Below are 57,671 nucleotides of genomic sequence, written 5' to 3' on the forward strand. Positions count from 1 at the left end.
CATATTCACATTAATTTTTACACATTTTCTTTCTCTCATTTTTAACACACTCCTATATAAATAAATTATCTATAAAGGATATATGATTAAAAATGAAATTTAACAAAAAAATTTTAAAAAAATTATTTTACACTTTTAAGTACAATCCCTTCTTTAAATCCCCCACGTTCCTCTCTCTTCTTTTCTCTAGCCTTTACGAGTTCTTCTTCACTATACCCTAAGCTATCAGCAAGTCCAAACAAGACTTCCATTACATCTGCTAATTCCTCAAGATTTTTATCTTCTAAAAATTCATTAACTTCCTCTTGTAATTTAGCTTCTAAAAGTTTGTACTTTTCCTCTTTAGATACAATTAAAGTATCACATTTCTTTCCATCGGCTTTTATAATTTCTGGTATTTTATCTCTTACTAATTTATTGTATATCTTCATTAAAGTTCACCTCTTCCTAAAGAGACTATATATTCTTCCTTTTCTTATAATCCTTATAAAACAATATAATTCCCATGATTAAAAATACACTCCCTATAAATAATATAAAATTAATCTATTCCATATATGCTCTCTAATCATTCTAATTAAACAGATTTTAATTTAGATATGGTATGATTTATGATAATTTCATCTGCTGCTCTAAGTATATTATTTATATCTTCCCCAGAAGGAGCTTTTTGTCCTGTTAAATCACTCAAATTATATCTAACTCTTGATCTTCTAGTCATTCTAACACCTCTTTATGTATTTCATTACCAAAACCACCTAGTATCTCATCCTATATATTTTAGCATAAAATAAGAACTTACTTAACATAAGCTCTTACAAAATCTATTTTTAAATATATCCCATGTATATCTTATAATTGCGCATTATTTTTTCAGAAATTTCAATAATCCTGCTAAAAAGTCTTTTTTGAGTATCTTTATACTAATAAATTTACTTATGAACTAAAAATAATTCTTAAGTTCATCAATTGAATTCATATCAAATATTTCTGTACCTATTACTTCTGTTACATCTTGAGGCATAGCCATTATTTTCTATTAAAGACCATTATAAGCCTTTTCCAAAACTCCTAAATCGAATTTTTTCATTTTCAGAAACGCCTCGGTTACTCGCTTTATCTTTTCTCTATCATCAGATCTCATCATGTCTTTCATAATTGTTGGTATGATTTGCCACGAAACTCCAAATTTATCTTTTACCCATCCGCATTCCTCTGCCTCAGGTACGTGTGAAAGTTTATCCCAAAAATAATCAATCTCCTGTTGATTTTCACAGTTTACAATCATAGAAAATGCCTCGTTAAAACCGAAATCCACATCAAAGCCATTATCCATTGCAGAAAAATCAACACCATTAAGCTTGAAGGAAGCATAATTTATCTTTGCCTTTGGTGAAGTTGCTTCTCCTTCTCCATATCTGCTAATAGTTCCTATTTCTGAATTTTCAAATATTTCAGTGTAATACTTCACTGCTTCTTCTGCTTTCCCACATGATTGATTTGAGAAAAGCAAGTTAGGAGTGATCTTTTGGGTGATTTGCCCATTATCTACAAGCATCAGCTGCCAGGACAAACCATATCTGTCTTCAACCCAAGCATACCACTTACTAAAAGGATATTCACCAAGAGGCATTAACTCCTTCCCACCTTGTGATAATGCTTTCCATTTAGCATTTACTTCTTCTACAGAGTAGCAAGCTACCATTAAAGAAATTGACGGATTAAATTTAAAGAAAGGCCCTGCACTAATAGCCTCAAATTGTTGTCCAGCCAGTTCAAAACTAACAAGCTCTGCATTTCCAGATGGAGTATTTTCTATTACTGTTACATTTAATAATTTTGATTGATCAAATAAACTAGTATAAAACATAGCTGCTTCTTTTGCTTCTTTGTCATACCATAAATGTGGAACTATTTTTTGCATAGTAATCTCCTCCATAAATCATGTTATTCTATCTATAAGGTTGTTCTCTCTGTATAGCTTTTAAAATTATCCAAAATTGCCTGCCAGCCCATCTGCTGCATCTCAATGGAATTAGTACTCTCAGCTTCAAAGGTCTCAGTTACCTCTGTTTTATTTTCACTGCTGAAAAAATCTATACTAACTTTTCTTCCATCGCCTAATGTGTAAGTTATAATATCATATAATTTTACTTCATCATAAACTCCACCAAAGTCAAAGCCGAAGCTTCCATCTTTTGCTTCCATTCTTGAAAGAAATTTACCTCCAACTCTTAAATCATTTTCTGCAACCGTGGTATGCCAGTCCTCTGAAGCGTTGTTCCATTTTTTTATATGTTCTGGTTCTGTAAAGTATTGCCAAATTGTTTCTATAGGTGCATTAATAGTTGCTTTTATAGTTATTGTTTGCTTATCTTTCATCTACTACTCTCCTCGTCTTATCATTTCTTTTTGTGATTCTATATTAGAACAATTCTCTTATAACTATTGACCTAATTTAATAATACAGTCTTTCCTATAAAAAGAAATTCCATATTTAATTATATCTTCATAGCCTTCTTCTTTAAGCTCTAACTCATATTTTTTCTCTTCTATCTGTTCTAATGCTTCATCACATTTCCTAAAGATTTCTTTAGGATTATCAGAAACTTTAAGTTCTATTATTACTGCTGGCTCGAAGATTGATGGAGATTTTATATAAATATCACATCGTCCATCACCAGTCTCTCTGTTAGATTTTACTATATGATCATGCATATTAGAGAGAACACCTACAACAAAACCATGATAGAAATTTTCATATGCATCGTTAAAGCTTATGGTTTCTCTTAAAAGTTTATTTAGTTCTTTTTGAAAAGTGTCACTATCTTTATTAAAGATTGCAGTATATAAAACACTTAAATCTTTAGCTTTTATTTTTTCCTCAAACCATTTTAGAATTTTAGTTCTAAAAATATATTTAACTTCTCTATTGGGGATACTTAATTCCAAGTATCTATTATCTTCACTGTTCATTCTTTCATTAACTTTTTTAAAATATCCAGTAAAGAACATGAAGTTCCATAAGTTATCCATTGTATCGTAAATTTCATCATAGGTTATATCTTCATGTACTGGCTTTTCTATAGCTTTCCCTTCAATTAACAGCTCGATTTCTTTTTTAGTTGCTGTATCTGCTTTTTCTATTAGACTTTTAACTATGCTGTTTGAACTTGTATTTGCCCAATAGGAAGATGGAAATGTATTGAGGTCTGTTACTAAATCTTTTACAAATCTTACTGCACTCCACGGATTATAAACCTCAGCACCTCCAAAAATATATCCATTGTACCATTCCTTTACTAAGGTATCTTTTTCATTCAAATTATAATCTTCAAGCATTTTATCAACTTCATTTTGAGTAAATCCAAAGTATTCATCATATGATTTATTTAATATAGAGATAATTTCTATATTATTTAGGCCTGTAAAAATGCTTTCTTTAGAAATTCTAAGGCATCCTGTTATTACAGCAAATTCTAAGGAACTATTAGTTTTTAACGCTGATTCAAAAAGCGACCTTATGAAAGCAATCATTTGGTCATAAAAGCCCTCAAAGAATGAATTTTCAAGGGGTACATCATACTCATCTATAAGTATGATAACTTTTTTTTCATGATACTTTTCTAAACATTGTGATAAAAATTTTAGGGCTGTTATATAAAGTTCTTCATTGGATTCTTTTCTTTCTATTCTTTCATATTCTTCTTTTTCTTTGACTAATTTGTCACTTTTCAAAATATAATCATGGCGTCTAAATTCATCTACAAGCTCATCCTTGATACACTTTAGTGCTAATTCAAAGGTTGGCTGTTTAGCAGATTTCAACGACAAATTAATTACAGGATATTTTCCCATATGGGATGTGTATTTTTCTCCTGCCTTCATTATTTTTAAATCCTCAAATAAATAAGAATTGTCTTTCCCTTTATTTTCAAAGAAATATTGAAGCATACTCATATTTAAAGTCTTTCCAAACCTTCGTGGTCTTGTAAACAAATTAACATCTGATTTATTATCTAATAAATCTTTTATAAGTAAAGTTTTATCAACAAAGTAATAACCTCTAGTTATTAATTTTTCAAAATTATCTATTCCTATTGGCAGTGGTTTAAATTCCATTTCATCACTTCCATTTCTTTTTCATTTCTTTCCCATTTCTTGTTATAGTATATTATAACCCATATTATACTTACTTAAAATAATAAAGAGCCAAACAAATAACAACTATAATAATTGCTTTTTGTTTGGCTCCCTAGCTTCCGAAATTAGAATGTTTGCTTTTTTCTTTATTTATATAACAAAATCTTTTTATAATAAATTAAATGTTGGTTAAAAGTGTAAGCTAACCATTTTTTATTGAACCTAAAAATAGATGCAGTCAAATTAATGACTGCATAATCTATATAAACTTTAGGGGATAAAGAGAGTGGAGGGTATTATTGTGCTTCTAAACATTTTATCTTTTGTATACAACTTAATATCTTCTGTATATTTTTTATATCTTTTGTATATATTTATAATAACATTTTATTACTTAATAATCAATATCACTTAGTATTTACTATCAAATTATTTTTCGACATTTCTTAATACTTAAACTACTTCCCTTTAACTTTCTTTTGAATAAAGCCTTTCAGATGTTGCAGTCAATCCAAGTAAGAATTTTAGTATAAATAAGCACACTGTTTGCAATTATTACAAGCAATGTGCTTATTATACCTAACCTTCAAAAACTCTTTTTCACTATCACCCAAGCTATATACACCAATCATATATATAACAGTATCTGTTACTGTATCTTCAAATTGTTCAAAGCTTTGAAATCCATACATATTTTCTTTTCTTTCAATTGTAATTCCTCTTAAGTCTATGTCGCTACTATCTAAATTAGTTCCATATCCTATTGATCCTGAAAGTGTCAAATAAATGATGTTTTCTCCTAAATTTTCATTTTAATGGATGAATTTATATTCTTCTTTATTTAAAATTTCCTTTGTTACCCTGTTCATTTATGCCCCCATATGAATTCAAAATATCTAAAATAAATTTAATTTATTGTTTATTTATAACTATTCATAATTCAGCCTTGCATTTAGTTACTTCTGACTATATCGCATATTAAATTTGATTCTATAAAATATTCCTAAAGTAATCATCAATCATATCTTTCATATCATCATACCCAATGCAGCTATATGCTTCCTTCTCTACTAAGAAATTCACAAATAAATCTTGAACCTCTTCATCATTATATTGGGTCAAGAAATTAATACAAATGCCCCATAAACTTTGAAATTCTTCTTTATTAATTATCTTAATGCTTAGTTCTCTAGCTTTTGGTTTATTATTTACTTCAAGGTTATAAAATATATACTCTAATTCTTCTATGGGATCTTCTCCAATGTAATTTAACAATTCTAAAATTTTATTATCTGATGTATCTTCTGCCACTGTAGATAAAGCAAAAGTTTTATAGTCTATAAATTCCCTTTTAGGACTTATTAAGTTAATAGCAATAGACTGTTTATTTCCTAAAATAACCTCTTGATAATTATGGTCAAAATTATTCTTGCTACTATTCCTATTATTAAAAAATCCTTTTATCTCCTTACCACTATTTAATTTACTAAATGGAATATCTTCATGTAAATAACGAATTCCTTCTTCCCCATTATTATATCTATACGAATATGGATTAATTACAGTAATGCAACTAAGATTTTTTCCTTCTAAATATGCGGCTGTTGCTTTATGGTGACCATCAATTAATAATGCCATAAATCCTCTTAATTCAATTGCAATCCCAAATAATTTTTCACCATTCTTAATTCTTTCTCTGTAATAATCAACTCTTTCTTTGTTATAGCACTCCATTCCTTGAGATGGCACCATAAATTTTGGTACTCCAGCAACGCATTTGCAGTCATAATATAAATCTGCACTTGCATTATAATTTTGACTAACACCATCTAACTTCCAAAAAAAATTTCCTTCTCCATCTGTTGGAACTAACTCAATTTCTTTTAAAACATAATATCCATTGTCAAGTAGTGATAGTATGGGCTTTATTTTTTCAAATCCATCTTCTATATTTTGTATTGAATTAATATTGTTTAATATTTTAATTACTTCACTATCGACCTTTTCTCTGCCTTCTGCTAACTGAATTAAAAGTGAACAAGTTGGACAATATTGTGAATTAGTCATAACTAAAGGAGTATTCCCTAAAAAATACGCTTCTTTTACATTATCATTTTCATCTTTAACATATTTCATTTTTAATTTTCCATGACCATTTTTTACTTTAAATAAAATATCTGCATTATTTATTTTCTGAAGTTCTGAAACTTCTGCCAATTTCATAATTCCACTTCCTCTTTTAATTATTTTAATTACCCTTGAGCCTTAAAATTATAAATTGGTTTAATTATTTCAATAATATCAACAGTTTCAGAAATATTTTGAAGTATTTCTTCCTTAGGCTTATATACCATTGGAGCTTCATCAAGTGTTGCTTCTGTAACCGAAGTTGTAAAAATCCCTTCCATTGAAGCCTTAAAATCCTCTAAACTCACTTTTTCTTTAGCTTTAGTCCTGCTCATAATACGCCCTGCCCCGTGTGGTGCTGAATAATTCCAATCTGGATTTCCTTTTCCTATAGCAATTATGCTTCCATCTCTCATATTAAGTGGAATTAATACTTTTTCTCCTTCATAAGCTGAAATACTTCCTTTTCTAATTATATTGTCCTTGAAATTTATATAATTATGGGTAGTAGAAAATGACTCAAATTCTTCAAAGCCTTTTCCAAGGAGCTTCTTTAAAATTATATCTGCCATAGTGTCTCTATTTAAAACAGCATACTCTTGACAGATATTCATATCATTTAAATAATCCTTTCTGTAATCTCCACTTAAAAAGCATAATTCTTTTGGATAGCTTGGCATTAAGTCATTATATAATGCTTCTAAATCTCTTAAAGTTTTTTGGATTTCCTTTCTACGTCCAGCAGCTTTATATTCGCTAATTATCTTATCTCTTTTAACAAAATAAGCTCCTTTACCACTGCATAAAGCTATAGCCAAATTTTGATAAATATTAGCTACCTGGTTTCCCAAATTTCTGCTTCCTGAATGAATTACAAGATATTTAGTGCCATCAGCACTTTCATTTAATTCAATAAAGTGGTTTCCTCCACCTAAGGTACCAATACTTCTTTCAATCCTTTTAGTATCTTTCAAGCTTCTAAAGCATTTTAAATTTTGCAATTCTGGAAACCTAACAATTCTTCCTTCATGAACCTTCATTCCTGAAGGAACATATTTATGGATGATATCATCTAACTTTTCTAAATCAACATCTACTCTTCCTAAATTTACAGTTAACATGCCACATCCAATATCAACTCCTACAATATTAGGAATAACCTTATCGCCTAAATCTGCTGTAAATCCAATAACACAGCTTGCCCCTTTATGAGTATCTGGCATTATTCTAACCTTGCAGCCCTCTACAAAAGGCTGATTGCATAATTCCTCTAATTGTTCAATTGCTTCTATTTCTATATTATCTGCAAATACTTTTGCAGTATTATATTTTCCTTTAACTTCTATCATAAATATTTCTCCTCTAATTTATCTTTTATAGATTAGTGACTGCCACCAATTTATTAAGAAATCATTTTTCAATATATAACTTTAAAATTAAGGGGAGAAAAACTATTTAAGTATTTAGTGCTCTACCACCTGAGCTACTTATAATTTCTGATAATTATAAGACCGGATTCGAACCGGTGACATCTATCGTTAACAGCGAAGTAACTTAAATATACACTTCCCCTATATTTTCATATAATTGATTTTAATTCTTCCTTAAAATAATAATCTTCAATTTTTTCTTTTATATTGCTAAGCCCAGCTTCCACATTTGGTATGAATTCTAATATCTTTTCATTCCAGCCTGCAATTATATTTACCTTCTCCCCTTTAAATTGTTGAGTACCATAACCTAAAAGGTCAATTGCATGGACCCAAACATTTGGATTTACTCTTTGCCTATATTGATTTATCAAATCTTGGCATACTCTATCATATCCATAATTTATTTCGTTATCTGATAGAATTATTATTCTATCAACATAAATTTTATTATCTAACAAATGATGTATTGGTAATGAAAGATTTGTCCCTCCGCCTGTAACCCTTATAGAATTTGCATTAGCTATAATTCCATTTGTAGCTGCAAGTGGCGTTATTTTAAACCTTGTATCAAAAGTACTTGTTATAGCTTCATCACAAATGCTATTTGCGATCGCCATTAATATAGTGCCTATTTCAGCACAAGTAGTATCACTTTTTCCACTTAACGTACTTCTCATAGAACCTGATACATCAGCTGATATAAAAGTCTTACCACTAAGTCGCTCTATGTTGTCTGTAGAAAATCTAATTGCATTTTCGAGAGTACCATAAATTTTTGATGTTCCAAGACCTTCATTTGATAATACTTTAAATGCTGAATAGTATCTAAAAGGTAATTGTTTGCTTTTCTTAACCCTATTTTCATTTTCTAAAATTTCATATACCTTTTCTATATTATCTGGTTCAGCTTTAATAATGTTTCTCAAATTACGAAGAATAGCCATATAACCAAGCTTATTGCTATCAATTAGTTTTTCCCAGGTATTCTTGTTATTGCCTTCACTTGAAAGCATTGTTTCCCATGTAAAAGGTGTTTCTAATTTGTCTTCAAGTAATCTCTTAAACATATCGCTTTGCTCATCTGTACTTGGCTTTGGATGAACTAAATTTACTATGTCCTTAAGCTTAATCTCCTTTGCTCTATTGTATTTTGCAATAGAATACTCATCAAATCTTATGAAAGAATCACTTAAACCCTTTTTGAGTGAGTTTGGAATTGGTTTGCCATACACATTTAAGTAATAACTTAAAATTTCTGCCATATCATCTACTCTTTCAACTATTTCATTTAGAACTCTTCTAACATACTTCTTTCCCTGCATATCATGAGCAAGCTCTGCAGCCATAACATGAGATACACTTCTTAAATGAATTTCTTTCCTAGCATATATAGCTAAATTTGCTACAAATTTTGGATCTATCTTAATAACATTTCTTAAATCATTAACTATTTCTAAAGAATTATCTCCATAATATTTTCCTTCATTAAAGAAGCTAGTTAAAACTTCAGTTATTAGTTTTTCTTTTAGTTCCATTTTAAAAGCCACATGGCCTTCATGATTTTTTGTTGTATTCTTAAAACTATTAAACTTTGACATTTTAATTTGCTCCTTTCAATTTTGAAGTTCAATAATATTTTATTTTAGATAATTTTATATTTTTCACAATAAAGTCCTATAACTAATTATTTAAAGGGAGAAAGGCGAAAAGTGTTAGCTGCAATCATAGTTGCAGCAAATTCACTTTATTAACCCAAATAACGAAGTAACACTTTTCTGCACTGCCCTTATTTTAATATGGAGAAAAAAGCTATTTAAGTATTCTCGTGGTGTCTTACCACTTTGACTATACATATATTTCATACGCAACTGGATTCGAACCAATATTACCACGCCCTGAACGAAGTAACTTAAATATACACTGCCATATTTTGTTCTCTTGACTACAATATTTATTATATTATTTCTATAATTTTCTTACAGACAAAAACTTTGCATCTTTGAAATATAATCCATTAACCCCAACTAGATATTCCACATGTACCCACTTAAATAACAAATAATCTGCATAAATTTAATTTGAATATATGTTGTAAAATAAAAAATGCAAATACTATCCACATACATTTGGATTAGTATTTGCACTTAGCACATAGACTTATTATTTTTTTACATGTTCCTTATTATAGATAAATAATTTACCAATTGAATTTATACCTTGAAATATATCTTACTTATTTCAGTAAGCTATATCATAAGTTTAAGTCTTGCTTTGAATATCTCCTGTCATAATGTTTTTATATACTTGTCCACTGTGTTATTTACCTTTTATCATTTCACTGTCAAGTATAGTATAATTAGCTCTATGAATATATAATGTTTTTCCATCTATATTTATTCGAGTCATTTTAGGTAAATCATCTGGTATGGTAACATAGACATCCTTTCCTTGATATACTCCTATAGGAATCCCCTGTTGTGAGCTTATAATAATTGTCTTTTCTTTTCCTATTTTATTTTTAACATCATTAACATATCTATCAAGTGGAACATAACCGCCTCCCTTATCTACATTAACATCCTTTGGAACATCATAACCTTCAATCATATCTAATCCGTTTTCAGCAAATATTACCGTATTCCCAACTTGAAACATTTGATTTCCATTAACTGTGACTTCTAATACTTCTGATTTAAATTCTGCAGGCTTTTTATCAAAATTATCACTACTTTGCAACAATCCTACTGTAACTTTCTTACCTTCTACGGTTAATGTTTTATTTCCATAATCATCATATGTGGTTACAGTAAATTGTTGTCCCACTAAATCACCTTTAATTTTTCCAGCTATATCTTTTATCTTAGCACATCCAAATGCAGATATTCCTATTAGAGAAATAGCAATAACTAGAACTATTAGTTTAAACCTTTTTTTCATTATACATACCCCCTTACTGATTATTGTATATAAAATTCTATAAAAATACAAATTCTTACTTTAAATTTCATCTTTTATCACATTATATTTTGAATGTGACTAATATGCATAAGATAATGAGATAAAATAATCTGCTTCTAAGACTGTGTGTTTCTGCTAATTTCAAACGTTATTCAAAGCTTTGACTGCATTATAATTTCCCAAAGAATAGAGAAGCTAGAAGGTTTTCTTTAACTTCCAGCTCTATTGGGAATTATTTAATATATTTAAGAGTTCTCTATGCTTTCTGTAGTTTCAAACATAAGTGCCCTTTTAATCTTATCAATAACAATCTCTCTAACTCTATCAGGTTCCTTAACTTTAACATATGGACCTAAAGACATTATTTTTCTTATGATCTCATCTTCTTCAAAGGTATAATAATAAATATCTATTTCATATTTATTTTCTGAAATAGTCCTGGAATTTCTTTCAAAAGAGGAAAAACTCATAAAACATCTTTCCATAGCTCCCCTAATATCTTCAAGTTCAATTGTAATTGGAATTTCTGAGTATTTCTTTTCCTTTAATTTCTTAAGCACATCTTCTCTTTTTACTTTTGAATTAACATTTTGTGCTATTTTAACTTCCTTTAAGGTATGTAAATTAACCATTATAGACCGCTTCTCTTCTAAAGAATATAGGGATGCTCTAAATTTATCATCTTTTAATGAATACTCAATTCTAGTTGGAAGAGCTAATTGGTTATTATATTCATTGCCGTTTTTATCTACATTTGAATATATAATAGGCTTCTCATTAATTATTCCTTCTAAAATAGTATAAAAATCCTTACTTAATTTTTCTAAATCAAGCTCAAAATCATTTTTTACCTTGTTTGTAAATTCTATTACTTGATTACTTCCCTCTTTTACCTCTATCAAGGCTGCTTCCAATTTTTCTAAAGTTCCTTTTCCAAGTAAAGCTTGTACTACTGGTTCTTTAATCATTCCATTAAGCCAGGATTTTTCTAGCTTTGAAAATCTAACTTTAAGAGGTACACTATCTTCATTATTTAAAATACTATAATACTTTCCATCTCTTTCTTCCAATAAATTAAAATTATCTATTTTGCTATATTGATTTAAAAGCATTCCTTCAAAGGTTTTAAAGTCTTTGCCTATTATTTTTTCATCATATTCCTCTTTTTCAATAAGCCTTATAATTTCATCTTTATAAAGTCCATTTTTTGATAGATTTAAAATTCTAAATACTAAATGAAAATATTTATTTTTGTATTCATGAAATAACTCCATAATTATTAAGCGTATCCTCCCAATCATTTTTTATTTTCTTATGAAGATACCTAGGCGAAATAACCCTTAAATAACCACCATATTTTCTAATCCACGGGATCATTTCCCAAGCATCATTTACTATCTTTTTAAAGGAATAGGTAGTATCACTTATCTCCTCAAAAGCGCACTCCCCCAGCTCCCCTTTTATCTTTTCAACTATATAATATTCATTTATGGAATTAATTTCAACTTCAAATTCCACTTCTTCATAGGAAGCATCAGTGTTATGAGGTACACTTGAAAAACTTTTCTCCATAGCTAATTTATACTTTTCCTCATATTCCTCATAATTAAATCTTGTTTTTAATACCTCAACATCATCTTTCCTATCGAGCCTAGCACTAACACATCGTCCGTTGTTAGTAAATGAAAAGACGTAAAACCTGCCACATTCAATATCATATCTTAGCTTAAAGGGTCTAACTACTTCATTATCATATCTTTTGACACGTGTAGTTTTACAATTATTCTTAAGTCTTATCTCATTTCTATTTTCAACTGCTGTCATAATTTTCAAAATTAATTCTTCTTCTATTACAGGATGAAAATGCAAGTTTTTATATTGGAAACAATTGTTATCCTTTGGTATTATATTTCGTTCAAACTCCATGTAATCACTTAATGTGTCATAAAAATAATGCCCGCTTACATTAGGAAAGATAATATTTTTATATAAGTCTACTATATAATAAAGCCTTAGAATTTCTTCATTATTAAGTTCTTTTAGTATATCCTCTGAAATGTAATACTCTTTAACTCGCCCATTCTTCTTAGCTGCTACAATTTCCATAGAACTTACTAATTCATTAAGCTTTCTTTCTATAGTTTTACTGCTTATATTTTCATAATCTATTAATTCCTTACTTACAAGTTGATTTTCAATATCTGATAAGTTCATAGGTTCGTTATTATAGTTTAAAATTAAGAGCAAGTAATAATATAAGATAATATCAGTTTTAGTAAAACTCTTACTTAAATACGTATTAACCAAAAAATTTTTTGTATTTGAAATATCATCATAACTTAAACTTAATAATTTATTTTTTCCATCCTTATCTATTTTAATAAAATCATTTTCTATATATTGTTTAATTCGACGCATCTCATAACTGACTTTTCTTGAGCTTCCATGATTTTTATTTTCTAAATCACCTTTTGAAAAACATCCATATAAAAAAACATCCCTAAGAATTGAACGTATTAAATCATAATGCTTAATAAAATCTGGAAAAATAAAAATCCCCACCTTTGCTTAACAAAATTTAATATTATAGTTCCTTGTCTCATATATACTTTATCCTAAAGAATCAGCAAGTCCAAACAAGACTTCCATTAACTTTTTCCCATAAAATCCTCCTATTTTACTAACAAGAAATGAAACTATATATTTCTAACAACAAATTCAAAAGCTCTTTTCTCATTTCCATATTTCATAATACTTTTTTCTGCGCAAACTTCAATAATAAAATCTTCAAAATAACACCAAATATCTTCTTCAGAAAAAAACCTCTTATAGCCCTCTTCTGTTAAATAGAAATTCTTTTCTATTTCCGTGCCACTTCTTGCTCCATAATTAAAATCATTTACAGAGTTAACTCTTCCAAGCAAATATCCATGTGGTTTTAATACTCTTTTTATTTCTTTAACTATATTTTTAGTTGTTTCATCATTAAAATAATGAAGGGATAAATCTGCTATTATCAATCCAATACTTTCCTTCTCAAAAGGTAAAGTTTTCGCAAGGTCTAGTTGAATTGTTTTTACTTCTGGTATGAATTCATTTAATATCTTTAGTGCTTCTTCTGAATAATCGCAAGCAATAACCTTATATCCTCTTTCAGTTAAATATAAAGTATCTCCACCAGCTCCGCAGCCTAAATCGGTTATTTCCTTATCCTTGTTTTTTTCTAAAATGTCAATATACTTATCTAACCATAAATCGTAAGTTGGTTTCTTTGCACTTTTACTTTTATAAATATTATCCCAGAACTTATTGTTATCCATTAGCTTTTCTCCTATTTATTCTTTAAAATTTGTATGTTCTATCCATTTAATTTCTACATAACAATACGTAAACTTTTTTATGGATATATTTTACCATAAAAGCATATTCTTCAACAAAAAAATAAGAGCTTATTTTTATAAACTCTAAATTAATAGCACATAATTTATTTACTAATAATTTCATCTCATATTCTAAGTATATTGCTTAAATCTTCTTCTGAATTTATGGAATTAACTCTTAATTAATGCTATTATTTTATTAAAAGATTATGATAGATATAGATATATATCTGTAGTATTTTAAATAAATAACTATTAGGCAATACTATAAATAAAGGAGGTTTTTTCATGGTAATAGATCCAGTCAAAACTTATACTTATAAAGATTATCTCACCTTTGATGAAAATGAACGTATTGAAATAATTGAAGGAGAAATTATTAATATGAGCCCAGCTCCAACTAGAATACACCAGAAAATAATAACTGAAATACTTTATAAAATAAGAAAATATATTGAATCTAATAATGGTTCGTGTGAAGTTTATCCTGCACCCTTTGATGTAATACTTAAAAATAATGATGAAGACGTAGTTAATAGTAAAAATATAGTTCAGCCTGATATATCCGTTATATGCGATAAAAGTAAATTAACAGATAGTGGTTGCAGTGGTTCCCCTGATATGATTGTTGAAGTTGTATCTCCAGGAAATCCCAGAAATGATTATATAAAAAAATTGTATTTATATGAGAAATTTAAGGTTAAGGAATATTGGATTGTTAATCCTATGAAAAATAATATATTAGTTTATATATTAACTGAAAATGGATATGATGCTCCTACATCTTATACCTTTAATGATAAAGTTAAAGTAAACATCTTTGATGATCTAGAAATAGACTTTAATTCTATTGATCTATAATCATTATTTTTAATTCTAAATAAAAGCTTCACTTAACTTTTATTTTAGTGAAGCTTTGTTTTTATTATAGATTTCCCTGTATCCCGGTTCATGAGAATTAAAATAAATCCAATTATCTTTGCCACAGAACTTGTAACCTAACTTCTTTATAAGCTCCAATTGACCTTTTGCTAACTCATCTCTACTTCCAAAATTACACATATATATTTTGTTATAGCACTATTTTGCATTATTAGCATCAAATATAAACTATTCGTTACCTTGATTATTAGAATTAATAATTTCTTTTAATTTCACACTTTTATTTATAAATCTAGCTTTGCTTCTTTCAGATTTTAAATGTATTGCATTTTGAGGACAATGATGAATACAAGCAAAGCACGTTTCACATTGATGAGTAAACTCAGGTTTTTCTTTAACTTTAATATTTTGAGCAGGACAAACTTTTTCACATACCTTGCAGCCTGTACAATTATCTTGAACAATAAATTTTTTATCGTAATTGTCACTAAGTTTATCAGCTAAACGACGAGCATTTTTAGATAAAAGGTCTGACGCAATCCCTTTTCTTATGAGCCTATTTTCCCTGTTTGCAATATCATTTATTATATTATCAATTTTTTCTTCAATCTTTTTTGAGTCCTTTTTTCTTATTTCATTCTCAATCTTAAAATTCGGAAGATAATTATCTACCATAAGTATTTCATTTGTATAATTAAACTTAATTCCTGCTTCACTACCAACCCTTTCTATATGACGCAGAGATGAAAATGATAAACCACCATAAGTCATAATAGCAAAAAAATATCTAGCTTTAAATTGTGATTTTTTTATAAAATTAGCAACTAGTCTAGCCATTCCTGAACCATGACATGGAAATACAAATCCTATTACTTCATCTTTAAATTCGTATTTTCCTTCCTTTATCATCTGTGGAATTGAATATAGTTCTCCCCCAATTCTTTTTGCAACATATAAGCTGTTTCCTGTAGCCGTAAAATAAAATATTTTCATTATCATTTCTCCTCGTATAATGTTAATAGATTGTTTTAATATAAGGTTATATGCAATTTATAATTAAATTTAATATCTGTTGTTTTTTCAACATTTGTTGGATATACTGAGTCTATCAGTACTATTAATTTAATTCAATCGTTAATATAACCATATTTGTTGGTTATTCAACAAACCACTTATTAGTGTTCAATAAACTAAAATTACTAAGGAGAATTTTTATGGATAGACGTGTTGAAAAATCAAAAAAGGCCATTACAGGTGCTTTAATTAAGCTGATGACAGAAAAAGATTTTGAGAAAATTACTATTAACGAAATTGCAGACCTAGCAAATGTAAACCGAGGTACTGTTTATTTTCATTTCTCAGACAAATATGATTTATTGAATTATTGTATAGAAATTCATCTAAATGAATTGGTGGATATCTGCCATTTAGGCACTGATATCGATAATTTTTCTTCAAAAGATTCTTTACTTCGCACATTTGAGTATTTACAGCAGAACATTTTTTTCTATTCTAATATGTTAAACAACAAAAGTATTCCGGCTTTTAGAGATCGACTAATGTCAGTAGCACTAAAAAGCATCGATGATACAATTGACATGACTGGCAATAACAGTACTATGAACAAAGAGATCCTTGTTCAATTTGTTGCTTCGGCAGCTGTTGGTCTAATGGAATGGTGGATCAAAAATTCAACGCCTTATTCAGCTGAAGAAATGGTTAATCAAATGTCGTTGTTATTTGAACGTTTTGAGGTTATTCATCAGCCACAGTATTAATTAAAACAACTCAAACATTTGTTATATAAATAAATGTTTGAGTTTAAATTTTGAATTTATTTCCTCTCTAAATCAGAAATTAGTGCAGGTCCCTCAGGCTTCCAACCTAACCACTTTTGTGTAAGTGCATTGGACGTTGGATTATCACTTATTGTAAACTGTGCAAGCCACCCAAAATGCTTATCTATAGCTTCCTTAGAAATACTTTCAACCGGTAAATTCAGGCGATGTCCGATTGTTTCGGCAATGTCCTTAAAATGTATGCCTTCTTCGCCAACACCGTGCAAACATGAACCAGCAGGAGCAGCTTCTAATGCCATTCTAAATAATTTCGCTGCATCCAGTCTATGTATAGCTGGCCACCTGTTGAGTCCATCACCAACATAAGCCGAAATTCCTTTTTCACGAGCAATATAAGTCAACGCTGTAGCAAAACCTTGGCGATTTTCGTCATGCACACATGGAGCAAGTCGCACCACTGAAACACGTACACCTTTATCTGCAAATGAAAGTGCAGCTTCCTCCGAAGCAATACGAGGTGCTCCAACAGAATTTGGATCAGTTTCATCTTTTTCTGTTCCAATACACCCAGACTTAAGAAGTGTAATCACCGATGTAGTAACCAAAGGTCGATTTGATCCTTTTAGGGCTTCACCTAGCGTCTTGATGGCAATGCAATCTTTTTCGCATGCACTAGCCAAATTTGAAAAATCATTGCTGAATCCTAAGTGAATCACACCATCAGCATTAGCTGCTCCACTGCGCAAACTATCAACCTCCTCAAGTGAGCCGCGATGTACCTGTGCACCTGCTGCTAACAGTGCTTCAGCCGCCTTATCAGAACGCGCAAGCCCCACTACCTGATGACCTGCACCAATTAATTCGCAAGCAACAGCAGAACCAATGAAACCTGTTGCCCCTGTAACAAAAACACGCATTATAAATTCCTCCTAAATCCTATTAATTTAGAGTTAAATCCTCCTTAGCATAAGAAATAAATTGCACTTAACTTAGTCAGATGAAATACTCTAAATTCATTATAGGATAAGCCCTAAAAAAATTGTTGCTGTTTCCTCTCAACTTATTGCCTGATTCTCTTGCTACAAAGATATTTCTCCTACTTAATATCATGTGCTTGATCAGTTTTTTTAAGCTGCTGATATAATATAGCAATATCTTTTCTTGGCGGATTTCCAAAATAATTGCTATAATCGCGGCTGAATTGTGATGCACTTGCATATCCTACCAACTGACATGCAGTCGCTGCATCCATTTTCTTAGATAGCATAAGATGTCTAGCTTCCTGTAGGCGTAGTACTTTTTGATATTGCAATGGACTCATGGATGTTGCTTCTTTAAAATGCTTATGAAAAACAGAAACACTCATATTAGAAATCATTGCCAAATCAGAAACCTTCATTGGACTTGCGAAATTATTTAACAGCCATTGGATAGCTTTTGAAATATGCTGAACCCTGGAATCCGCAAAGCCTATTTCGGCAATTTGAGTACCAATTGAGCTGCGCAAAAGCCGCATTAAAATCTCATCTTTAATAATTGGAGAAATTAATTCAGTATCACTGGAATTGTTCAAACATTCCAAAAGCCTCGTCACTGAACTAATAATACCTTCATCAGCGTTTGTGGTATATCCTGCATTTCGTGCCAGTACGTGTGGTATCCCCTTGGGATAAACTTTTGAGACAAATTCTGCGATTTTTTCCAGCTCGAGAGTTAATCCAATGGCTAAAAACGGCTCTTTAGAACTAGCCTTTATAGTCTTTAGCGCAACAGGTACCCCAACAGGAATCATGAGCATACACCCTCTGCTTATCTGAAAGGTTTCCTTTCCTATCCTAACGGCCTTTACTCCCTGTGCAACGATTATCACAGAAGGAAAGTAAAATGATTTAACCCAATCCTTGCTTATTTTTGAGTAACGCACGGTATGCAAGCCAGAAATACGTTGACTAAAGGTACCATCCTGCGGAGAATGATTGTAGATTAAGTACGCTAGCCTATTCATTTCCGTTGATGATTGTTGACTAGCTATCCATTGTTCTTCACTATATTTATCTAACATTATTAAATCGCCCTTCCCAAATATAAATCATCTATCTGAATTTATTTAAATATAACTAATATTTATTATTATTGCGATATATATCCAGCCCATTCATTACATATGGACGAACAACGTCTACTAGTAAATCTAGTTTATCATTTTTCCCGTCTTTAAACCAAGAGTATACGCCACCATAAATAGCTGAGCATGTCATAGCTGAAATTATTTTTATATTAAGGCTATCTTCAGTACTTAAAGTGCCCCTTTTCAAAAAAATACTTTCTATCATTTGCTTAAGCATATTTTTTATCTTTTCATCAACAATGGTAGCAATAGATTTGGAATCCATTCTACATGTCTTATAAAAAGCTACAATGTAGTTGTATGTCATTAATATCAATTGATTGCATATTTCATCTGTAAACTCCTGAGCATTCATAATTTGCTTTGGAAACATCCTATGAAAAGCCTGTTCTATAATCTCTTCTAACAAAGCATATTTATCTTCATAATGAGCATAAAAGGTAGCACGGTTAATTGCAGCTTTTTGTGCGATATCTTTTATGGTAATTGCATCAAAGCCTTTCTTCTGTAACAAATCACTAAACGCTTCCCTTATTAATTGTCGTGTTCGCAAGACCCTTGGATCTTCCTGATTTACCATATTATAATCTCCCTTCTAAACATCAAATATTAAAATATGCTGCTTAAACAACTTTTCACTTAATCTGCTGGTTGTAATAGTAAGAGGGGCGTATTATGATCATATCATACACGTGTTGTTTAGACAACATGTAACTAATTTATTGAGAGGAAGGATAATATTGAACATAAAACAAAAAAGAATTTTAGTATTTGGCGCAGGTGTAGTTGGAAGTATATATGCACTTAGATTTGCACAGTCAGGACTTGATGTTACATTATTAGCTCGAGGAAAGAGACTGGAATCGCTAAAAAAGGATGGATTACGGTATAACGATAATGGAGTAATAAAGAACTTATCCTTAAAGACCATCGAAAAACTAGAGGATAATGATATCTACGATTTTATCTTTGTACCAGTGCGTTATGATCAGGCCGAATCTGCTCTTTCTGCAATTAAGAATAATCATAGCAAAACCATTATCACGTTAACCAACACCATGGGATATGACCGTTGGCTTGAAATTGTAGGTGATCGGTTGCTTCCTGGATTTCCAGGTGCTGGCGGCGACATCAAAGATGGTATTCTGTATGCCCAATTTGGTTCTGAAAAGCATCAAGGAACCATTTTCGGTGAAATAAATGGTGAGATTACTGAAAGAGTGACAGAACTTGCTCAAATATTTGAAGCATCGAATTTGCATTATGAAATACAAAAAAATATTAAGGCATTCCATGTTTCCCATACTGCAACCGCTATAGTTATAAAACATTTTTACACTAATACTGGTATGATGGATATAGAGACAGCAAAAAACGAAAACACTTTACTTAAGATTGCCACAGAATTAAAACAAAATATACACCTTGTAGCTAAGGCAGGAATTCCAGTAATCCCACCAGAAACAAAGTCAATGGGAGAATTATCAGCGGATGACATTATCACTATGTACCGCCAGATGCTAAGTAATGATTTTACTATTGATGTTTTGCTTGGAAACCATGCTATAAGCGCAAAAGCAGAAATATTGCTCTTAGACGAAATATTTCATAAAAAAATGCTTATTTAATATTTTCATATTCTGAATTATTCCTTGATTTAAACAATCATTATTTTAAAACATAGAAAATAACAAGTTCTCTAAATTACATAGTTGAACTTGTTATTCCTATAGTTTGTTTATATAGGTTTAATGCACAATCTAAAAATAGTAGGTCACATGTTTTCCTATTTCCCGTTATACTGAGTGAGCAAAATCAGCTAATAGGACCAGTATTAGCTTCTTTTGCTTTCTTGTATGACAAGAAATATATGACTCATCTTTAATCTATTATTTTTGTCATATGCTAACTAGAGAGCAAATTAAGTATATCTTATCTAAGCATCCATCCTGAAAGTACCATCATTTGAACTTCTGATGTTCCTTCATAGATTTCTGTTATTTTAGCATCACGCATCATTCTTTCAATTGGATAATCGCTTGTATATCCATAGCCACCGAATAATTGTAAGCATCGATTTGTTACATCCATAGCGTTTCTAGCCGAAAATAATTTTGCCATAGCAGCCAAATGTGTAAATTTTTCATGATCATCTTTTGCACATGCTGCTTGATATACTAAAAGTTTTGCAGCTTCTGTATTCGCACGCATTTGAGCAAGTTCAAATTGTGTATTTTGAAATTGTGATATAGGACGTCCAAATTGAACACGTTCCTTAACATATTTTACAGTCTCTTCTATTGCACCTTCTGCAATACCAAGAGCTTGTGCAGCAATACCAATACGGCCTCCATCAAGAGTCGCCATAGCAATTCCAAAGCCTTTGCCTTCTTCTCCTAAAAGATTTTCCTTTGGTACTATGCAGTTATCAAAGAATAATTCACAGGTAGAAGATGCACGGATTCCCATCTTTAATTCGTGACTTCCAACAGAAAAACCTGGGAAATCTTTTTCAACAATAAATGCCGAAATACCTTTTGTTCCCTTACTCTTATCTGTCATTGCAAAAACTATATATATATCTGCATAACCTGCATTAGTAATAAAGATTTTACTTCCATTTAATACATAATGATCTCCGTCTAAGACTGCTGTTGTCTTTTGCATTGAAGCATCAGTTCCAGCAACGGGTTCTGTTAATCCAAAGGCACCTAATTTTTCACCTGAAGCAAGTGGTTTTAAATATTTCTCTTTTTGCTCCTCTGTACCAAATGTGTAAATTGGTGTTGCACAAAGACTTGTGTGAGCTGAAACAATAACACCTGTTGTTGCACAGCATTTAGATAATTCTTCTACACATTGTATATAACTTAAGGTGTCCATTCCTGCTCCACCATATTCTTCAGGAAACGGAATACCAAGTAAGCCCATTTCAGCCATTTTTGCTACATTTTCTTCTGGAAAGCGCATGCTTTCATCAATTTCTTTTGCAATTGGTTTTACCTCATTTTCTGCAAACTCTCTATACATTTCTTGTAATTGTTCATGATTTTCATCTTGTTTAAAATTCATATTAATTTCCTGCCTTCCTTTTTCTTTTTTATCTGATGTCTAGCCACTGTAACACTCAATCTTTTTCAAATCTTGAGCTAACAGTGGCACGACCCTAGACGAGGTGCCCCTTGAGGGTATAAGTTCAACTAAGATTCACTTTATGGGATACCGATTATATTGCCTTTTTAGCTAATTTTTTCTAATGGACAACATACTTTTCCTGGATTCATAATAGAATTTGGATCAAAGACTTTTTTAATGCCTTTCATTAATTCCATATTTACTTCACCAACACTGTCTGCCAAATAACTCATTTTTCCACTACCAATTCCATGCTCCCCTGAAACAAGTCCACCGCATTTTATTGCTTCTTCATAAATTATCTTGAAGAACTTATCAACTCTTGTTTTAAATTCTGATTCTTCTAAATCATTGCTGCATTGGTATATGTGAAGATTTCCATCTCCTGCATGTCCAAAACTCTTAATTGTTATTCCACACTCTTCACCAGTTTTATTTACAAAAGCAAGATAAGAAGCTATCTTATTTACTGGAACTACTACATCACATTCATCTAATAACTTTGTTTCTGCCATAATTGCTTCTAAGAAACTAGAACGTGCTGCCCATGCATCTTTTATCTTTGCAGGGGTATCAGCCACAAGAACATCAATTGCTCCTGAGTCTAATACTATTTCACTTGCCTCCTCAATAAGATTATTTAATTCATCTTCATTACTTGCATCTAAAGTAACAAGTAGATAAGCATTTGCAGTTAATCCACCAATTACTTGTGGGAATACGCTCTTTCCAATGTATCTTTCACTTGCTAAAACAATTTCTCTTTCCATAAATTCTATTGCTTGCGGATTCATATGCTCCATTTTAAATTTAGGAACTGTAGAAATACAATCATCTAAATTATCAAAAGGAACAATCAAACTAGCAACTACCTTTGGCGCTGGCATAATTTTTAAAGTAAGCTCTGTAATAATTCCAAGGGTACCTTCAGAACCAATCATCAAATTCAACAGGCTGTAACCTGAACTTGTTTTTGATACTGTAGCTCCGAATTCTGTAATTTCTCCTGTTGGAAGAACAACTTTCATTGCACGTACATAGTCTCGTGTTGCACCATATTTAACAGCCCTCATTCCACCAGCATTTGTTGCAACATTTCCACCTAAGCAGGCGAATTTTTCACCAGGGTCTGGAGCATATAATAATCCCTGCTTTGCACAATCCTCTGCAAGATCGTTTAGCAAAACACCGGCCTCTACATGAACAACAAAATTTTCTAAATCGTAAGAAAGTATTTTATTCATCTTTGTAATATCTATTAAAACTCCTCCAAGTAGTGGGACTGCTCCCCCTACAAGTCCTGTTCCTGCTCCTCTTGGAGTTACTGGTATCTTATTTTCATTACATATTTTTACTACAGCAGCAACTTCCTCTGTAGAGTGTGCCATAAATACAACTTGTGGTGCAGCTTTCCCATAAATAGGCATTTCATCGTGACAATAATCTTCATTAATATCATTACCTGTTAGAATATGCCCTGGAGCTGCCTCCTGTAATTTTGCAATTAATTCTTCTGTTAATTGATTATACTCAGCCATAATGATCATCCTTCCTTTATTCAGTTTACAGTTCATAATTTACAGTTATTGGATAAAATCCCTTACGGAATTTTTGAAATTATTTATTTAGAAAAGCTGCAAGCTTTTCTTCCTTCGACTGTAAACTGTTCACTGTAAACTTGATTAAATTATTTATTTTTGAAAAGCTATAAGCTTTTCTATCTCAACTCTCAACCCTTAACTATCCTAAATTTCTTATAGGAATTTTTGAAATTATTTATTTTAGAAAAGCTGCAAGCTTTTCTTCCTCAGCTCATAACTTTCAACACTTAACTCTTAACTACCCTAAATCCCTTATAGTAATTTCTAAAATTCTTCATTTTAGAAAAACTGTAAGCTTTTCTTCCTTAACTGTGAACTGTTACCTGTTAACTGTAAACTGAATTAAAGTGTTCCAACAAAACATACGATTCCAGCAATAACTACATAGCATATATAATATTTAAACGCACTTCTTAAAATTTTACTTTCTGAACCAGATTTACCAATTGCACTTGCTCCAATTGCAATACTTTGAGGACAAATCATCTTTCCTATACCTGCTCCAAGAGTATTTGCTGCTCCCATCCATGCTGCAGAAAGTCCAAGGTTTTGTGCCGTTTGCACTTGTAAGCCTCCAAATAAGACACTGGTTGATGTACCTGAACCAGTAACGAAGCCTCCGATAGATCCAATTAATGGAGAAATTAACGGATATGCTCCTCCTGTAACTACAACTAAAAGGCTTGCAATGTCTGATATCATTCCACTATAACTCATTACTTTTGCCGTTGACATAACTGCACAAATTGTAGCTATTGTTTTCCAATTTGCTTTTAATGTATTAAGTAATACATCAAACATCATTGATGTTTTTGCACCTTGAATAAAACCTCCAATAATTGCTGCAACAAAAATGATAATACCGGGTGTATTAATCCAGCTAAAAGTAAGCGTATTAGCACCTTTGCCAGCATATACACTTGTGCTGGTTTTAAATACTGCAATTGCATCATGAATTGGTGCACACAATGTAGACGTAAACATCAACATTAAGAATATTAAAATAAATGGGCACCAAGCTTGTACTGCATTACTAATTGATATAGTTTTTTCTTCTTGTTTCTTGTTAACTTCAATGCAATACTCTTCTTGATGTTCTTTATTAAAGATTCTTGCTGCTACAGCTGTACATACCATGCAGCAAATGGAGCCTACTATATCAGGAAGTTCTGCACCAATTACTGTTGCTGTAATATATGCAGGTACTAGAAATGATAATGAAGCAACTAAGGTAACAATAAATACTCCTTTCAATGCCTTTATTCCACCACCTACAATGCATACCATAATAAATGGAGTAATAAAAAAGATAATTGCTTCAATTATTCCTGTATTTGCTGCTAGTGTATTAGCTCCAACTTTTGTTACTGCCGAAAGCGTTACGAGTGGTATCCCAACTGATCCAAATGCAGTTGGAGCAGTATTACCAACCAAACATGCTATAACTGCTGCAAATGGATTTAATCCAAGCCCCGCAAGCATAGATGCTGGAATAGCAACTGCTGTACCAAAGCCCGCCATACCTTCCATGAAAATACCGAATCCCCATCCAATAATTAAGGTTAAGACCCTTTTATCCCTAGAAACTCCTGCTAGCATTTTTTTTATGGAATCCATTGCACCTGTACGTAAAATTAAATTATACGTAAACAAAGCTGCAACAATAACTAGGCAAATTGGCCACAGTGCGTTGAGTATTCCTTCCAATACTCCTGTAGCAGTATAAATCACATCCAATTTCCAGAAAAAAATAGCTAAAACCATTGTAAGAACAAGTGCAATTGAGCAAGCTTTATAACCTGGCATTTTTAACCCACTAAGAGCAATTATAAGCCAAATGATAGGTAATATAGCCATTAAGAATTTAAAAAACAACATTCCTTTTCCTCCCTATACAATTTTAAGTTTATAACCTTTTCAAAATTGATACGACCACTACATTATTATTCTCTATCTCTCCACTTGCTTATAAATGTTGTTTTTACATGCATTTTAATCTAGTTCTTTGTTATATGCTGCGTTTTTATTTACTTATGATTTTTAATAATTCTTAAATATACAAGTGTAAAATTTTATGCTTTATTGTTCTTCGCTTTTTATAACTACTCCTACACCATTTGGAATTACTACAATTTCTGCATCTTCTCCTTTAATTTCATATGCCAGTTTTAATGCTTCATCAAAGTTGAACGCATGTTTCATATGCATACTTTTAATCATATTAGGATTACACATATCTGTAACAAAAATCACAGTAAACTCACTAAGAATCCTTGCTAAAATTTGAATTTCCCATTGATCAGGTATAGTTTCATTTCTAGGTACCTTTAATATTTTTTCAAGAAGTTCTTTGGGCCCTTTAGAATTTGCTAAAGTCTCATAAAAGGATTTTCCGCCATGTCCGTCATTGCAAGCAGCTATCATAATGATTACTCCGCCTTTTCGACAGGTGGCTTCTGCTGCTGTCATACCTTTTACAGACTGATATATATTTTGATCTAGTGGATAACCTCCATTGCTTGAAATTACGATATCAGCTTGTATACTTTTTACACTGGAAAGATCCATAACAAATTTGCAGCCTTCTTCATGAGCAAGCTTACTATCACCTGCAAAAGCATTTATAATGTTTTTATCTTCATCTATAACTACATTTAATATAAATGCAAGCTTTGCTTTTTCAGCTGCATAAATCATATCCTCATGTATAGGATTGTCCTTTATAATTCCAGTCCTTGCATGATTGCTATTAATAAATTCTGAGCAATGATTAGCCATTATAGTTTTTGCAGATGCTATTCCAGGTAAAATACTCTTTCTTCCTCCAGAGAAGCCTGCAAAAAAGTGTGGCTCTATAAACCCTTCAGCTATTAGTAATTCTGTTTCTAGGGCTAATTTATTTAGGTAAAGCTTACCACCAGAAGGTAAAGTTCCTACATTAATTAAACTGCTTTCATCTGTAGAAATATGATTTATAATTTCTTCATTATCAACTATATCTTGCCCAAATTTATTTATCATCTCTTCTCTTGTTGTTGGTCTGTGAAAACCTGTAGCTATAAGAATTTTTATAGCTATATCAGGATTTACCTTTCTTATTCTTTTAAGGAGAATAGGCATGGTTATCTTACTTGGAACAGGCCTTGTATGATCACTGGTTATAATAACCATGTTATGTTTATCTTTCACTAATTCTTCTAAGGATTTGCTTCCTATGGGGTGATCAAGAGCCCTATTAACTATATCACTTTGTGAACCATCAGCTTTATAACCATCTGCTTTAGAAACTAATATTCCTTTTAGATTTTTATCATCAATTTCTATTTTTAAAGATTTTGTTGAATATGGTATCTCTATTGAAGCCATAATATGCCTCCTTACTAAAAAATCATACCTATTGTGCCTTCGCTTTTTTCATTTCTTCAATCATTATTGGAAGAATCTCAGTTACATTTCCCACGATGCTTACATTAGCAATTTCAAAAATTGGAGCCTCTTCATCTTTGTTAATTGCCACAATATAATTCGAACCTGACATTCCTGATGTATGTTGAGTTGCTCCAGAAAGGCCACATGCAATATAAAGTTTTGGCGCTACTATTTTTCCTGATTGTCCAACTTGATGCGCACGAGAAACCCATCCACTTTCAATTGCTGGCCTTGTTGCACCTACTACACCACCAAGTAAACGTGCTAATTCTTCAACAAGTTTGAAATTTTCTGCACTTCCCATTCCACGTCCACCAGAAACAATAACCTCGGCTTCTTCTAAATTAACAGCTTCAGAAATTTCTTTTACTGTATCTATAATTTTTGCCTTAATAACATTAGCTGGAATTTCTACTTTCTTTTCTGTAACGCCGGCATTTGAGGCTGCTTCTGGCTTTGGAAAGCTTCCATTTCTAACTGTAACTATAGCAGTTCCCTCTACTTCAATATGTTCTAAAATTGTACCGCCATAAGCTGGTCTAGTATATATAACTTTACCATCAGTTTTACTCATTCCTATTACATCACTTACACAGCCTAAACTCATTCGTCCTGCAATACGTGGTGCAATATCCTTAGATAAAGGTGTATTAGCTAATAGAACAATATCTGGATTTTGTTCCTTAACAGTTTCTGCTAATACTTCTGCCAAAGTATCACAGTCTGTATCAGCATCTACAAATATAACTGGAATTCCAGAAGCAGCTACTGTATCTGCTCCAGTTCTGCTACCTACTATAAGTGCTGTTCCTTCTGCTTCTAATGCACCTGCTGCACTAATAAGTTCTAGGCTTCCACCTAATGCTTTTTCTCCATCTGTCTCAATGAAAACTAATACTTTCATAATTTTATTTTCCCCCTTAATTAGATTGCTTTATCTTTTTTCATTTGCTCCATAACAGCACTTACTGCTAATTGCGCATCTTTCTCTTGAATCTTTACCCCAGCTTCTTTCTTAGGAGGTTCAACATATTGAATGCAGCGGACTTTTGCTTGTTTCACCTCTCCAACTTCTGCTGCGCTGTAGGTTGGAATAACTGCCTTACGGCTTGCCATCTTTGATTTTATAGTAGGATAACGAGGATCATAATTTGGTTTACTTACTGTTAATACGGCTGGTGATTTTAGAGAAACCAAATTATAGCCTTCATCAGTTTCTTTATGAACTTCTATAGCATTATCTTTTAAATTTATTTCAATTACGCTGCTAACAAAGCCCATTTGAAGCTTTTCAGCAAGCATCGCTCCAACCTCACCAGTAATTTCATCTGTGGATTCCTTTCCACAGAGAATTAAATCAAATTTTTCACCCTTGTCTTTTTCAATTTTATTAATAGCATCTGCTAAAACCTGAGCTGTTCCAAGGGAGTCTAAATCTGCATATAAATCATCTTTTACAAAAAATGCTTCTTTAGCTCCTACAGAGAGACAATTTTTTAAGGTGTTTAATGAATCATCAGCTCCAACAGTTAATACACTTACGTTTCCCCCATGGGCTTCAATTAATCGAACTGCAAGCTCTAATGCATAGGTATCAAATGCATTTGCTACTAAACTCACCCCCTTCAAATTAGGTTTTCTAACTTCCTTATCCAAATGAATTTCAACAGAGTCATCTGGAACTTGTTTTACACATAACATAATTTCCATACTTTTCTTCACCTTTATCCTTTAAATTAATTTGATACTACTGGCCATTTTATTCACATACTTTTCCTGGATTTAATATATTTCTAGGATCAAAAGCTAATTTTATTCCCTGCATTATGTTTATACATTGATCTGGTAACGACTGCTTTAAATATCCTTTCTTTGCAAAGCCTATACCATGTTCCCCAGAAACCTGTCCTTTTAATTCTTTAGCTTTATCATACATTATCTGCATAACTTCACTTAATTTTGCATGCCATGCCTCTTGAGATAGTTCATCCCTTAATATATACACATGTAAATTTCCATCTCCAGCATGTCCAAAACTCTTTATTCTTATGTTTGCTTTCTTTTCAAGTTCATGGGTAAAAGTTACGAACTCTCCAATTTTATTTCTTGGCACGACAACATCAACTTCATCCATTTCGCTAGTTAGGGCCTTGATCGCTTCAAGAAAACATCCTCTAGCTGACCATATTGATTCTTGTCTTTCTTCTGTATCAGAAATAAATACATCTAGTGCTCCTGCTTCTAAGCAGATATTAGCAACATTTTCATAAGCCTTTTCAATTTCTTCTGTGGAATTTCCATCGAAAGTTAATAGTAAATATGCATCTGAAGATTTATCTGGAAAGCTCTTTCCTAGAAATTCTTCTGCTGCAAGGATAGCTTCTTTTTGCATAAATTCAATTGCTGTTGGTATTGATTTTGATTTAATTATCTTTGGAACAGTCTCAATCGCTCTTTCAAGACTTTCAAAAGGTATAAGAAGACTTAATGCTTTTTTAGGAAGAGGCAATAACTTCAAAATTGCTCTTGTTACTATTCCTAAAGTTCCTTCGGCTCCAATTATTAAATCTTTTAAGGCATAACCAGAACTATTTTTAACAACTTTTCCTCCAAGCTCTACTATATCTCCATTTGGAAGTACAACTTCAAGACCTCTTACGTAATCTCTAGTTACTCCATATTTTACAGCCCTCATTCCACCTGCATTAGTACTTATGTTTCCGCCTATAGTTGCAGATTTTTCTCCTGGGTCTGGCGGATAAAATAAATCAAATTCCTCAACATATTTTCCAATATCCATTAAAAGTACTCCTGGTTCTAGTGTAAGGGTCAAATTTTCTTCATCTAATTCCAATATTTTATTCATTCTGCTAAGATCAATAACTATTCCACCTTTTAAAGGAACAGCTGCACCTACAAGCCCTGTGCCAGATCCCCTTGGAGTTACAGGAATGTGATTTTCATAGGCATATTTCATTACTTTTGAAATCTCCTCTGTATTTACAGCTTGAATTACTATGTCTGGCATATTTTTAATTCCACCAAGTTCATCATGACTATAATCTTCATTTATTTCATTTCTAAAAAATACTCTTTCTTTATCATTTTCAGCAATAGATAATATATATTCATAATCCTTTGCTTCAACTTCTTTATAACTCATGCCCTATGCCTCCTTAGCAAGTTTTATCTTTTCTATTAATTCAGGAATTACTTCATATATATCTCCAACAACTCCATAATGAGCAACTTTAAAGATTGGAGCTTTTTCATCTGTGTTAATTGCAAAAATGTAATCTGAATTATTCATTCCAGCAGTAAATTGAACTGCCCCTGATATACCGCAAGTTATTATAAGTCTTGGTCTTACAGTTCTTCCGCTTAATCCAATCTGCCTTTTTGCATCAACCCAGCCTGCTTCAATAAGGGGCCTTGTACATGCAAATTCTGCATTTAAAGCTTTAGCTAATTCCATAACCATATCTAAATCTTTTTCTGATTTAATTCCTCTGCCAGCTGCTACAATTACTTCTGCATCACTTATTCCAACTTCTGCTGCTTTTTTCTTTATTTCAAGAGCTGTAATTCCTGATTTCAATTTTTCTTTATCAATACTGCAAGAAACTATCTCACCTGCAATTTCTTCACTTCTTTTTGGAGCTGTCATAACCTTGTATCTAACAGTTGCTAGTTGCGGTCTAGAATTAGGGGTAACTATTTGAGCCATGATATTTCCACCAAAAGCTGGTCTTATTTGAACTAAATCCGTATTTTCTTTCATATCTAAAATAGTACAATCAGCCGTAAGCCCTGTTTTAAATCTAGCTGCAATTCTTGGTGCCAAGGATCTTCCTATAGTAGTTGCTCCAACTAGTAGCGCCGTTGGTTTTACCTTGTTTATAAAATCTTCAAAAGCTGCTGTATATGGTTCTATTCTGAAATATTTTAATTCTTTGTCATCATACACAAAAACCTTATCTACCCCATAATGTAAAAGTTCTTCTGCCTTATTAGAAATGTTATTTCCTACAAATACTGCATAAACAGGATGATTTATTTTACCAGCTAGTTCCCTGGCTTTTCCTATTAGCTCATAAGTAACTGGATGTATATCTCCATCTACATGATCAACATAAACACCAATACCTTTCCAAGCACTTTTGTCTATTTCTTTAATTTCCTCTTCTATATATTCAACAGCACCTTTAGGCCCTTTCTTAACACAAAGTCTGCACATCTTACAAGCTCCACTTATTTCAACTTTGCCATTATTATTTTCAAGGGCACCAAAGGGACAGATTTTTAATAATTCTTCAATATCTGTTATCTTATCTTGATTTATAATCAACTTTGCCATAGCTTCTTCTCCTTCTTTAATTTGAAATTATTAACATATCTTTTTGTCCTAATGACCTGTTTCTTAAACGAATTTTAGTGCTTTTAATTTATTCCCCATTCTTTCACTTAATTCACTTGAACTTCCTGTCCACATTTCCCTATCATTATTAACTTCAGGTGGAAATATTCTTTCAACCTGAGTTGGAGAACCATTCAATCCATAGTTCTTCTCATTTTTATCATCAAAATCATTCAAACTTAATATTTTAATTTCTCTATCCTTAGTAGCTAATTTCTTTTTATAAGAAGGTAATCTTGGTTCAAATATTCCCTTATCCGCTGTGATTAAACATGGATATGCTATTTCTACAGTTTCAAGACTTTCAGGCATGTCCATTTCAACTGTAATTGAAGAATCTCCTATATCAATTATTCTTTTTACATTTGCTACATGAGGTATCTTTAGCCATTCAGCCATTTCAGGTCCAACTTGTGCTGTATCTCCATCTGTAGTCTGCTTTCCACAAATTATAAGCTGAAAATCCCCCATTTTTTTAACCCCTTGAGCAATAGTATAAGAAGTAGCTAAAACATCAGCTCCTCCAAACTTCCTATCTGATAGCAAGGTTCCTGCATCAGCTCCCATAGTATATGCTTCTCTTATTACACTTAAAGCTTGATTGGGTCCCATACTTAATACTTTGACTGTGCCACCTTTACTCTCTTTAATTTTTAATGCTGTTTCTAAAGCATATAAATCATATGGATTCATTTTAGAATCTATACCATCTCTTTTTAGCACTCCAGTATCAGGATCAACTTCTACTTTTGAAGTTCCGGGTACTTGTTTAATACAAACTAAAATATTCATAATGATTTTCCTCCTATAAATTTACACGTATTTATCATACCAATTGTAAATTGGTATGACCAATTTACGTTTTAATTATAGCTCTTCTAATATTTCTTGTAAACAATTGTTATTAATTTAACAGAAAATGTTTACATGAGTAATATTTTCTATTGTGAATAATTACACATTTATGCTGGTATTAATTTTCCAGATTACAAATTAAAATTAAATTTTTTTCTAAATATCTTTGTACTTAACATTTATTGTTAAATAAATAACATTCCTAAATCAAAAAAAATACTTAGATTATCAATAGAACTGCATTAATAATCTAAGTATATATATTTAAGGCATTATCAAAAAAATAATAAGTTAACCTATCCGCCTATTTTGACTTGTTATTTTCTTTCATATGCCTAATCATCATATCCATAAGCTTTCCTAATTAAATTAAAGTGCTCCTTCATGGCATTGTACGCTTTTGATTCATCACGACATTTCAAGGCTCTAAGTAAATTTTCATGTATTTCTAATAGACCTTCTTTATTTCCCTCATGTAAAATCTGCATTCTAAATTTTTGAATAAATTCATCCATAAGCTGGGATATAACTTCAAGGACATTTATTAGCAATACGTTTCGTGAAGCTTTTGCAATTAAGTAATGAAATTTAATATCGAGTTCAAGACTTTCCTCTTCACTTCCTGCAATATACATTCTGTCTACTATGGCAGTTAAAAGTGCAAGTTCATTGTCTTCTATATTTTTAGCTGCTAATTTAGCACATTGTAATTCTAAAGTTTCTCTTAGGTCATACATTTCCCTAATAGAACATTCCTGCAGCATAAACATTACTGAAAGAGGCTCAAATAATGAATTATCGAAATTAGTTTTTATGTAATTCCCAGCGCCCTGCCTGCTTTCTACCAAACCAACCACCTCTAAAGCTCTTATTGCCTCCCTTACTGATGCTCGTGACACACCAATTGATTCTGCCATTTCTCTTTCTGTTGGTAATTTATCTCCCTTTTTTATTTCTCCACTTTTTATTTTATTTTTAATTTGTTCTATAACTTGATCATAAACTTTTGTAGTTTTATTAGGCGTTAACATCTGTGTCTCCCTTATTTCTTCATCTCAAATTTATATTTTTTAATACATTATACATCAAAGACAAAACATGTAAAAGAAGATGAACATATTTTCCAACCTATCAATTTAAAAATGCAGCTTACCGAGCTAGCTTTACACCTTACTTCAGAGCTGTTGAATACTACAAATTGCTGACATATACTATAGATATAGGAAATAAGGGGGGGGACGTGGAAATGAAAATTAGTATTGAAAATATCCCTGCTGGATCTGAGCCAGAAATAATAATAAGATGTAACGAGCCTGACGAATCATTGCTACAACTGATTTATTCCATTAAATCATCTTCTAAAAAGCTTATGGGCTTTACAGATGCAAAAATGCATATTATTAATCCAAAAGATGTATTTTATTTTGAATCTGTGGATAATAAAGTCTTTATTTATTGTGAACAAAAGATTTTCCAATCAAGACTTAAGCTCTACGAAATTGAGTCTGAGTATGAGAATAGCGATTTTTTTAGAGCATCAAAATCAACAATTATTAATATTTCCAAAATAGAATCTGTTAGCCCAGTTTTCTATGGTAAGTTTGAAGCACTGCTGCAAAATGGAGAAAAAATATTCATCTCAAGACAATATGTCCCTGTATTTAAAAAGAAGTTAGGATTATAAGGAGGTTATACAATGAACTTTATTAGTTATTTTAAAAATTCTTTAAAGGATTTCTTTATATCTAGTGGATTCTTAATGATTATTATCACAATGATTTCAGAAATTTATTCCAATGAAACAATCAGCATTTCATTACTTTTTCAGATTATGTTATTTTCCTTGGCATATGTATTTTTAAAATTAGCCTTTACGAACAAAAATGAAATGAGTAAAAAAGTTCAACTTATCATTTTTAATGTTTTCTTAACCCTCTCAGAATTGATGCTCTTATTATGGTTGTTGTTTTTTAGTCCAGGTAAAGCTATGAATAACGAGTTGATTCTAGCATATATATTTGCATTAATTATAGTAAAAGTTTCAGTTTATACAATGATGAGTATAAATGGTGCAAAAGAAGCAAAGCTTATAAACGAAAAACTAATTAAATACAAAAATGATAAAGATTGATTTAAAATATATAAAGAGGGAATACAAAATGATTTTGAGTCTTTTGAATCCCCTCTTGTTTGTCATTCTCTAAGCCCCCTAATGTTTATAATTAAACTTAGCTATATTCTAACATAAAAATAAGAGCTTACTTAAATAAACTCTTATCCAAATTCAACACTTTAAATTACGATTTATAAATCTGCCCTCTATTACCAATATCAATAACTATTATTATTAATTCATTGTCGTTTCTTTCAAATAAAATTCTGAAGTCACCACTCTTAATCTATATACCTCATTCATACCTTTTAATTTTTTAATATCACCTTCTGGAAGTTCCGTAATAGCTTTAATAAGTCTTTTTTGAGTATCTTTATCTTGTTTCTTTATAAATTTTTCTGCTTTTTTAGTTAAATTTACATTATAACTATTCTTCATTCAGATTTAACTCTTTTATTACATTTTCTAAAGTAACGATTTCATCTTTTTTATTCTTATAATCTTGATATAGTGTCTTCTCTTCTTCTGTAGGATCATCTTCTTCTACTCTTTCCCACTTTCTTTGTAATTCTCTTTGCTTCTTTTGTTTTACATATTCATAGAAATCCAATACCTCTGATAAAACTAACTCATCCTCTTCTCTATTTAACTTATCTATTATTTCTTTAGCTAATGGACTCATTAAACCACTTCCTTCAATGTATTTATAACAATAGTATATCATAATATAAAAAAAAACCTTCAACTCCTTATGATTAAGATCTTCTAAATACAATTATATTGTTTTTCAATAATCCGCTCATGAAAATACACTACTTATAATCCTTATCTTTATTAAAATTATAAGCAACAATGTATCCTTTATCTAAGCCCTGAATATCTAAATAATCTTTAAGCTGATTTAATCCTTTTTTATGGTATTCAATGCCTCTCCATATTTTTAATTCAATTACATACTTATTAGAAAGATAAGTAATTACTATTAATTATTAAATCAAATATATAGTCTTTAAATTCATGATTGTTTTCAACATTTTTTACCATTTCATTGAAGAGTGTATTATTTTCTTGTAATAATTCTTTTACTACCTTAATTAATATTCTCTTCACTCCATAATAATTGACTTTCATCAATAATCTGACAAATCCTGCTTACTAAAAACGGATATCCGCTTGTATAAAAGTTAATGCCTAAAACAAAAGAACGCATTTTTATTATGAAAACAACTCCATAAGTTCCTCTTTTGAAAGGGCTGAAAGCATATTTTCGCTCTTATAATCGCTATCTAAAACATCACTTATAAGCTCCTTTTTACTATCCTGAAGATTTATAATTCTTTCTTCTATAGTTCCTTCTGAAATTAGTTTAAATACTTGAACTACATTCTTTTGCCCTATCCTATGAGCTCTATCAGTAGCCTGATCCTCTACCGCTGGATTCCACCAAGGGTCAAAATGTATGATAACATCAGCAGAAGTTAAATTAAGTCCTGTTCCTCCAGCTTTTAGGGAAATCAAAAATACCTTACACTTATTACTTTTATTAAACTCCTCTACAAGTTCCAACCTTTTATCTGCCTTTGTACTTCCATCTAAATACATATGTTCAATTTTATTTTTTGATAATTCATCTGAGATATTACTTAATACAGAAGTAAACTGGGAAAATAAAAGGATTTTATGGCCATTTTCTATATTTTCTTCGATAAGCTTTAAAGCTTCTTCTATTTTTGCACTTCCACCTGCATATTTATCTACTACTATAGATGGATCAAGACATAGCTGTCTAAGTTTTGTTAAATAAGAAAATATAGTTATCTTATCTCCTCCAAAACTTTCATCTTCCATTTTAGCCTTAATATCTTTTACATATGTAGCATAAACCTTCCTTTGCTGCTTTGTAAGCTCTACATAATAATTTTTCTCAATTTTATCGGGCAACTCTTTTATAACATCTTTTTTTAGCCTTCTAAGCATGAAAGGTCTTATAAATTTTTGAAGTTCAATTGCAGAATTGTCATTATCAATAAATTTTTTCTTAAAAAATGTTGGATTGTATAAATAATTAGGCATTATAAAATCAAAAATGCTCCACAGCTCAATTAAGTTGTTTTCAATTGGAGTTCCTGTTAATACAAATTTACTTTTTGCTTTTATATTTTTAACACATTTTGTGCTTTTAGCCAAAGGATTTTTTATATTTTGTCCCTCATCAAGTATACAATAATCAAAATGTAAGTTTTCATAATTTTCTTCATCATTTCTTAAAGTTCCATAAGTGGTTAATAGTACATCATATTTATTTATATTTTCAACAACATTTGCCCTTTCATTTTTATTTCCATGAACAACGCCAATCTTCATAGATGGAGCAAATTTTATAAATTCATTTTTCCAATTATATACTAAGGACGTGGGTGCAATTATTATGGACTTTTTACCATCTTCAGATAGCAAAAATGCAATAGTCTGCACAGTCTTTCCAAGTCCCATTTCATCAGCTAATATTCCTCCGAAACCTAAATAACTTAAATTTTTAAACCACTTAAATCCAGTTATTTGATAATCTCTAAGCTGAGTTTTTAGTTTATCTGGCATGGAATATTCAAGTTTATCTAATTCTAAAACCTTATTTGAAATATCCTTTACAATATTTTCCCCTTTTATAAATGTTAAATTACTATTTTCCAAATAATCATTTAAAACAATAGCTTTGTTCTTATGTAGTCTTATATTTCCTTCCTTACTGCCACTTGTAATCCCATCAACCAAGGTAAGAAAATCCTGAATTTCTTGTCCTTCAAGATTTATAAAGCTATCATTTTTAAGTTTATAATATTTTCTTTTATTATTAAAAGCCTCTAAAATATTCTTATTTTCTTTAGGTGGTATATCTTCAATTTCAAAGGTAAAATCTAAAAAACTATCCTCATTATCCTTAATAATCCCTTGAATTTTAGGTGTATAATAAACTTTTCTATCCCTAAATCTATCTGAGTAATAAATATCCCCTAAGACTTCAAGTTCTTTATACTTACCTCCTAAAAACAAATATAAGGCATATTCATCTCCAATAAATTCAAATATGTTGTTCTTATACGAGAAATTAAGATTAGTTATTGTTTCAAGAATCTTTTCTTCCCTGATGGAATCACGTATAATGATTTTATTTTTATCTTGTACTTTAGAGAAATATTTTAATTTTTCGTCCCCATACATTAGGTTTACATCTAATACTACTTGTTTATTTCTTATATCCAAAAAGAATTCAGCCTTCAAATCATTTTTAACCAGGTTATCAATCTTATCATCTATTTTAATACTAGAACTCATAATTTCTAACTTAGGCATTACTTCATTAAATACCTCTAAGGCTGCTTCTTTTTTAAATTCCAGCCTTTTAAAGTTTTTAAAATAGTCATAAAATAACTTAAGACTATGTATCTGCAGCCTCGAAGGTAAATAAATATTATTTTCAAAAAGAAAAACATCATATTTATTCGTAAGGGGTTTAAAGTATTCTCCAATTATTTTCACAATATATTTTTCATTCTTTTCACTAATATCCAGCTCTAAGGGAAGGTCTCCCTCAATAATTTTTACTTTCTCTGAATCATATGTTATTCCTTTTTCTTTTAGCATAAGCAAAAAACGTCTAAGAGAAGCATCATTAATATTTAAATTTTTTCCATCAATTAATCCAGTACTGTTATATCTCGATATGGCATCATTAGCTACATATTCCTCTATAAAATCAACTATATTTTCATCGATTTCATTAAATATATGCACTGATGGGTCATAAGAAAAATCTTTCCCGTAATCTATTTTTTGATTTTCTGATCTTGCCTTTATAAAATCTCGTACACTTTTTAGCACATACATTTTTTTATTTCCAATTTTAAAAGCTGCTTGAAAGTACCCATTAAAGTTTTTAGGATTTAAATTGACCTCTAGGTTAATCTTCTCCTTGGGCTGACTTAACGCATTAAGTTCATTTAATATATCTCTTCCCATATTTTCAATTCTTTTTTTCTCTTCTTCGTTTTTCACTTTTCTTGCAGATATATATTTTGATAATACTGCAGATATATGCTTACAAACATATTTATTTCTTGGCGTGGAATTGTTATAAAAATCTAAACAATCACAGTATGTTCCTTCTATTTCACTAGAATTTCCATTTATCAATACCTTGACCTCATAATGCGAGTAGCTTATTTGAGAGTACACTTTAGAGATAATTTCTATAAAATCCCTTTCTCTATCAGCTATTTCTTTAATATTCAATACCTTTCCTGCTCTAAGAAGTTCATTTCCTTTTTGTCTTTTAAAAAAGTCCACTTTGCTTTCAAAGTTTTTTGATAATTTTTCTATATTAAAATTCATCTTTAAAATCAATTCCTTTATTTTTATATAAGGCATATATATATTGCAATTAGCAATTAACAATCTACAATGTACAATTGACAATTATGTTTGAAATCCTTACAGGATTTCTAGAATTAATAATGTAGAATTGATAGTTCAATATATATATTTAAAAACAAAATAATCATCCTGAAAACTTATTTCCTAATATATTATGGAGTATAGACAAATATTTCTTATCTGAGTACTATCTATATTTATTGCCTCTATTTATTACATTATAACAATATTATTCCTATTTTTATATTGATTGCTATTTTTATTGTCTAATTGATATCCACACTTATCACTATTATTAAAAAAATCTCACATAATTCATTTACTTTTGAATTATGTAAGATTTTAATTTATCTCAATACATTTTTTATTCATTTATGGAGGAGCTGACTGTTTTTCTAATTTCCATATATGAGCATTTTTACGAAAGATAAGGCATGTCAAAACTCCAACAATACCAAGAATATCTAATACTATTACCAAATTATATCTTTTAATGATATATGAATAAATCATCTAAATAAACTTCTAATCCTCTAAAAACTCACTATATGTAATTTTATTAGGATTTATTAACACAACTCCCCCCCTTAATCATTTATATAATATATATTATCCTACTTTACTGTTCTATCTTATTAATTATTTTAGTATTAATCGTATTATAATCCACTAAATATATACAAGAAAATTCTTGTTTTAATAAAAAATAAGGCCACAAATATTGTTAAACCCAAACCACTACTAGATGGAATTGTATCGCTATATTTTGCAACACCCTACCAGTATGAATAAATTATAGCGCAAATCGTAACTGTAGTGTTGTTCAAATGCTTAAGGTAATATGCAAACTAAATATACCAATGGGAAACTGCAAGCAAGCAAATTAGTTTTATTACCCTATCCACGATGCAATATATTTATATTTATAATGACTTTTATCACTTAATACTTTAACTATTCCAACGGCTCCGGTACAATTGTCACTACGGCCGGCCCTTAATCCTATTTTCATAAAACGAATCATTAAAGCTGAAACTTTCTAAAATATAAGAAAATCTCAGCTTTAATAATAAAATTTATTGAGGAAGAATTACTACTGGTATTTTAGCATCTTTAAGAACCTTATTTGTTACAGAACCAATAATTCTGAGTAACTTTGTTTTAGAAGACTTTGCCATTATTATCATATCATAGTTACCTTCTTCTGCTTTTTTTAATATTTCATCTGGAGTATATCCGACAGCAAGAAACTTTTCAACTGTATATCCCTCCAATTTCGCTGATACTTCCTTTAAAACTATTTTACTTCTTTTTTGAAAATCACCTGAATCATCAGCCACAATTCTTTCGCTTACATTCATTAGTGTAATTTCAATATCATTCTTATCAAAGTGTTTTTTTATCCAATTAATAGGATACATGCTCATTTCTGATACATCCAATGGAACTAAAACTTTTGTTTTCTTCATATAAAACACACCCTTTCATAATTACGATATATTTTATATATTCGACATTTTGATAACGTTTTCCTTCTTTTTTATCAATTACTTCTTGGTATATTGAGATTTTACACAAAACAATTTGCATTTAAATATTCATATTATTATGAGTATCTTACAATAGAAAATAACTGAACTCTAAAAAACAAACCAGAAAATATTTACTTCTAGTTTGCTCTTGATTCATTATATTCTCTCTAATTTCTTGGCTTTCTCATTGCTACTAACTTATTAAATCTCTCCTGGCTTGGCAGTTTAGATTGCTTATCCTTTTTCGGAAAACACTTATCGAATTCTGCTGCTTTAGCTTCATCAATTTCGTAAACTTTATCCTCATAAAATCTACCTTTACAATTCTTTAAAGCCCCACTGTATAATTCACAGGCTTGTAATGGTACAGCATACATATTATCAGCCGTTCCTATTCCATAAGTTTCTGCAGGCGCAAAACCATATCTACTGTAATATTCTGGATCTCCATAAATCAATATTGCACGGTAACCTAGTTTTTGGGCAAGATTTTTAGTATGTCTAATTAGCATTCCACCAATTCCTCTGCCTTGAAATTCTGGCAAAATGGAAATTGGTCCAAAACAAACGACATTATATGAATTTCCATCATCGCCAAGTATCTTAGCATTTGTATAGACAATATTACCTACAATTCTATCATCAATTTCTGCCACTATATCTAACTGCTTAATAAAAGCATCCGAGTTTCTAATGTTATGTATTAAATAATGTTCACTACATCCAGGAACATAAACATTCCAAAAAGCTTCTCTTGTTAAATTTTCAACTGCTTTATAATCTTCTGGTTTTTCTAAACGTAATTTTATATTTTCTATTTCTACCATGGTTCATCCCCCATAAAATTATCTGTATTATTTCCTTAATCCTAACTCAATTCTGCTACTGCCGATATTAATTCTTTCATTGAAGTTATTACTACATCTGCATAAGCCATTAAAGATTGATTACTCTCCTCTGAAAGTAAAATTGTTCTCATTCCTATGTATTTGGCTGGTGCAATATCCTTAAAATAATCATTACCAACCATTATACACTCTCTTGCTTCGATATAGATCCTACGTGATATCTCATTGAAGAATTCAATACTTGGCTTTGAACATCCAAGTTCATTAGAAGTAAATAGGTATTTAAAATATTTTCTAATACCTACTCTTTCTAATGCTTTACCCATTAATTCTACATCAGAATCTCCTGCATTTGAAGCTACACAACATATGTAGCTTTCATTAAGTTTATCCAAAGATTCTTTAACTCCTGAAATTGCTTCTACACGCGGCCAGTTCACCATCGCACCATTATATTCTTTATAATCACGCATTAATGTATCTCCCCAATCGAATATAATAGCTTTAATCTCACAATTCCCCATTTTCTTCCCTACCTTTTATCTTACTAATTCTTTATTACTTTGTTATAATTACTGTTATTTCATAATTTATGAATGTTGTGTATCTCATATTAATTAGTTACACATTATTTCTTATTTCCAATAATTGAAAGCAAATTCATATATCGTCCATTATCTGCTTCAATCATAGACCTATCACCTATGGCGAATTTATTATCTGTCGCCAGCCAATCTTTCCACGCTTCCTCAAAGCAACCTATTTCTTCGATTTCTACTTTACCGAAATGCTCTGATTTAGATAATACTTGTTCCCACCATTTTTTTGAATGCCACATTTCAAGTGAATCTTTTGGCCAATGTTGTTTCATTTCCTCAGGTATATTATCATGAATTTCGTACTTCATTCCAGGAATTCCAATAGCAATCAAAGCATTACGTTTTAACAAATTGGCTAAATAGGTATCAAAGTATATATCATTATTTCCAAAGTAATGATATGAATCCACGCTAATAACAGCATCAAAATAATCATTTGCAAAAGGTAATTTCATAGCATCGGCATGTATTGGTATAATTTGATTTTCCAATCCCATCTTCTTAAAACGTTTATAATTTTCTGTTGCTGAAATCCATAAATCTACAGCAAAAACTTGTAGGCCATACTCTTTTGCTAAAAATATAGAAGTAAGCCCATTACCACATCCCAAATCTAATACCCTCATACCACTTTTTAATGGAATTTTTTGTGATAATTCCTCTAAAATCTTCATAGAATTAGGGCCCATCATATTTTCTTTTATAAAATCACTATCATATTTTTTACTTTTTAAATATTCCATTCCTATATCCTTTCTTTAAAACAAAATTATGCTTTTGCCTTACAAAAAAAGAAAACAGGCATAGCAAAATACTATACCTGTAACATATAATCCTATTAAATGTCAGTTTTGTATTTTCTGTAAGGCATTATAGGTATAACAAATAAAGTTGGAAATCCAACAAATTTATTACACAATATAAATCAATTAATGCTTATTACAGAACAATTAACAAACAGACACCACCTTGCAAAATAATATGTTTAAATATAACATAAATTAATTTTATTGTCAATTGATCAATGTTTATATTTCAAGTTAAATATGACAACGGCTTGTCGTATTTGTAAAATCAAACTTCTTTACAAAAACATCATTTTAGTTAACTATTCTTTATAAGAATTTTTTCTATTTCTGCAATATAAAATGTATGGTAATCTTTTTCAGGATACCATTTTTCATCTAGTCCATTTACAGTACAACATTCAGGTGCAAAATCCTGTGCATATATTTTTTTACATATAATTACAATGCGCCCTTCTTCAAAATAAGGTGTACTATCTGCATGTTGGATTGTTAAATCTGCTTTGGAAATCTTATCTTCATTTTTACCAGATACAGTTCCAAAATAAGTTAATTGTTTTCTAAAAGTTTCATCAAAAAACGTTAAAGAAAAAGTATTAGAATTATCAACAAATTTTTTTGTATAACGTTGGGGTCTTATAGCAATAAAGACTACATTTTTGGCAAACATTATTCCAAATCCGCCCCAACTTGCAGTCATAGCATTTACTTTATTATTATTCTCTGCCGTAATCAACATCCAATCCTTACCTATAAGTTTAAATGTGCTTTCATTTAATTCTTCTGGCTTAATTTCCTTAAATTTATTCATAAATAATTATACCTCCATAATATTAAATTACTTTGCAAAGCATTCTTAATATGTATTATTATATATACATATTACAATATAATGATAGCATGCACTTTTTTGTAAGATACTCACTGAAAGGAAAGTAATGAAATGGAGAAAAATATAGAAATAAACTCAAAACCATTTGAATATACATTATCTATTATTAGCGGTAAATGGAAAATGATTATAATGTTTTGGTTATGGCACTGCAAAATTATGCGTTACGGAGAAATAAAGAAATCTATTAAAGGTATTACTCATAAAATGTTAAGCAGTCAATTAAAGGAGCTTGAAGCTGATAAGATTGTCATTCGTACAGAATATGGCCAAGTTCCACCTAAAGTAGAATATTCGCTATCTGAAAAAGGATTATCTCTTATGCCCATTTTAAAAGAAATGTGCATTTGGGGAAATTTAAATTTTAATGACAATATTGATATTTAATTGAATAATTAATAAACTTATTATTCCAAGCAAAAATGTAAAAGACCTTAATACTTTTTTCATATATCCTCCCCCAAAATACTTACTGCAATAAATAACTAATACATCATAAATTACCATCACACTTTATATGAAAACTTCTAATGGAATTTTCCTTCTTCCTTGTATTCATGTTCCCATCTCGTTTCCGAAAGCATTGAAATGTCATTTTCTGTTGCTAGTCTATATACCACATTAATATTTAATAATTCTCTATGTGGAACAGCAAAAACTAATGCACACTTATAATCTAATTTATATTAACTAAAATCTATATTTGATGTAACCTTTTTGCTATTTCTTCTATATGAGTATTGTCAGTTCCACAACAGCCTCCTAGAATTTTAGGAATAAAATAGTCATATAAATCCATCATGTCACTAGCAAGACTAATACTATCAGAAGATTTTAAGTCCGTGGAATTGTCTAATTCCTCTGGTGATAATGGTGAAGTGTTTGCTTGTATTCCATGAAATCTTTCTTTTACTAATCTTGTTTTATTGAAAGAATAAGATAAAGCTTTTTTTAAGATAATTGGATGGATACAGTTTACCATATAACAAATTGGTTTTTGTAGGGTAGCATTATCAATACTTAAAATAGCATCATTAATAGTAGTTCCATCTATTAGTCTTCCATCATTCCTAATCATAAAACTAATTATATATGGTAAGTTTGCATTTTCCATGGCTTTTGCCATGCCAATAGTCTCAGATAGTGCAGGCATAATACCTGCAAACAAAAAATCTACTCCTGCTTCTTTAAATAAGTTTACCTGCCATGAATGGAATTCTTGTGCATCTTCTACTGATAAAATATCAGTTGCTTTATACGCATCTCCCTTGCACCCCATTAAGCCACCCACAAACATATTTACATTTGCATTTCTTTTTATTCCTTGCAGAAATTGTACATTATCTCTTATTATCCTTTCATTAAATTTAGATTGTATGACACGCTCCTTATTTGCTCTTCTTGTAGGAGTTGTTGCAATAAATGGTAACTTGTATTTCTCAGCGATCTTTAAATATTGTTTAAAAATACTATACATGGCTTGTCTTGAATCATCATTGTATATTAAACCAGCCATTGCAACCTTATCATCAAATGTAATATTAAATTCCCTTTTTAATCTCTCTCCTAAGGCACCTTCCATTAAAATAGATGAAGATGTATTAAAGCAAGTTTCAAAATTCATATGCACCTCTTTATATTCATGTTTTCAAAAATCTTATATAAAATAATCCTACGGCTGCTATAATAATGTAATTATCTCTATTTTGAATAAAAAGGATGACAAAAACATTCTGTTATATGGTCGTTTATCATTCCTACTGATTGCATAAAAGAATAGCAAATTGTACTTCCTACAAACTTAAATCCATCTTTTTTTAACTGTTTGCTCATTTTATCGCTTAGTTCATTTGAAGATGGGATCTCCTTTATGCTCTTCCAAGAATTAATAATAGGCTTGTTATCTACAAACTCCCATATATAATTAGAAAATGAACCATACTTACTTTGGATTTCCAAAAATGCTTTTGCATTTGTCACAACACTTTCAATTTTTCGTCTATTACGAACTATACCTTTATCTTCCATTAATGACTTCAATTTTTCTTCTGTATATTTAACAATTTTTTCTGGTTCAAAATTATCAAAGGCCTTCTTATAATTTTCTCTTTTTTGTAAAATAGTCCACCAGCTTAGTCCTGCTTGAGCCCCTTCTAAACATATCATTTCAAATAGTTTCCTATCGTCATATACTTGTACTCCCCATTCCTTATCGTGATATTCAATATATAAATTTTCTTCAGTCACCCATTCACACCTTTTAATCATTTAGTATCACTCCTTACTTTATATTTTCACTTGTTAAAGATGATTTACGTTCAACTAAACCCAAATTAACTAGATCATCAACACTAGTACTTGCTGTACTTTTAGGGATCATCAATTTATCGCTTTGACTAGTATTTATATCATTCTTCCCATAATGATTTCATCCCGATATGTTCCATCCTTAAGCTTATAGGCATTCTTTGTGCTACCCCAAACCTCAAAACCGTACTTTTTATACAAGGTGTTTGCTTTCTCATTATCCGAAAATACACCAAGTTCAATCTGTTCATACCCCATTCGTCTTGCTTGTCCGATTATTTCTCTAACCAATGCATTTCCAATGCCATTATTCCAATACTTTTCTTTTATAGAAATTCCAAACACTGCTCTGTGTTTAAGCTTAATATGGTTACTTACACACCTAATACCCGCATTACCTGCAAGTTCATCGTTAACAAATGCTGCAATCATCATATCTTTATTACTATTTAGATTATCTTTAAGAAGTTCTATTTCTTTATCAGTTGTAATATTAATTTCTTCAGGATATCTGAGCATAAAATATGTTTCTTCTGAGATCATTTTTAAATATTCAATCATTTTATCTGCATCATGTTCCTCTGGACTTCTTAAAATACATGTTGTTCCATCCTTTAATTCTATTTCCTTTGCTTCAAATATCATTATGGTTCCCTCCCCAAATTACTATTTATCTTTATGCTAACAATTAGTTTTTACTAATCATAATTTACTTTAGTACAACAACTACAAATTTTTAATTTCTACACCTTTTAAGAAAATCACATAGCTTTCACTACAAGATTTTATAATATTTCTATCCTATTTATCCAGTATTTTTAGTACAACGTCTAACAAATTAGGAACACGAGTTTTTCCTGGTCCTTTATATTGACTTACAAAGCTACTATAATCACTGTCCCGTATTTTTTGTCTATATATTTTGATTTTTTTATTTTGTAATAAATCATCAACCTTTACTATATTCTCAAAGAAATATTCCGAATCTTGAGCATGTACTATTTGTCCATCATCTAAATATATATCATAGTTAATTTTTAGCGAACCTTTGTTCACTCTTTCATATGATACTTTGGCATATGTAACATCGCTCCAATCATAATCTTTAATATTTGAAAGAATACTTTTTCTGACATGTATACCGTCTTTATTTACATTCGCATAATTAAAAAATTCACTCAAAATTAAAGATACGGAAATTGCGAAAGTGATAATTGCAATAAATAAACAAATCCTCACTTTAAAAATTTTAATTGGAGATTGAGTAATAGTTCTTATATTAGAATCTTTCACAATTTTAATATAAGGGGCAGTTATTATATTTAATATTATTAAAAATATTATTATGAGTGGTGAAAAAAATATTATTGCTGATGACATATTATCATGGACAAACAATAATGTACTTTCATTAGAAAACTTTAAAATTTGAAAATCATAATACCAATCACTAAAATAAATTGCTATTATCAAGAAAAAAAAGCATGGAATACTAGCATATACTAAAGCTTTATCCAATGCATCATAGACTTTATCACTATTGTTATTACTATTACTTCCAGTATTACCATTATTATATTCTTTACTTGATTTCACCCTTTTACTCAAACATTTTCCTCCCATGAACTATTGAAAATTTTAATTGAGTTCGTCGCTTTATTACAGCTTTTGATAACTTAAAACCGCATATTAAACATACATGAAAACAAAAGATATTCTTTGACACAAACCTTCATATTAGAATTTATCTATTATTACTATAAGTTATAATAATATGTCCAGTGCCAAAAAGTATTGCTGTTATTATCAATAAAACGTTACCTTGTACTATACCACTAAATAAAAATATTATTGTTGGAATAATAGCAAGTGCCATTGCTTTTTCCATTGTTGATTTCCTAAAATATAAAAACCATATAAAACAATATAGCACTGCTAATATACCAGTTAAAGCCATGTATACAATCTTTCCATTATTAAACCAATAACCAAACTCTAATAGTGGTATATTGAAAATCATTAAACCCATTGAACCAAATCTTCCTATCTGCTCAATGATTTCAACTACCTTATTATGATATTTATTTTCAAAGTTTTTCTCTTTAATTGCAAATATAATATTAGGTATCATAACTATTACCATAATAATCACACCATAATTATTCATCCACTCTTACTCCTTATTTTTATTAAATTAGTATTTGTCTACTACTACACACTTAACTACAATTGCAATTTATAAAAAATTTGATTTAATCATTTGTAACCATAAACTACCATTGAGTTTTATATAAACACTGCCAATTAATCACATTTCTAATTCCATTATTTCGTTATTCATTGAAAACCCTTGTCGTTCATAGAAAGCTACTGCCTTTTGGCTTGGCCAAACAAATAATAATTCAATTTTATTATTTGTAGCCCATTGTTTTACTTTTTTTAAAAGTTCTGTTCCTACTCCTTTATTTCTAAATTCAACCTTTGTATGAACATTGGTTACATAACCTATTTCTGCAACTAGTTTTTGTGGCTTTGGTACTTTCCGTATTCTATTTATATAAATATTTGAAACAATTATATTGTTTTCTTCTGCAATCCAATACTCCCAAGTTCCACTTTTAAGACCATTAATTAAAAATAAATTGCACTCTTTAATGAAATCTTCTTTTGAAATATCGAATTTTCCTTCTTCCTCATATTCATGTTCCCATCTCATTTCTGAAAGCATTAAAATATCACTTTCTGATGCCAATCTATAAATCACACTAACATCTCCCTTTATACAATGTGTTACTATTACATTTTAATAAAGCTAACCAAAAATCTTTACTCATCCATATACATAATAAACCAGAAATTCCATATCCTAATTCTTTCTGAAATGGACTCCCTTTTTCCCATCCTATAAACTCAGCTATCATATCTGATTTAAATACATGTCCTAAAAAACCTTGTAAACCAAAAATTATTGTCTACCCTTAACACTGAATATAAAAGATCACCGCTATACATATCGCCTTCAGGTTCCTGTAATGATTTATTTCTGTCAAAATGAATTAATATAGACCTTTTTAACTTCATAATATATTCACTTCCTAATAATTTACTATTTTGTTTTTTACGAAAATTATGTAGGCATCTCTTGTAAAAACTCCAATACCTTCTTATGTAAAAATGGTTGAATTAGAGGATATGTTAGTTTATCTGGTATATCTTCAAATAATTTAATTTCACTTATCTCAAAATGAAGATCATCATTTAACGCCTCTACTTCTGAATAAAATAGTTGCCCAAAAGATTCAGTATAATTAACATTTTCATCGCTTTCTACAGAATAAGTGCATATTGGAATTAATTTAAACTTTACTGCTCCAGTTCCCTCTACCAACTCTCTCGAAGCAGTATCATTAATATTTTCATTTTCTTCTCTATGTCCTCCAGGAATTTCCCAGGTACTTCTTTCTTTATGTCTTACATAAATCCACTGTCCATTAAATTTTGTCACTATTACTGCAAATAATAATTTATTATCTTCTATAGTATTTAATTCATAAAAATTTACTTTAATCATATACCGTGCCTCATATTTTTAATTTGTTATTTATTACTATAAAGTTTTATAAGAATGTTGTGGATACTATTTTAAATTCATGTAGCTATTTAAATTAAAATGAACCATATCTGGTTCCATATCATTATTTTTAAATATCTTTTCTTCAATGTATGTTTACTTATTTAAATCCTCTATAAGTTCATCACTTAAAGTTCCTTCTGCTATTTGTCTAACTTCTCCGGTCATTTTTATATTCCAATTGTTATCTATTTCTATTAATAATTCGCCACCAAGCATTTTAATTTTAACTTTATTATCAACTAAATTCTTTTTTCTTAAAACACTTGCTACTGCACATGATGAACTTCCAGATGCTAATGTAAATCCAGCACCTCTTTCCCATATTAATATTTCTGCTTCGCTTCTTGATATAACTTTTGCAAATTGAACATTAGTTCTATTTGGAAATTGGCAGTGGTTTTCTATAATCTTTCCATTACTTTTTATTTCATCAATATTTAATTCTTCTTTTAAAATGACACAATGCGGATTTCCTATTGAAACACAATTTATTTCATATTCTCTATCATCAACTTCCAGTTTTTCTCCTATTACTTCTTCTGTCAGGAAATTTGTAGGGATTTCTCTTGAATTAAAAATTGCTTTTCCCATATCTACTGAAATTAGTTTTGCTTTTTTGTTTGATGTTTCAATAATTTTTGCTTTGATTACTCCGCCTTTAGTTTCAACAGAAAACTCTTCGCTTTTAGTGAAGCCATAATCAAAAATATACTTACAAAATATTCTCAAGCCGTTTCCACTTTTTTCTGCTTCAGAACCATCTGGATTAAAAATTCTTAATCCAAAATCTGCCTTGCTTGATTGCACTTTCAGTAGAATCCCATCTGAGCCTATACCAAAATTAACACTACATATTCTTTGAATCGCCTTTTGTGTTAAGTTAAAATTAATTTTTTCTTTATCTAAAACAATATACTCATTTCCTAATCCATGGGTTTTAACAAAATAATTCATGTTCATTTTTTGTCTCCCTTTTTATATCTTCTAATCTTAGTTCTGCAGTAATTAATATTTACCAAGACTCTTTTAATATAGTTCGTATAATTCTATTTATACGCCTTAAAAATATTGTGTATTAAGTTATATCTAATATTTCACTTAGCTTTTTAATAGTTTTTTCTGTCCATATTTTGTATCATTACTATTACGTTCCATAAAAAAAGATACGAACTAACCACCCAAAATCACATATTACAACTGAATTACAATGTCACCACCTATTTGTTTATCTCTAAATTGCATATTAAATTCTTTAAAAATCAATTTAATTCCTGAAAGATCATCAGGCAATTGTGGAGATACAACGAAGTTATAATGAAAATGGCCTCTACCTCCACATCCATCCAACATTCGACATTCATATTGTTCACTTATAAATAGCTCAAAATTAGCATGCCTAGACTGATGTTCCAATGAATCACTTGTATTATCCCAATCTATATTAAAATTTATAACGCTAGAATTTGAGTACTGACGGATAGCCATAATAGAAAAAAGACGATTATCTATCTCGAGTGACTTTAAAACTGGTAAATTCCTTTGAAATTCTTTTGGTTTAACTAATGGTTTGTATGATTTCTCATTCCATAGTGCACCAAATACTGATTTTAATAAGTCCTCAAATAAGTTAAATTTATCTGCCCAGTTAGATATATATTCAAAAGGCGGATAACCTGGATTATTATCCGAAGTAATCTTTCGCTTATTTATTAATTCACAAATTTTTTCATCTATTTGCTTGATTCTTTCATCATAATGTTCAGTTGGTCGCTTATATGGCATTCTTTCCATTTTTATACCTCCAAAAAGATATTTTTCGCATTTATTTACATTATAACATATTTTTCAAATATTAACCTAATTTAACAGCCACTCCGCTGATATCGAATTTATATCCATACATGCTACACTCCACAATCCTTTGCCATTTGAATAAAAGCTCTCCTTTATTCATTTCTATTCTTGTTAGATATGTTAAAATGGAACAAGAACTTTGTGGTTCTAATGGATAATTATATATCATGGAGGATAAGTGTACGAATGAAACTATGGAAGAGAAATTTAATTGTGTGTTGGTTCGGAATGTTTGTATCGAGCATTGGAATGAGCCAGATTGCTCCGGTATTACCGCTTTATATAAGCCATCTTGGAATTATTAACTCAGCTTCTGGACTCGCAAATATAATTGCTGCTCCGAGACTCGGGAAACTAGCAGATAAAATTGGAGTACAAAAAGTTATGTTAATAGCACTTATTGTGGCAGGACTAGATTTTATACCACAAGCTTTTGTAACAAATCCTTGGCAGTTAATGGGGCTTCGATTTATACTAGGATTAACCAGTGCAGGGCTTATGCCTTCTGTAAATATACTCATTAAGAAGATCACCCCAAGTGAAATTACAGGCAGGGTTTTTGGAATTAATATGTCAGCAGGTTACTTAGGCATATTTGGAGGTGCTGTTTTAGGCGGACAAGTGGCAGCCTGGTTTGGTATAAGAAACGTATTTTTTATTACAGGTGCATTATTACTAATAAATGCCATGCTAGTTTATTTTAAAGTTTATAAAAGAATGAATACTTTACTAAATTAAATATTTAAAGGAGCGATATAGTTCTTTACCAAGGGAAAATCAATTAATATTTATTAATTAATTTGCTCTTGGTAAATGTAGTTATCAGCTAATATTACCATCTTCTGCTGTTTGCAATAAGTTATTCTCACATTTTTCTTCATAAGCTTTTCTTCTTTGTTCATTAATAATTTCTATGGCATTAGGAGCCTCATACATTTCAATCTTAAAATCAACTATTTCTAGATTTTTATTGAGCTCCTCCATTTGTTTCATAATTTCCTTACGATGTTCTAAAAGTATTTTTTTTCGTTCATCTATAGTACTGGCACCTTCCATACAGAAATCAATATATTTTTTAATATCTTTAATTTGCATTCCTGAATTCTTTAAACAACAAATCACTTTAAATAAACCTAAATCTGACTCAGTAAATTCCCTATTTCCTGATTTATTTCTTGCTACAAATGGTAAAAGCCCTTCTTTATCATAAAAACGAATTGTATATATAGAAAGCCCTAATATCTGTGATACATCTTTTATAGAATATGTCAATTTCAAAATCCCCTTTAAAATTTATTTTAAAAAAAGCTTGACCTCGATATAACTCTAGGTATTAACATGAGTATAAATTATAGGAAATTTATTTTCAAGTGATTTATACAAGCTTAACTAGGGTACTACTATAATTTTAAAATAAGTAAAAGTATAAATAACGAGAGATTAATTTCTAAATGATTAATAAATATTTAAAGGAGAGCTTTTTTATGAACAATAATAGTAAAATTGCATTAGTTACAGGTGGAAGTCGTGGAATTGGTAGAAATTCTGCAATATCATTATCTAAAAAAGGAATAGATGTAATTATCACTTACAATAATCAAAAGGAAAAGGCAGATGAAGTTGTAAAGGAAATCGAAGCAAATGGTGGTAAAGCTGCTGCTATTCAGCTTGATGTAAGTAATATATCTTCCTTTGATTCCTTTGCATCTAAGTTATCAGATGTTCTAAAGGATAAATGGGGTCAAGAGCATTTTAATTTTTTGATTAATAATGCCGGAATTTCAAATCATACACCTATTTTACAAGTTACAGAAGAAGAGTTTGACAAAATATTTAATGTACACTTTAGAGGAGTTTTCTTTTTGACACAAAAACTAATTCCACTTATTGCTGACGAAGGTAGAATTATAAACACTTCCACAATGTTAACTAGTTTTACATCTACAGGTTCTGGGCTTTATGCTTCTGCAAAAGGTGCAGTAGAAATTTTTACTAAATATTTAGCTAAAGAATTAGGATCAAGAAGGATAAGAGCAAATACTATAGCTCCAGGAGCTGTTAACACCGAATTTAGCGGAGATACTTATATTAAAAATCCAGGACTTAAAGATATGATTGCTTCTCAAACTGCACTCGGAAGAATGGGAGAAGCTTCTGATATTGGACCTGTTGTTGCTAGCTTATGCTCAGATGAAATGGGATGGGTCAATGGCCAACGCATTGGAGTATTTGGCTCAGTCATATAAGAACAAAGTTACTATGCTGGGCGAAATAGGGGGAGTATGAAAATATTGTATATTCATCGAATCTACAAAACTATTCTTTCCTTATTAGCCCATAACCATAACACTATTTCATATAACATGTATACATTTAGTTCGAGAGAGAATTTTCTTTTCATAATTAATCTTAATCCTGCCCGGTTATTATTCATATACTTATTTTATCTATTGTCCTCTACAAATTGAAATTTAACGAGATTATTCTTATAATCTTTTTAAAAAACTGAAGCACTAATAACTAATTATAAAACTAGTAGACTTTTCAAAAATCTAATGCATTGTATCCTTCTTTCATCTTCTCTAAAACTTCTGAAAAAAGTTTAGGTAACAACACTGTATTATCTTCTTTGTTAGATAGATAGTCTATAATAACATCAGAAATCTGCTTAATTACTGCTGCACCTTCATCAAAAAAGATTGCCGACTTTTTCCAGTAATCATCTTGGGTTTCATCTCCTAAATACTTAAGTATCTTACTCATTTTATCAAATCCACCTTTGAATTCAATGAAATCAGGCTCACCTATTCCCTTAATAGCATTTGGAATTGTTGGTACTTCGCCGAAAAACTCTACCATATTAGTTAGTATTTTATCGTACTCTTCTTTGCTAATCTCCTCCTTCCATTTTGGGAGTTCTCTAATAAACTTTTCAAACCCTTTATATCCTAGAAAACCTGTTGCTGGATTTAAAAATGAATATTTTTTCCTTGCAAGCGCGTCTTTAGCAATTTGGATTTTATTTCTTCCTTTAGTCATTCTAATGGTGCATAGTGTATTTGCCTTACTCAAACCAGGATAATTACAATTCATAGCATTACATATCTGAATATATGAAAGTGAGAGTAACTCTGACCTTCCGCAATCGTATAGATAAATCCTTTGTTTTTCATCATCATATCCAACCATAAGTATATAATGAAAGGGAATATGTTCTTTCTTGTACAGCTTATCAAAATACGGAAGGAAAAACATATCGATAGCGCCCAAAACTACTGGATATCCAGAATCAATTTCTGCCTTGGCTTTTGTTAATGCTTTTTCAAAATTCCTGTATTCAAAATGCTTATATTCAAACCCAACAATTGGCGCCAAAAATTCATACATCTTTTTTGTTCGTCCATCTCCTAAAGCCACACACCTCTTAAGTTCAGCTTTTTGAGTTTTTAAATAGCAAAAAGAACCAAAACTTGCTAGAGTAAAGAAATAATTGTTTGGTAAGCATTCTCCTGTTTTATTCATATATATATCCTCTATACCATTCCACATACATTCATAATCATCAAAATGATGTTTTATATCAATTATTTCTCGCATATTATATCTCCTAAAACTTATATTTTTGTTGCAACACAAATATAATAAACCCTCGTGCGATACTAGGGTCAATAGTTTTTATATCTTTTTTAGAGGATAATAATATTCTGTTATGTAATTATTTGAATCAAGTTCGTTGTTAGGCGCCACGAAATATTTACGTAATGGTGCATAACTTGTTTCATATCCCATACATTTAACATATTTATTAACATAACTGCTGATATCACTGATTTTGCTATAAGTTCCCTTAAATGATACAACAGCAACTTCACTTTTAGGTAACTCATAATACTTTAATCCCTTTGGTTCTGCTGGCACTTCACTGACTATTCGTAAAACTTCTGTGTCTATTATTTTATTTGTTAAATCAATGTTATGTGTTATAGCATAAGAATATTCATTATTTAATAATTTCACATTGTTCTCAATACATTTCTGTTTAAATCTTTCCCACAATGCCCCTTCATCTTCGAATTTGCTTATATTTGCCCGTAGACTTACAACTTTCCAAGACTCAAGAGTAGTTACTTTAACAGAAAAAGCATAATCACTATAAATTCCAAGATCATTAATGATTTGATTCATCCGCAGGACTTGCTCTTCAATGCACTCCTTTTCCTTTTGTTTTTCTAGAATCTTATTTTTAATTAATTTGAGTATATCATCATCAGAACAATGGTTTATCATTAGAATTTCTTTTAAATTAAAACCTAATTCTTTGAGTATTTGAATACGATTAGCTACAATTATCTGACATTCACTGTAATAGCGATAACTATTAATTTCGTCAACATACTCTGGAATAAGTAGGCCTATTTTATCATAATTTCTTAACATATTAATACTAATTCCAGTAAGTGTAGCAAATTCACCTATTTTAAGCATTTATCTAGCTCTCCTTCTTTATTGTTATAAATAGAAATATTTCATACTTGGATCGTATTTTCAAAGGGATAATTACAATTAATATAAACCATTACTTATAAATAATGTTATCTACAAATTATAATTTGTTCATAGATTATATAAATAATTTTCAATTTATATCTTAAATCAATATCGAGCCTATCATTAATAATATTGTTGCAAATGCAAACCCAAACGTCTTCCAATATCTATAGTATAAGGCTTCTATTATTCCATACAAACAAAATAATATTGAAGATATAAAAATAGTATTGGAAATATATTTATGAAGTAAATAAGATAATAAAGAAACAGCAAAGAAGATTATTCCAAATGATAACATACATATTACTTTTAATTTAATCTTTTTATATGGTATTTGAGGCGGTAATTCTCCGTGTTGCTTTCTTGCTAAATCTAATCCGTTATCTTTAATTAAATATAATGTATTGGTTATGATTTCTGTGGTACCAAAAGTTAATAGTAGTGCTCTAAATATTTCTTGCGCCCAGGTCACGATTCTTCCTCCTTTAATAAATTGTTAGTTATTTGATTTAGTGATTTATACGAAATCGGGCCCATTGTAAAGGCTGTATAAGTTAAATCTTCTTTACTACTGATTGTTAATAGGACTAAATGCCACCCAAAAAGAAATAATCCCTATTTATTAATGTTATATATAAAATCATTTGTTTTAACAGTCACTTGAACCCAAGCAGGCTTAAATCCACTTTTAATTGCATTTCTAGCAGATTTTATATTTGACCACGCACAGCAATAAAACGGAACTATATTTCTTGATAAAACTTCAAATGCAAGTTTATTTGTCAAACAAGAAGCTACTCCTTGTTTTCTGTAATCAGGTAAAACATCAACTCCAATTTGCCACATCGAATCGCAGTCTGCAGAACAACCAGCAAGTCCGATAAGTTTTCCCTTGTGATATGCACCAACAGCTAATTTGTCTAAATGCTTGCGTTTTTCACACAGCGCATTGCTCCATTCAGGCAAATATAAATCTGCAAAATCTACAGCTTCTAAAATTTTCGTTTCATAATTACATTCAAGTGGCCTTATAACTGTCATATCAGGCAAAAAATATTCAGCCATAAAGCAAACATTCATATTAAACGGCTTCAATTTTTCTATCATCACATGTAAATTTGGTGTTTCAAAGCAATGCTCTACTGGATATTTATTGATATAATCAGTAACGATTGTTGATAATTCATCAGAAACAGAAGCAACAATATTATTGCCATACGAGGTTAAGTCACACAAAAAAGGTAACTCAAGATACTTTCGTGCATTTTTATTATATTTTGAAATTACAACTTTGTTTTCAAAACCTTTAAAGTCATCGATATCGCAATTACTATCAATAGCAGATTGTTGCATAGCTATATTTAATATGTTATTATTTGTCATATAACTATCCTCCTTTATTCTATAAATGATCTGTGCCACAAATTTGAATTAAGTTTTCTATAGATTATGCGGATATTATAAATGATACTTATATGCTTATTTTGATGATAATGAAAAAATAATCCCATATAAAGCACATCCTAAAGGGAATAATATAAATATAATTCCTAAAATTATTGAGCTTGTATTAAATAAAGGTTTTAATTTAATATCTTTTGTTTTCATCTGCTTCAAGTATATTTTATTCATTGCTATGCCTGTACCACCAATAATTATCAGACATGTTCCTATAAAACAAATAAGACAAATAATAATCCCAATTATAGCCGCAATAAGCGGTAGAAAAATTAAAAAACCCACCAGATTACCTCCCTTATAATTTATTTAAAATCAATACTACTGCAATCAAATAACACAGAGTTATTAAAATGCCC

General features: G+C 30.2%; 64 protein-coding genes and 1 pseudogene (1 of these 65 running past the window's edge). 8 read left to right on the forward strand and 57 right to left on the reverse strand.

The genetic code is table 11. The annotated features are described in order from the left end of the window. Positions 1–122 precede the first annotated feature (122 nt). The 13 genes from COL3_RS19255 to COL3_RS19315 form a co-directional block, all read right to left on the reverse strand. On the reverse strand, positions 123–431 hold the full coding sequence (locus tag COL3_RS19255; protein ID WP_008424194.1) for a nucleoside triphosphate pyrophosphohydrolase: 309 nt from the start codon (positions 429–431) through the stop codon (positions 123–125). 146 nt (positions 432–577) lie between these two features. Further along, positions 578–721 (reverse strand): hypothetical protein, encoded by a 144-nt coding sequence (locus COL3_RS19260; RefSeq protein WP_008424193.1) that lies wholly within the window; start codon positions 719–721, stop codon positions 578–580. Between the two features lie 318 nt (positions 722–1,039). Next, positions 1,040–1,924: a VOC family protein gene (locus COL3_RS19265; protein ID WP_008424190.1), complete on the reverse strand. Its 885-nt coding sequence runs from the start codon at positions 1,922–1,924 to the stop codon at positions 1,040–1,042. A 32-nt stretch (positions 1,925–1,956) separates the two neighbouring features. Next, positions 1,957–2,382: an SRPBCC family protein gene (locus COL3_RS19270; RefSeq protein WP_008424187.1), complete on the reverse strand. Its 426-nt coding sequence runs from the start codon at positions 2,380–2,382 to the stop codon at positions 1,957–1,959. Positions 2,383–2,445: 63 nt separating this feature from the next. Continuing rightward, positions 2,446–4,122: an AAA family ATPase gene (locus COL3_RS19275; protein WP_008424185.1), complete on the reverse strand. Its 1,677-nt coding sequence runs from the start codon at positions 4,120–4,122 to the stop codon at positions 2,446–2,448. Positions 4,123–4,667: 545 nt separating this feature from the next. After that, positions 4,668–4,934, reverse strand: coding sequence for a nucleotidyltransferase domain-containing protein (locus COL3_RS29390; protein ID WP_347474386.1), 267 nt, complete (start codon positions 4,932–4,934; stop codon positions 4,668–4,670). Positions 4,935–5,133: 199 nt separating this feature from the next. After that, positions 5,134–6,366: a hypothetical protein gene (locus COL3_RS19285; protein WP_008424180.1), complete on the reverse strand. Its 1,233-nt coding sequence runs from the start codon at positions 6,364–6,366 to the stop codon at positions 5,134–5,136. Positions 6,367–6,395: 29 nt separating this feature from the next. Continuing rightward, complete coding sequence (locus COL3_RS19290; protein WP_008424178.1) at positions 6,396–7,619, reverse strand: RtcB family protein; 1,224 nt, start codon at positions 7,617–7,619, stop codon at positions 6,396–6,398. 230 nt (positions 7,620–7,849) lie between these two features. Continuing rightward, positions 7,850–9,301 (reverse strand): TROVE domain-containing protein, encoded by a 1,452-nt coding sequence (locus COL3_RS19295; protein ID WP_008424176.1) that lies wholly within the window; start codon positions 9,299–9,301, stop codon positions 7,850–7,852. Between the two features lie 718 nt (positions 9,302–10,019). After that, on the reverse strand, positions 10,020–10,640 hold the full coding sequence (locus COL3_RS19300; RefSeq protein ID WP_008424173.1) for a DUF5052 family protein: 621 nt from the start codon (positions 10,638–10,640) through the stop codon (positions 10,020–10,022). A 266-nt stretch (positions 10,641–10,906) separates the two neighbouring features. Further along, the gene (locus COL3_RS19305) at positions 10,907–11,935 is read right to left on the reverse strand and encodes a WYL domain-containing protein (RefSeq protein WP_008424171.1); all 1,029 of its coding nucleotides are present in this window, start codon (positions 11,933–11,935) and stop codon (positions 10,907–10,909) included. After that, positions 11,919–13,223, reverse strand: a complete 1,305-nt coding sequence (locus COL3_RS19310; RefSeq protein ID WP_008424169.1) for a WYL domain-containing protein — start codon at positions 13,221–13,223, stop codon at positions 11,919–11,921. Before COL3_RS19310 ends, COL3_RS19305 begins: the two co-directional genes overlap by 17 nt. Positions 13,224–13,357: 134 nt before the next feature. Next, on the reverse strand, positions 13,358–13,981 hold the full coding sequence (locus COL3_RS19315; protein WP_008424167.1) for a class I SAM-dependent methyltransferase: 624 nt from the start codon (positions 13,979–13,981) through the stop codon (positions 13,358–13,360). Positions 13,982–14,329: 348 nt separating this feature from the next. On the opposite strand from COL3_RS19315, the gene COL3_RS19320 reads away from it, so the two are divergent. After that, a complete protein-coding gene (locus COL3_RS19320) occupies positions 14,330–14,902 on the forward strand; it encodes a Uma2 family endonuclease (protein WP_008424164.1) in 573 nt (190 codons plus the stop codon). Between the two features lie 39 nt (positions 14,903–14,941). Here the strand turns inward: COL3_RS19320 and COL3_RS28900 are convergent, their stop codons facing one another. Together COL3_RS28900 and COL3_RS19325 are read right to left on the reverse strand one after the other, a co-directional pair. Continuing rightward, complete coding sequence (locus COL3_RS28900) at positions 14,942–15,103, reverse strand: hypothetical protein (RefSeq protein WP_180277964.1); 162 nt, start codon at positions 15,101–15,103, stop codon at positions 14,942–14,944. Positions 15,104–15,151: 48 nt separating this feature from the next. Beyond that, complete coding sequence (locus COL3_RS19325) at positions 15,152–15,916, reverse strand: EFR1 family ferrodoxin (RefSeq protein ID WP_008424161.1); 765 nt, start codon at positions 15,914–15,916, stop codon at positions 15,152–15,154. A gap of 221 nt (positions 15,917–16,137) precedes the next feature. On the opposite strand from COL3_RS19325, the gene COL3_RS19330 reads away from it, so the two are divergent. Beyond that, positions 16,138–16,701 (forward strand): TetR/AcrR family transcriptional regulator, encoded by a 564-nt coding sequence (locus COL3_RS19330; RefSeq protein ID WP_008424159.1) that lies wholly within the window; start codon positions 16,138–16,140, stop codon positions 16,699–16,701. Positions 16,702–16,757: 56 nt separating this feature from the next. Here the strand turns inward: COL3_RS19330 and COL3_RS19335 are convergent, their stop codons facing one another. The 3 genes from COL3_RS19335 to COL3_RS19345 form a co-directional block, all read right to left on the reverse strand. Further along, positions 16,758–17,639 (reverse strand): SDR family oxidoreductase, encoded by an 882-nt coding sequence (locus tag COL3_RS19335; protein ID WP_008424156.1) that lies wholly within the window; start codon positions 17,637–17,639, stop codon positions 16,758–16,760. Between the two features lie 179 nt (positions 17,640–17,818). Next, complete coding sequence (locus COL3_RS19340; RefSeq protein WP_008424154.1) at positions 17,819–18,784, reverse strand: AraC family transcriptional regulator; 966 nt, start codon at positions 18,782–18,784, stop codon at positions 17,819–17,821. A 55-nt stretch (positions 18,785–18,839) separates the two neighbouring features. After that, positions 18,840–19,430, reverse strand: coding sequence for a TetR/AcrR family transcriptional regulator (locus COL3_RS19345; RefSeq protein ID WP_008424151.1), 591 nt, complete (start codon positions 19,428–19,430; stop codon positions 18,840–18,842). A 160-nt stretch (positions 19,431–19,590) separates the two neighbouring features. Here COL3_RS19345 and COL3_RS19350 point away from each other — a divergent pair, with 160 nt between their 5' ends. After that, complete coding sequence (locus COL3_RS19350; RefSeq protein WP_008424148.1) at positions 19,591–20,478, forward strand: 2-dehydropantoate 2-reductase N-terminal domain-containing protein; 888 nt, start codon at positions 19,591–19,593, stop codon at positions 20,476–20,478. 304 nt (positions 20,479–20,782) lie between these two features. On the opposite strand, the gene COL3_RS19355 is transcribed toward COL3_RS19350, so the two are convergent. The 10 genes from COL3_RS19355 to COL3_RS19400 all read right to left on the reverse strand — a co-directional run bounded on the left by COL3_RS19355 (position 20,783) and on the right by COL3_RS19400 (position 33,318). Next, positions 20,783–21,922 carry an acyl-CoA dehydrogenase gene (locus COL3_RS19355; RefSeq protein ID WP_008424146.1) on the reverse strand — a complete coding sequence of 380 codons (1,140 nt, stop codon included), beginning with the start codon at positions 21,920–21,922 and terminating at the stop codon, positions 20,783–20,785. 167 nt (positions 21,923–22,089) lie between these two features. Then, positions 22,090–23,523 (reverse strand): FAD-binding oxidoreductase, encoded by a 1,434-nt coding sequence (locus COL3_RS19360; protein ID WP_008424144.1) that lies wholly within the window; start codon positions 23,521–23,523, stop codon positions 22,090–22,092. Positions 23,524–23,928: 405 nt separating this feature from the next. Continuing rightward, complete coding sequence (locus COL3_RS19365) at positions 23,929–25,464, reverse strand: L-lactate permease (RefSeq protein WP_008424141.1); 1,536 nt, start codon at positions 25,462–25,464, stop codon at positions 23,929–23,931. A 201-nt stretch (positions 25,465–25,665) separates the two neighbouring features. Further along, positions 25,666–26,952, reverse strand: a complete 1,287-nt coding sequence (gene larA, locus COL3_RS19370) for a nickel-dependent lactate racemase (protein ID WP_008424140.1) — start codon at positions 26,950–26,952, stop codon at positions 25,666–25,668. Positions 26,953–26,980: 28 nt separating this feature from the next. After that, positions 26,981–27,919, reverse strand: coding sequence for an electron transfer flavoprotein subunit alpha/FixB family protein (locus COL3_RS19375; RefSeq protein WP_008424139.1), 939 nt, complete (start codon positions 27,917–27,919; stop codon positions 26,981–26,983). Positions 27,920–27,939: 20 nt separating this feature from the next. After that, on the reverse strand, positions 27,940–28,725 hold the full coding sequence (locus COL3_RS19380) for an electron transfer flavoprotein subunit beta/FixA family protein (protein ID WP_008424136.1): 786 nt from the start codon (positions 28,723–28,725) through the stop codon (positions 27,940–27,942). 49 nt (positions 28,726–28,774) lie between these two features. After that, a complete protein-coding gene (locus tag COL3_RS19385; RefSeq protein ID WP_008424133.1) occupies positions 28,775–30,178 on the reverse strand; it encodes an FAD-linked oxidase C-terminal domain-containing protein in 1,404 nt (467 codons plus the stop codon). A 3-nt stretch (positions 30,179–30,181) separates the two neighbouring features. Continuing rightward, positions 30,182–31,372, reverse strand: coding sequence for an FAD-binding protein (locus COL3_RS19390; protein WP_008424131.1), 1,191 nt, complete (start codon positions 31,370–31,372; stop codon positions 30,182–30,184). Positions 31,373–31,435: 63 nt separating this feature from the next. After that, complete coding sequence (locus COL3_RS19395; RefSeq protein WP_008424128.1) at positions 31,436–32,224, reverse strand: electron transfer flavoprotein subunit beta/FixA family protein; 789 nt, start codon at positions 32,222–32,224, stop codon at positions 31,436–31,438. 398 nt (positions 32,225–32,622) lie between these two features. Beyond that, the gene (locus tag COL3_RS19400; RefSeq protein ID WP_008424126.1) at positions 32,623–33,318 is read right to left on the reverse strand and encodes a FadR/GntR family transcriptional regulator; all 696 of its coding nucleotides are present in this window, start codon (positions 33,316–33,318) and stop codon (positions 32,623–32,625) included. 215 nt (positions 33,319–33,533) lie between these two features. On the opposite strand from COL3_RS19400, the gene COL3_RS19405 reads away from it, so the two are divergent. Then, positions 33,534–33,971 (forward strand): LytTR family DNA-binding domain-containing protein, encoded by a 438-nt coding sequence (locus tag COL3_RS19405; protein ID WP_008424123.1) that lies wholly within the window; start codon positions 33,534–33,536, stop codon positions 33,969–33,971. A 12-nt stretch (positions 33,972–33,983) separates the two neighbouring features. After that, positions 33,984–34,418, forward strand: coding sequence for a hypothetical protein (locus tag COL3_RS19410; protein ID WP_008424121.1), 435 nt, complete (start codon positions 33,984–33,986; stop codon positions 34,416–34,418). Between the two features lie 216 nt (positions 34,419–34,634). Here COL3_RS19410 and COL3_RS19415 read toward each other — a convergent pair whose 3' ends face one another. The 10 genes from COL3_RS19415 to COL3_RS19455 all read right to left on the reverse strand — a co-directional run bounded on the left by COL3_RS19415 (position 34,635) and on the right by COL3_RS19455 (position 43,427). Then, entirely contained in the window at positions 34,635–34,838 is a 204-nt protein-coding gene (locus COL3_RS19415) for a hypothetical protein (RefSeq protein ID WP_008424119.1), read from the reverse strand. Beyond that, positions 34,828–35,082, reverse strand: coding sequence for a hypothetical protein (locus COL3_RS19420; RefSeq protein WP_008424117.1), 255 nt, complete (start codon positions 35,080–35,082; stop codon positions 34,828–34,830). The genes COL3_RS19415 and COL3_RS19420 overlap by 11 nt, the downstream gene beginning before the upstream one ends. A 278-nt stretch (positions 35,083–35,360) precedes the next feature. Then, the gene (locus tag COL3_RS29395; RefSeq protein WP_008424116.1) at positions 35,361–35,531 is read right to left on the reverse strand and encodes a hypothetical protein; all 171 of its coding nucleotides are present in this window, start codon (positions 35,529–35,531) and stop codon (positions 35,361–35,363) included. A gap of 84 nt (positions 35,532–35,615) precedes the next feature. After that, positions 35,616–38,825 (reverse strand): DEAD/DEAH box helicase, encoded by a 3,210-nt coding sequence (locus tag COL3_RS19430; protein ID WP_242982157.1) that lies wholly within the window; start codon positions 38,823–38,825, stop codon positions 35,616–35,618. 898 nt (positions 38,826–39,723) lie between these two features. Then, positions 39,724–39,855, reverse strand: coding sequence for a hypothetical protein (locus COL3_RS29625; RefSeq protein WP_278286692.1), 132 nt, complete (start codon positions 39,853–39,855; stop codon positions 39,724–39,726). Between the two features lie 52 nt (positions 39,856–39,907). Beyond that, positions 39,908–40,300 carry a universal stress protein gene (locus COL3_RS19435; protein ID WP_008424112.1) on the reverse strand — a complete coding sequence of 131 codons (393 nt, stop codon included), beginning with the start codon at positions 40,298–40,300 and terminating at the stop codon, positions 39,908–39,910. A 230-nt stretch (positions 40,301–40,530) separates the two neighbouring features. Next, positions 40,531–41,190, reverse strand: a complete 660-nt coding sequence (locus tag COL3_RS19440) for an N-acetyltransferase (RefSeq protein WP_008424110.1) — start codon at positions 41,188–41,190, stop codon at positions 40,531–40,533. A gap of 41 nt (positions 41,191–41,231) precedes the next feature. Beyond that, positions 41,232–41,735: an HAD family hydrolase gene (locus COL3_RS19445; protein ID WP_008424109.1), complete on the reverse strand. Its 504-nt coding sequence runs from the start codon at positions 41,733–41,735 to the stop codon at positions 41,232–41,234. A 104-nt stretch (positions 41,736–41,839) separates the two neighbouring features. Continuing rightward, positions 41,840–42,553 carry a methyltransferase domain-containing protein gene (locus tag COL3_RS19450; protein ID WP_008424107.1) on the reverse strand — a complete coding sequence of 238 codons (714 nt, stop codon included), beginning with the start codon at positions 42,551–42,553 and terminating at the stop codon, positions 41,840–41,842. Between the two features lie 361 nt (positions 42,554–42,914). After that, positions 42,915–43,427, reverse strand: a complete 513-nt coding sequence (locus COL3_RS19455; protein ID WP_008424106.1) for a flavin reductase — start codon at positions 43,425–43,427, stop codon at positions 42,915–42,917. 132 nt (positions 43,428–43,559) lie between these two features. Here COL3_RS19455 and COL3_RS19460 point away from each other — a divergent pair, with 132 nt between their 5' ends. Beyond that, a complete protein-coding gene (locus tag COL3_RS19460; RefSeq protein WP_008424104.1) occupies positions 43,560–43,895 on the forward strand; it encodes a helix-turn-helix domain-containing protein in 336 nt (111 codons plus the stop codon). 310 nt (positions 43,896–44,205) lie between these two features. On the opposite strand, the gene COL3_RS19475 is transcribed toward COL3_RS19460, so the two are convergent. The 12 genes from COL3_RS19475 to COL3_RS19515 form a co-directional block, all read right to left on the reverse strand. Continuing rightward, complete coding sequence (locus tag COL3_RS19475; RefSeq protein WP_008424102.1) at positions 44,206–45,132, reverse strand: homocysteine S-methyltransferase family protein; 927 nt, start codon at positions 45,130–45,132, stop codon at positions 44,206–44,208. Positions 45,133–45,209: 77 nt separating this feature from the next. Beyond that, positions 45,210–45,776 carry a DNA-3-methyladenine glycosylase I gene (locus COL3_RS19480; protein WP_008424100.1) on the reverse strand — a complete coding sequence of 189 codons (567 nt, stop codon included), beginning with the start codon at positions 45,774–45,776 and terminating at the stop codon, positions 45,210–45,212. Between the two features lie 13 nt (positions 45,777–45,789). Continuing rightward, complete coding sequence (locus COL3_RS28450; protein WP_143327551.1) at positions 45,790–45,888, reverse strand: helix-turn-helix domain-containing protein; 99 nt, start codon at positions 45,886–45,888, stop codon at positions 45,790–45,792. A 23-nt stretch (positions 45,889–45,911) separates the two neighbouring features. Next, complete coding sequence (locus COL3_RS19485; protein ID WP_008424098.1) at positions 45,912–46,460, reverse strand: GNAT family N-acetyltransferase; 549 nt, start codon at positions 46,458–46,460, stop codon at positions 45,912–45,914. Between the two features lie 156 nt (positions 46,461–46,616). Further along, the gene (locus tag COL3_RS19490) at positions 46,617–47,423 is read right to left on the reverse strand and encodes a hypothetical protein (RefSeq protein WP_008424095.1); all 807 of its coding nucleotides are present in this window, start codon (positions 47,421–47,423) and stop codon (positions 46,617–46,619) included. Positions 47,424–47,559: 136 nt separating this feature from the next. Continuing rightward, on the reverse strand, positions 47,560–47,982 hold the full coding sequence (locus COL3_RS19495; protein WP_008424093.1) for a hypothetical protein: 423 nt from the start codon (positions 47,980–47,982) through the stop codon (positions 47,560–47,562). Positions 47,983–48,123: 141 nt separating this feature from the next. Then, entirely contained in the window at positions 48,124–48,579 is a 456-nt protein-coding gene (locus COL3_RS19500; RefSeq protein ID WP_008424091.1) for a GNAT family N-acetyltransferase, read from the reverse strand. A gap of 1 nt (position 48,580) precedes the next feature. Then, positions 48,581–48,736 carry a DUF6790 family protein gene (locus tag COL3_RS28905; protein WP_180277965.1) on the reverse strand — a complete coding sequence of 52 codons (156 nt, stop codon included), beginning with the start codon at positions 48,734–48,736 and terminating at the stop codon, positions 48,581–48,583. Positions 48,737–48,743: 7 nt separating this feature from the next. Further along, positions 48,744–48,896, reverse strand: coding sequence for a hypothetical protein (locus COL3_RS28910; protein WP_008424089.1), 153 nt, complete (start codon positions 48,894–48,896; stop codon positions 48,744–48,746). A gap of 46 nt (positions 48,897–48,942) precedes the next feature. Next, positions 48,943–49,386 (reverse strand): NUDIX domain-containing protein, encoded by a 444-nt coding sequence (locus tag COL3_RS19505; RefSeq protein WP_008424087.1) that lies wholly within the window; start codon positions 49,384–49,386, stop codon positions 48,943–48,945. A 156-nt stretch (positions 49,387–49,542) separates the two neighbouring features. Further along, positions 49,543–50,409 carry a diaminopimelate epimerase gene (dapF, locus tag COL3_RS19510; protein WP_008424085.1) on the reverse strand — a complete coding sequence of 289 codons (867 nt, stop codon included), beginning with the start codon at positions 50,407–50,409 and terminating at the stop codon, positions 49,543–49,545. 231 nt (positions 50,410–50,640) lie between these two features. Next, complete coding sequence (locus tag COL3_RS19515) at positions 50,641–51,240, reverse strand: hypothetical protein (RefSeq protein ID WP_008424083.1); 600 nt, start codon at positions 51,238–51,240, stop codon at positions 50,641–50,643. A 294-nt stretch (positions 51,241–51,534) separates the two neighbouring features. On the opposite strand from COL3_RS19515, the pseudogene COL3_RS19520 reads away from it, so the two are divergent. Further along, positions 51,535–52,041: pseudogene (locus COL3_RS19520) on the forward strand (MFS transporter); the annotation flags it as partial. A gap of 84 nt (positions 52,042–52,125) precedes the next feature. On the opposite strand, the gene COL3_RS19525 reads toward COL3_RS19520, so the two are convergent. Continuing rightward, positions 52,126–52,575, reverse strand: a complete 450-nt coding sequence (locus tag COL3_RS19525) for a MerR family transcriptional regulator (RefSeq protein ID WP_008424079.1) — start codon at positions 52,573–52,575, stop codon at positions 52,126–52,128. Positions 52,576–52,787: 212 nt separating this feature from the next. On the opposite strand from COL3_RS19525, the gene COL3_RS19530 reads away from it, so the two are divergent. Next, positions 52,788–53,549 carry an SDR family oxidoreductase gene (locus tag COL3_RS19530; RefSeq protein ID WP_008424076.1) on the forward strand — a complete coding sequence of 254 codons (762 nt, stop codon included), beginning with the start codon at positions 52,788–52,790 and terminating at the stop codon, positions 53,547–53,549. A 298-nt stretch (positions 53,550–53,847) separates the two neighbouring features. Here the strand turns inward: COL3_RS19530 and COL3_RS19535 are convergent, their stop codons facing one another. From COL3_RS19535 to COL3_RS19560, 6 genes are all read right to left on the reverse strand, one after another. Then, complete coding sequence (locus COL3_RS19535) at positions 53,848–54,900, reverse strand: BtrH N-terminal domain-containing protein (protein WP_008424074.1); 1,053 nt, start codon at positions 54,898–54,900, stop codon at positions 53,848–53,850. A 78-nt stretch (positions 54,901–54,978) separates the two neighbouring features. Then, the gene (locus COL3_RS19540) at positions 54,979–55,788 is read right to left on the reverse strand and encodes a MerR family transcriptional regulator (protein ID WP_008424072.1); all 810 of its coding nucleotides are present in this window, start codon (positions 55,786–55,788) and stop codon (positions 54,979–54,981) included. A gap of 163 nt (positions 55,789–55,951) precedes the next feature. Further along, entirely contained in the window at positions 55,952–56,326 is a 375-nt protein-coding gene (locus COL3_RS19545; protein ID WP_008424070.1) for a hypothetical protein, read from the reverse strand. A gap of 143 nt (positions 56,327–56,469) precedes the next feature. Then, positions 56,470–57,237 (reverse strand): GNAT family N-acetyltransferase, encoded by a 768-nt coding sequence (locus tag COL3_RS19550; protein ID WP_008424067.1) that lies wholly within the window; start codon positions 57,235–57,237, stop codon positions 56,470–56,472. A gap of 96 nt (positions 57,238–57,333) precedes the next feature. Next, positions 57,334–57,597, reverse strand: a complete 264-nt coding sequence (locus COL3_RS19555) for a hypothetical protein (RefSeq protein ID WP_008424065.1) — start codon at positions 57,595–57,597, stop codon at positions 57,334–57,336. A gap of 13 nt (positions 57,598–57,610) precedes the next feature. After that, positions 57,611–57,671 carry the final stretch of a hypothetical protein gene (locus COL3_RS19560; protein ID WP_008424061.1) on the reverse strand. The gene runs 173 nt beyond the window's last position, so the window shows 61 of its 234 coding nt (coding positions 174–234); the start codon falls outside the window, past its right edge; its stop codon occupies positions 57,611–57,613.

This window comes from Clostridium sp. LS (assembly GCF_002760435.1).
Classification (GTDB): Bacteria; Bacillota; Clostridia; order Clostridiales; family Clostridiaceae; genus Clostridium.

Bases quoted from the DNA above. Each gene is read 5' to 3' on its own strand.
- COL3_RS19275 (WP_008424185.1), bottom strand. From the start codon at position 4,122: ATGGAATTTAAACCACTGCCAATAGGAATAGATAATTTTGAAAAATTA.
- COL3_RS19535 (WP_008424074.1), bottom strand. From the start codon at position 54,900: ATGCGAGAAATAATTGATATAAAACATCATTTTGATGATTATGAATGT.
- COL3_RS19255 (WP_008424194.1), bottom strand. From the start codon at position 431: ATGAAGATATACAATAAATTAGTAAGAGATAAAATACCAGAAATTATA.
- COL3_RS19505 (WP_008424087.1), bottom strand. From the start codon at position 49,386: ATGATTAAAGTAAATTTTTATGAATTAAATACTATAGAAGATAATAAA.
- COL3_RS19540 (WP_008424072.1), bottom strand. From the start codon at position 55,788: ATGCTTAAAATAGGTGAATTTGCTACACTTACTGGAATTAGTATTAAT.
- COL3_RS29625 (WP_278286692.1), bottom strand. From the start codon at position 39,855: ATGATTCGTTTTATGAAAATAGGATTAAGGGCCGGCCGTAGTGACAAT.
- COL3_RS19550 (WP_008424067.1), bottom strand. From the start codon at position 57,237: ATGACAAATAATAACATATTAAATATAGCTATGCAACAATCTGCTATT.
- COL3_RS19405 (WP_008424123.1), top strand. From the start codon at position 33,534: ATGAAAATTAGTATTGAAAATATCCCTGCTGGATCTGAGCCAGAAATA.
- COL3_RS19315 (WP_008424167.1), bottom strand. From the start codon at position 13,981: ATGGATAACAATAAGTTCTGGGATAATATTTATAAAAGTAAAAGTGCA.
- COL3_RS19265 (WP_008424190.1), bottom strand. From the start codon at position 1,924: ATGCAAAAAATAGTTCCACATTTATGGTATGACAAAGAAGCAAAAGAA.
- COL3_RS19295 (WP_008424176.1), bottom strand. From the start codon at position 9,301: ATGTCAAAGTTTAATAGTTTTAAGAATACAACAAAAAATCATGAAGGC.
- COL3_RS19485 (WP_008424098.1), bottom strand. From the start codon at position 46,460: ATGATATTTGAAGCAAAGGAAATAGAATTAAAGGATGGAACAACATGT.
- COL3_RS28450 (WP_143327551.1), bottom strand. From the start codon at position 45,888: ATGATCCCTAAAAGTACAGCAAGTACTAGTGTTGATGATCTAGTTAAT.
- COL3_RS19450 (WP_008424107.1), bottom strand. From the start codon at position 42,553: ATGGAATATTTAAAAAGTAAAAAATATGATAGTGATTTTATAAAAGAA.
- COL3_RS29395 (WP_008424116.1), bottom strand. From the start codon at position 35,531: ATGAAAGTCAATTATTATGGAGTGAAGAGAATATTAATTAAGGTAGTA.
- COL3_RS19460 (WP_008424104.1), top strand. From the start codon at position 43,560: ATGGAGAAAAATATAGAAATAAACTCAAAACCATTTGAATATACATTA.
- COL3_RS19445 (WP_008424109.1), bottom strand. From the start codon at position 41,735: ATGGGGAATTGTGAGATTAAAGCTATTATATTCGATTGGGGAGATACA.
- COL3_RS19305 (WP_008424171.1), bottom strand. From the start codon at position 11,935: ATGGAGTTATTTCATGAATACAAAAATAAATATTTTCATTTAGTATTT.
- COL3_RS28900 (WP_180277964.1), bottom strand. From the start codon at position 15,103: ATGTGTAATTTTGGAAGTAGAGATGAGTTAGCAAAAGGTCAATTGGAG.
- COL3_RS19330 (WP_008424159.1), top strand. From the start codon at position 16,138: ATGGATAGACGTGTTGAAAAATCAAAAAAGGCCATTACAGGTGCTTTA.
- COL3_RS19435 (WP_008424112.1), bottom strand. From the start codon at position 40,300: ATGAAGAAAACAAAAGTTTTAGTTCCATTGGATGTATCAGAAATGAGC.
- COL3_RS19495 (WP_008424093.1), bottom strand. From the start codon at position 47,982: ATGAATAATTATGGTGTGATTATTATGGTAATAGTTATGATACCTAAT.
- COL3_RS19355 (WP_008424146.1), bottom strand. From the start codon at position 21,922: ATGAATTTTAAACAAGATGAAAATCATGAACAATTACAAGAAATGTAT.
- COL3_RS19385 (WP_008424133.1), bottom strand. From the start codon at position 30,178: ATGAGTTATAAAGAAGTTGAAGCAAAGGATTATGAATATATATTATCT.
- COL3_RS28905 (WP_180277965.1), bottom strand. From the start codon at position 48,736: ATGATAGCTGAGTTTATAGGATGGGAAAAAGGGAGTCCATTTCAGAAA.
- COL3_RS19270 (WP_008424187.1), bottom strand. From the start codon at position 2,382: ATGAAAGATAAGCAAACAATAACTATAAAAGCAACTATTAATGCACCT.
- COL3_RS19515 (WP_008424083.1), bottom strand. From the start codon at position 51,240: ATGGAAAGAATGCCATATAAGCGACCAACTGAACATTATGATGAAAGA.
- COL3_RS19400 (WP_008424126.1), bottom strand. From the start codon at position 33,318: ATGTTAACGCCTAATAAAACTACAAAAGTTTATGATCAAGTTATAGAA.
- COL3_RS19380 (WP_008424136.1), bottom strand. From the start codon at position 28,725: ATGGAAATTATGTTATGTGTAAAACAAGTTCCAGATGACTCTGTTGAA.
- COL3_RS19455 (WP_008424106.1), bottom strand. From the start codon at position 43,427: ATGAATAAATTTAAGGAAATTAAGCCAGAAGAATTAAATGAAAGCACA.
- dapF (WP_008424085.1), bottom strand. From the start codon at position 50,409: ATGAACATGAATTATTTTGTTAAAACCCATGGATTAGGAAATGAGTAT.
- COL3_RS19290 (WP_008424178.1), bottom strand. From the start codon at position 7,619: ATGATAGAAGTTAAAGGAAAATATAATACTGCAAAAGTATTTGCAGAT.
- COL3_RS19300 (WP_008424173.1), bottom strand. From the start codon at position 10,640: ATGAAAAAAAGGTTTAAACTAATAGTTCTAGTTATTGCTATTTCTCTA.
- COL3_RS19440 (WP_008424110.1), bottom strand. From the start codon at position 41,190: ATGGTAGAAATAGAAAATATAAAATTACGTTTAGAAAAACCAGAAGAT.
- COL3_RS19375 (WP_008424139.1), bottom strand. From the start codon at position 27,919: ATGAAAGTATTAGTTTTCATTGAGACAGATGGAGAAAAAGCATTAGGT.
- COL3_RS19420 (WP_008424117.1), bottom strand. From the start codon at position 35,082: ATGAGTCCATTAGCTAAAGAAATAATAGATAAGTTAAATAGAGAAGAG.
- COL3_RS19415 (WP_008424119.1), bottom strand. From the start codon at position 34,838: ATGAAGAATAGTTATAATGTAAATTTAACTAAAAAAGCAGAAAAATTT.
- COL3_RS19360 (WP_008424144.1), bottom strand. From the start codon at position 23,523: ATGGCTGAGTATAATCAATTAACAGAAGAATTAATTGCAAAATTACAG.
- COL3_RS19530 (WP_008424076.1), top strand. From the start codon at position 52,788: ATGAACAATAATAGTAAAATTGCATTAGTTACAGGTGGAAGTCGTGGA.
- COL3_RS19285 (WP_008424180.1), bottom strand. From the start codon at position 6,366: ATGAAATTGGCAGAAGTTTCAGAACTTCAGAAAATAAATAATGCAGAT.
- larA (WP_008424140.1), bottom strand. From the start codon at position 26,952: ATGGCTTCAATAGAGATACCATATTCAACAAAATCTTTAAAAATAGAA.
- COL3_RS19365 (WP_008424141.1), bottom strand. From the start codon at position 25,464: ATGTTGTTTTTTAAATTCTTAATGGCTATATTACCTATCATTTGGCTT.
- COL3_RS19395 (WP_008424128.1), bottom strand. From the start codon at position 32,224: ATGAATATTTTAGTTTGTATTAAACAAGTACCCGGAACTTCAAAAGTA.
- COL3_RS28910 (WP_008424089.1), bottom strand. From the start codon at position 48,896: ATGAAGTTAAAAAGGTCTATATTAATTCATTTTGACAGAAATAAATCA.
- COL3_RS19260 (WP_008424193.1), bottom strand. From the start codon at position 721: ATGACTAGAAGATCAAGAGTTAGATATAATTTGAGTGATTTAACAGGA.
- COL3_RS19475 (WP_008424102.1), bottom strand. From the start codon at position 45,132: ATGAATTTTGAAACTTGCTTTAATACATCTTCATCTATTTTAATGGAA.
- COL3_RS19430 (WP_242982157.1), bottom strand. From the start codon at position 38,825: ATGCCTTATATAAAAATAAAGGAATTGATTTTAAAGATGAATTTTAAT.
- COL3_RS19345 (WP_008424151.1), bottom strand. From the start codon at position 19,430: ATGGTAAATCAGGAAGATCCAAGGGTCTTGCGAACACGACAATTAATA.
- COL3_RS19390 (WP_008424131.1), bottom strand. From the start codon at position 31,372: ATGGCAAAGTTGATTATAAATCAAGATAAGATAACAGATATTGAAGAA.
- COL3_RS19340 (WP_008424154.1), bottom strand. From the start codon at position 18,784: ATGTTAGATAAATATAGTGAAGAACAATGGATAGCTAGTCAACAATCA.
- COL3_RS19325 (WP_008424161.1), bottom strand. From the start codon at position 15,916: ATGAAAATATTTTATTTTACGGCTACAGGAAACAGCTTATATGTTGCA.
- COL3_RS19320 (WP_008424164.1), top strand. From the start codon at position 14,330: ATGGTAATAGATCCAGTCAAAACTTATACTTATAAAGATTATCTCACC.
- COL3_RS19480 (WP_008424100.1), bottom strand. From the start codon at position 45,776: ATGATTAAAAGGTGTGAATGGGTGACTGAAGAAAATTTATATATTGAA.
- COL3_RS19335 (WP_008424156.1), bottom strand. From the start codon at position 17,639: ATGCGTGTTTTTGTTACAGGGGCAACAGGTTTCATTGGTTCTGCTGTT.
- COL3_RS19410 (WP_008424121.1), top strand. From the start codon at position 33,984: ATGAACTTTATTAGTTATTTTAAAAATTCTTTAAAGGATTTCTTTATA.